General features: G+C 68.4%; 54 protein-coding genes, 6 pseudogenes and 1 riboswitch (2 of these 61 running past the window's edge). Of the genes and pseudogenes, 28 read left to right on the forward strand and 32 right to left on the reverse strand.

Features of this window, described 5'->3' with window-relative positions; translation table 11 throughout:
* The 7 genes from ACRXBZ_RS00300 to ACRXBZ_RS00330 form a co-directional block, all read right to left on the reverse strand.
* Window positions 1-187 carry the beginning of a class I SAM-dependent methyltransferase gene (locus ACRXBZ_RS00300; RefSeq protein WP_433877227.1) on the reverse strand. Its footprint begins 647 nt before the window's first position, so the window shows 187 of its 834 coding nt (coding positions 1-187); its start codon is at window positions 185-187; the stop codon falls past the left edge of the window.
* Entirely contained in the window at window positions 154-1443 is a 1290-nt protein-coding gene (locus tag ACRXBZ_RS00305; protein WP_433877228.1) for an MFS transporter, read from the reverse strand. The genes ACRXBZ_RS00300 and ACRXBZ_RS00305 overlap by 34 nt, the downstream gene beginning before the upstream one ends.
* The gene (locus tag ACRXBZ_RS00310; protein WP_433877229.1) at window positions 1440-2459 is read right to left on the reverse strand and encodes a dipeptide epimerase; all 1020 of its coding nucleotides are present in this window, start codon (window positions 2457-2459) and stop codon (window positions 1440-1442) included. Before ACRXBZ_RS00310 ends, ACRXBZ_RS00305 begins: the two co-directional genes overlap by 4 nt.
* Window positions 2456-3511 carry a PLP-dependent cysteine synthase family protein gene (locus ACRXBZ_RS00315; RefSeq protein WP_433877230.1) on the reverse strand — a complete coding sequence of 352 codons (1056 nt, stop codon included), beginning with the start codon at window positions 3509-3511 and terminating at the stop codon, window positions 2456-2458. The genes ACRXBZ_RS00310 and ACRXBZ_RS00315 overlap by 4 nt, the downstream gene beginning before the upstream one ends.
* Window positions 3511-4311, reverse strand: a complete 801-nt coding sequence (locus tag ACRXBZ_RS00320) for a Rossmann-like domain-containing protein (protein WP_433877231.1) — start codon at window positions 4309-4311, stop codon at window positions 3511-3513. Before ACRXBZ_RS00320 ends, ACRXBZ_RS00315 begins: the two co-directional genes overlap by 1 nt.
* Window positions 4308-5573, reverse strand: coding sequence for an ATP-grasp domain-containing protein (locus ACRXBZ_RS00325; RefSeq protein WP_433877232.1), 1266 nt, complete (start codon window positions 5571-5573; stop codon window positions 4308-4310). The genes ACRXBZ_RS00320 and ACRXBZ_RS00325 overlap by 4 nt, the downstream gene beginning before the upstream one ends.
* Window positions 5574-6052: 479 nt before the next feature.
* Window positions 6053-6799: a lipoate--protein ligase family protein gene (locus tag ACRXBZ_RS00330; RefSeq protein ID WP_433877233.1), complete on the reverse strand. Its 747-nt coding sequence runs from the start codon at window positions 6797-6799 to the stop codon at window positions 6053-6055.
* Window positions 6800-6978: 179 nt separating this feature from the next.
* Between ACRXBZ_RS00330 and ACRXBZ_RS00335 the strand changes: the two genes are divergently transcribed.
* The 8 genes and pseudogenes from ACRXBZ_RS00335 (at window position 6979) to ACRXBZ_RS00370 (ending at window position 14447) form a co-directional block, all read left to right on the forward strand.
* A complete protein-coding gene (locus ACRXBZ_RS00335; RefSeq protein ID WP_433877234.1) occupies window positions 6979-7866 on the forward strand; it encodes a TrmH family RNA methyltransferase in 888 nt (295 codons plus the stop codon).
* A gap of 256 nt (window positions 7867-8122) precedes the next feature.
* Window positions 8123-8818: a pyrroloquinoline-quinone synthase PqqC gene (gene pqqC / locus ACRXBZ_RS00340; RefSeq protein WP_433877235.1), complete on the forward strand. Its 696-nt coding sequence runs from the start codon at window positions 8123-8125 to the stop codon at window positions 8816-8818.
* Window positions 8809-9291, forward strand: a pseudogene (pqqD, locus tag ACRXBZ_RS00345) (pyrroloquinoline quinone biosynthesis peptide chaperone PqqD); the annotation flags it as partial. The gene pqqC and the pseudogene pqqD, both read left to right, overlap by 10 nt.
* Window positions 9292-9388: 97 nt before the next feature.
* Window positions 9389-10156, forward strand: coding sequence for an SPASM domain-containing protein (locus ACRXBZ_RS00350; RefSeq protein WP_433877236.1), 768 nt, complete (start codon window positions 9389-9391; stop codon window positions 10154-10156).
* Entirely contained in the window at window positions 10156-11025 is an 870-nt protein-coding gene (gene pqqB, locus ACRXBZ_RS00355; RefSeq protein ID WP_433883763.1) for a pyrroloquinoline quinone biosynthesis protein PqqB, read from the forward strand. The genes ACRXBZ_RS00350 and pqqB overlap by 1 nt, the downstream gene beginning before the upstream one ends.
* Window positions 11026-11070: 45 nt before the next feature.
* On the forward strand, window positions 11071-12657 hold the full coding sequence (gene ligD, locus ACRXBZ_RS00360) for a non-homologous end-joining DNA ligase (protein WP_433877237.1): 1587 nt from the start codon (window positions 11071-11073) through the stop codon (window positions 12655-12657).
* Window positions 12658-12812: 155 nt separating this feature from the next.
* Window positions 12813-13997, forward strand: coding sequence for an esterase-like activity of phytase family protein (locus tag ACRXBZ_RS00365; protein ID WP_433877238.1), 1185 nt, complete (start codon window positions 12813-12815; stop codon window positions 13995-13997).
* Between the two features lie 297 nt (window positions 13998-14294).
* The gene (locus tag ACRXBZ_RS00370) at window positions 14295-14447 is read left to right on the forward strand and encodes a hypothetical protein (protein WP_358565011.1); all 153 of its coding nucleotides are present in this window, start codon (window positions 14295-14297) and stop codon (window positions 14445-14447) included.
* 54 nt (window positions 14448-14501) lie between these two features.
* On the opposite strand, the gene ACRXBZ_RS00375 is transcribed toward ACRXBZ_RS00370, so the two are convergent.
* Window positions 14502-14708, reverse strand: coding sequence for a hypothetical protein (locus tag ACRXBZ_RS00375; protein WP_433877239.1), 207 nt, complete (start codon window positions 14706-14708; stop codon window positions 14502-14504).
* A gap of 139 nt (window positions 14709-14847) precedes the next feature.
* On the opposite strand from ACRXBZ_RS00375, the gene ACRXBZ_RS00380 reads away from it, so the two are divergent.
* Together ACRXBZ_RS00380 and ACRXBZ_RS00385 are read left to right on the forward strand one after the other, a co-directional pair.
* Window positions 14848-15411 (forward strand): hypothetical protein, encoded by a 564-nt coding sequence (locus ACRXBZ_RS00380; RefSeq protein ID WP_433877240.1) that lies wholly within the window; start codon window positions 14848-14850, stop codon window positions 15409-15411.
* A gap of 151 nt (window positions 15412-15562) precedes the next feature.
* Window positions 15563-15856: an alpha/beta fold hydrolase gene (locus tag ACRXBZ_RS00385; protein WP_433877241.1), complete on the forward strand. Its 294-nt coding sequence runs from the start codon at window positions 15563-15565 to the stop codon at window positions 15854-15856.
* A 316-nt stretch (window positions 15857-16172) separates the two neighbouring features.
* On the opposite strand, the gene ACRXBZ_RS00390 is transcribed toward ACRXBZ_RS00385, so the two are convergent.
* The 6 genes and pseudogenes from ACRXBZ_RS00390 to ACRXBZ_RS00415 all read right to left on the reverse strand — a co-directional run.
* The gene (locus ACRXBZ_RS00390; RefSeq protein ID WP_433883764.1) at window positions 16173-16610 is read right to left on the reverse strand and encodes a hypothetical protein; all 438 of its coding nucleotides are present in this window, start codon (window positions 16608-16610) and stop codon (window positions 16173-16175) included.
* Window positions 16611-16643: 33 nt separating this feature from the next.
* Window positions 16644-17003: a zinc ribbon domain-containing protein gene (locus tag ACRXBZ_RS00395; protein WP_433877242.1), complete on the reverse strand. Its 360-nt coding sequence runs from the start codon at window positions 17001-17003 to the stop codon at window positions 16644-16646.
* 9 nt (window positions 17004-17012) lie between these two features.
* Window positions 17013-18008, reverse strand: a complete 996-nt coding sequence (locus ACRXBZ_RS00400) for an RNA-guided endonuclease InsQ/TnpB family protein (protein ID WP_433877243.1) — start codon at window positions 18006-18008, stop codon at window positions 17013-17015.
* A gap of 4 nt (window positions 18009-18012) precedes the next feature.
* On the reverse strand, window positions 18013-18411 hold the full coding sequence (gene tnpA / locus ACRXBZ_RS00405; RefSeq protein WP_433883765.1) for an IS200/IS605 family transposase: 399 nt from the start codon (window positions 18409-18411) through the stop codon (window positions 18013-18015).
* Window positions 18412-18918: 507 nt separating this feature from the next.
* On the reverse strand, window positions 18919-19767 hold the full coding sequence (gene purU, locus ACRXBZ_RS00410; protein WP_433877244.1) for a formyltetrahydrofolate deformylase: 849 nt from the start codon (window positions 19765-19767) through the stop codon (window positions 18919-18921).
* Window positions 19768-19939: 172 nt separating this feature from the next.
* A pseudogene (locus ACRXBZ_RS00415) lies at window positions 19940-20008 on the reverse strand (serine dehydratase beta chain); the annotation flags it as partial.
* A 107-nt stretch (window positions 20009-20115) separates the two neighbouring features.
* Here ACRXBZ_RS00415 and ACRXBZ_RS00420 point away from each other — a divergent pair.
* Window positions 20116-20790: a GntR family transcriptional regulator gene (locus tag ACRXBZ_RS00420; RefSeq protein WP_168588930.1), complete on the forward strand. Its 675-nt coding sequence runs from the start codon at window positions 20116-20118 to the stop codon at window positions 20788-20790.
* A 148-nt stretch (window positions 20791-20938) separates the two neighbouring features.
* Here ACRXBZ_RS00420 and ACRXBZ_RS00425 read toward each other — a convergent pair whose 3' ends face one another.
* The 9 genes from ACRXBZ_RS00425 to ACRXBZ_RS00465 form a co-directional block, all read right to left on the reverse strand.
* The gene (locus ACRXBZ_RS00425) at window positions 20939-23413 is read right to left on the reverse strand and encodes a GcvT family protein (RefSeq protein WP_433877245.1); all 2475 of its coding nucleotides are present in this window, start codon (window positions 23411-23413) and stop codon (window positions 20939-20941) included.
* Window positions 23414-23740: 327 nt separating this feature from the next.
* Complete coding sequence (locus ACRXBZ_RS00430) at window positions 23741-24340, reverse strand: sarcosine oxidase subunit gamma (RefSeq protein ID WP_433877246.1); 600 nt, start codon at window positions 24338-24340, stop codon at window positions 23741-23743.
* Complete coding sequence (locus tag ACRXBZ_RS00435; RefSeq protein WP_433877247.1) at window positions 24333-27113, reverse strand: 2Fe-2S iron-sulfur cluster-binding protein; 2781 nt, start codon at window positions 27111-27113, stop codon at window positions 24333-24335. Before ACRXBZ_RS00435 ends, ACRXBZ_RS00430 begins: the two co-directional genes overlap by 8 nt.
* A complete protein-coding gene (locus ACRXBZ_RS00440) occupies window positions 27110-27412 on the reverse strand; it encodes a sarcosine oxidase subunit delta (RefSeq protein ID WP_433877248.1) in 303 nt (100 codons plus the stop codon). The genes ACRXBZ_RS00435 and ACRXBZ_RS00440 overlap by 4 nt, the downstream gene beginning before the upstream one ends.
* A 14-nt stretch (window positions 27413-27426) precedes the next feature.
* Entirely contained in the window at window positions 27427-28665 is a 1239-nt protein-coding gene (locus tag ACRXBZ_RS00445) for a sarcosine oxidase subunit beta family protein (RefSeq protein ID WP_433877249.1), read from the reverse strand.
* A gap of 117 nt (window positions 28666-28782) precedes the next feature.
* The gene (locus tag ACRXBZ_RS00450) at window positions 28783-29097 is read right to left on the reverse strand and encodes a hypothetical protein (RefSeq protein ID WP_433877250.1); all 315 of its coding nucleotides are present in this window, start codon (window positions 29095-29097) and stop codon (window positions 28783-28785) included.
* A 63-nt stretch (window positions 29098-29160) separates the two neighbouring features.
* Complete coding sequence (locus tag ACRXBZ_RS00455; RefSeq protein WP_433877251.1) at window positions 29161-30303, reverse strand: aromatic ring-hydroxylating oxygenase subunit alpha; 1143 nt, start codon at window positions 30301-30303, stop codon at window positions 29161-29163.
* 158 nt (window positions 30304-30461) lie between these two features.
* Complete coding sequence (locus ACRXBZ_RS00460; RefSeq protein WP_433877252.1) at window positions 30462-31637, reverse strand: NAD(P)/FAD-dependent oxidoreductase; 1176 nt, start codon at window positions 31635-31637, stop codon at window positions 30462-30464.
* Entirely contained in the window at window positions 31637-31984 is a 348-nt protein-coding gene (locus tag ACRXBZ_RS00465; protein WP_433877253.1) for a bifunctional 3-phenylpropionate/cinnamic acid dioxygenase ferredoxin subunit, read from the reverse strand. The genes ACRXBZ_RS00460 and ACRXBZ_RS00465 overlap by 1 nt, the downstream gene beginning before the upstream one ends.
* A 121-nt stretch (window positions 31985-32105) precedes the next feature.
* Here ACRXBZ_RS00465 and ACRXBZ_RS00470 point away from each other — a divergent pair, with 121 nt between their 5' ends.
* From ACRXBZ_RS00470 to kynU, 4 genes are all read left to right on the forward strand, one after another.
* The gene (locus tag ACRXBZ_RS00470; RefSeq protein ID WP_433877254.1) at window positions 32106-32888 is read left to right on the forward strand and encodes an IclR family transcriptional regulator; all 783 of its coding nucleotides are present in this window, start codon (window positions 32106-32108) and stop codon (window positions 32886-32888) included.
* A gap of 217 nt (window positions 32889-33105) precedes the next feature.
* Window positions 33106-34470 carry an MFS transporter gene (locus tag ACRXBZ_RS00475; protein ID WP_433883766.1) on the forward strand — a complete coding sequence of 455 codons (1365 nt, stop codon included), beginning with the start codon at window positions 33106-33108 and terminating at the stop codon, window positions 34468-34470.
* A 39-nt stretch (window positions 34471-34509) separates the two neighbouring features.
* Window positions 34510-35160: a tryptophan 2,3-dioxygenase gene (locus ACRXBZ_RS00480; protein WP_433877255.1), complete on the forward strand. Its 651-nt coding sequence runs from the start codon at window positions 34510-34512 to the stop codon at window positions 35158-35160.
* A 279-nt stretch (window positions 35161-35439) separates the two neighbouring features.
* A complete protein-coding gene (gene kynU, locus ACRXBZ_RS00485) occupies window positions 35440-36681 on the forward strand; it encodes a kynureninase (protein WP_433883767.1) in 1242 nt (413 codons plus the stop codon).
* A gap of 410 nt (window positions 36682-37091) precedes the next feature.
* Here kynU and ACRXBZ_RS00490 read toward each other — a convergent pair whose 3' ends face one another.
* Both ACRXBZ_RS00490 and ACRXBZ_RS00495 read right to left on the reverse strand, forming a co-directional pair.
* A complete protein-coding gene (locus ACRXBZ_RS00490; protein WP_433883768.1) occupies window positions 37092-37955 on the reverse strand; it encodes a PaaX family transcriptional regulator in 864 nt (287 codons plus the stop codon).
* 382 nt (window positions 37956-38337) lie between these two features.
* On the reverse strand, window positions 38338-38709 hold the full coding sequence (locus tag ACRXBZ_RS00495) for a four-helix bundle copper-binding protein (protein ID WP_433877256.1): 372 nt from the start codon (window positions 38707-38709) through the stop codon (window positions 38338-38340).
* Window positions 38710-39052: 343 nt separating this feature from the next.
* Here ACRXBZ_RS00495 and ACRXBZ_RS00500 point away from each other — a divergent pair, with 343 nt between their 5' ends.
* Complete coding sequence (locus ACRXBZ_RS00500; protein ID WP_433877257.1) at window positions 39053-39454, forward strand: hypothetical protein; 402 nt, start codon at window positions 39053-39055, stop codon at window positions 39452-39454.
* A gap of 354 nt (window positions 39455-39808) precedes the next feature.
* Here the strand turns inward: ACRXBZ_RS00500 and ACRXBZ_RS00505 are convergent, their stop codons facing one another.
* The gene (locus tag ACRXBZ_RS00505; protein ID WP_433883769.1) at window positions 39809-40354 is read right to left on the reverse strand and encodes a TetR/AcrR family transcriptional regulator; all 546 of its coding nucleotides are present in this window, start codon (window positions 40352-40354) and stop codon (window positions 39809-39811) included.
* A 124-nt stretch (window positions 40355-40478) separates the two neighbouring features.
* Here ACRXBZ_RS00505 and ACRXBZ_RS00510 point away from each other — a divergent pair, with 124 nt between their 5' ends.
* Complete coding sequence (locus ACRXBZ_RS00510; protein ID WP_433877258.1) at window positions 40479-40997, forward strand: DoxX family protein; 519 nt, start codon at window positions 40479-40481, stop codon at window positions 40995-40997.
* A 251-nt stretch (window positions 40998-41248) separates the two neighbouring features.
* Window positions 41249-41785, forward strand: a pseudogene (locus ACRXBZ_RS00515) (FAD-dependent oxidoreductase); the annotation flags it as partial.
* 114 nt (window positions 41786-41899) lie between these two features.
* Here the strand turns inward: ACRXBZ_RS00515 and ACRXBZ_RS00520 are convergent.
* Together ACRXBZ_RS00520 and ACRXBZ_RS00525 are read right to left on the reverse strand one after the other, a co-directional pair.
* Window positions 41900-42094 carry a hypothetical protein gene (locus ACRXBZ_RS00520; protein WP_433877259.1) on the reverse strand — a complete coding sequence of 65 codons (195 nt, stop codon included), beginning with the start codon at window positions 42092-42094 and terminating at the stop codon, window positions 41900-41902.
* A 413-nt stretch (window positions 42095-42507) separates the two neighbouring features.
* Window positions 42508-42942, reverse strand: coding sequence for a MarR family winged helix-turn-helix transcriptional regulator (locus ACRXBZ_RS00525; protein WP_433877260.1), 435 nt, complete (start codon window positions 42940-42942; stop codon window positions 42508-42510).
* A gap of 84 nt (window positions 42943-43026) precedes the next feature.
* Between ACRXBZ_RS00525 and ACRXBZ_RS00530 the strand changes: the two genes are divergently transcribed.
* Window positions 43027-44808 carry an ABC transporter ATP-binding protein gene (locus tag ACRXBZ_RS00530; RefSeq protein WP_433877261.1) on the forward strand — a complete coding sequence of 594 codons (1782 nt, stop codon included), beginning with the start codon at window positions 43027-43029 and terminating at the stop codon, window positions 44806-44808.
* 50 nt (window positions 44809-44858) lie between these two features.
* Here the strand turns inward: ACRXBZ_RS00530 and metE are convergent, their stop codons facing one another.
* On the reverse strand, window positions 44859-47135 hold the full coding sequence (gene metE / locus ACRXBZ_RS00535) for a 5-methyltetrahydropteroyltriglutamate--homocysteine S-methyltransferase (RefSeq protein ID WP_433877262.1): 2277 nt from the start codon (window positions 47133-47135) through the stop codon (window positions 44859-44861).
* Window positions 47136-47266: 131 nt separating this feature from the next.
* Window positions 47267-47522, reverse strand: a riboswitch (cobalamin riboswitch).
* Window positions 47523-47784: 262 nt separating this feature from the next.
* On the opposite strand from metE, the gene ACRXBZ_RS00540 reads away from it, so the two are divergent.
* The 5 genes and pseudogenes from ACRXBZ_RS00540 to ACRXBZ_RS00560 all read left to right on the forward strand — a co-directional run bounded on the left by ACRXBZ_RS00540 (window position 47785) and on the right by ACRXBZ_RS00560 (window position 50262).
* Entirely contained in the window at window positions 47785-48282 is a 498-nt protein-coding gene (locus ACRXBZ_RS00540) for an RNA polymerase sigma factor (protein WP_168590514.1), read from the forward strand.
* Complete coding sequence (locus ACRXBZ_RS00545) at window positions 48279-48896, forward strand: methylated-DNA--[protein]-cysteine S-methyltransferase (protein ID WP_168588947.1); 618 nt, start codon at window positions 48279-48281, stop codon at window positions 48894-48896. The genes ACRXBZ_RS00540 and ACRXBZ_RS00545 overlap by 4 nt, the downstream gene beginning before the upstream one ends.
* A pseudogene (locus ACRXBZ_RS00550) lies at window positions 48887-49102 on the forward strand (2OG-Fe(II) oxygenase); the annotation flags it as partial. The gene ACRXBZ_RS00545 and the pseudogene ACRXBZ_RS00550, both read left to right, overlap by 10 nt.
* Window positions 49102-49452, forward strand: coding sequence for a hypothetical protein (locus ACRXBZ_RS00555; RefSeq protein WP_433877263.1), 351 nt, complete (start codon window positions 49102-49104; stop codon window positions 49450-49452). The pseudogene ACRXBZ_RS00550 and the gene ACRXBZ_RS00555, both read left to right, overlap by 1 nt.
* A 171-nt stretch (window positions 49453-49623) precedes the next feature.
* Window positions 49624-50262 (forward strand): DNA-3-methyladenine glycosylase I, encoded by a 639-nt coding sequence (locus ACRXBZ_RS00560; protein WP_433877264.1) that lies wholly within the window; start codon window positions 49624-49626, stop codon window positions 50260-50262.
* Between the two features lie 274 nt (window positions 50263-50536).
* Here ACRXBZ_RS00560 and tnpA (ACRXBZ_RS00565) read toward each other — a convergent pair.
* A pseudogene (gene tnpA, locus ACRXBZ_RS00565) lies at window positions 50537-50891 on the reverse strand (IS200/IS605 family transposase).
* Between the two features lie 24 nt (window positions 50892-50915).
* On the opposite strand from tnpA (ACRXBZ_RS00565), the gene ACRXBZ_RS00570 reads away from it, so the two are divergent.
* The 3 genes and pseudogenes from ACRXBZ_RS00570 to ACRXBZ_RS00580 all read left to right on the forward strand — a co-directional run bounded on the left by ACRXBZ_RS00570 (window position 50916) and on the right by ACRXBZ_RS00580 (window position 53041).
* Complete coding sequence (locus ACRXBZ_RS00570) at window positions 50916-51122, forward strand: hypothetical protein (RefSeq protein ID WP_433877265.1); 207 nt, start codon at window positions 50916-50918, stop codon at window positions 51120-51122.
* A gap of 48 nt (window positions 51123-51170) precedes the next feature.
* Window positions 51171-52064: an RNA-guided endonuclease InsQ/TnpB family protein gene (locus tag ACRXBZ_RS00575; RefSeq protein ID WP_433883770.1), complete on the forward strand. Its 894-nt coding sequence runs from the start codon at window positions 51171-51173 to the stop codon at window positions 52062-52064.
* A gap of 105 nt (window positions 52065-52169) precedes the next feature.
* Window positions 52170-53041, forward strand: a pseudogene (locus ACRXBZ_RS00580) (sigma-70 family RNA polymerase sigma factor).
* Window positions 53042-53099: 58 nt separating this feature from the next.
* On the opposite strand, the gene ACRXBZ_RS00585 reads toward ACRXBZ_RS00580, so the two are convergent.
* A complete protein-coding gene (locus tag ACRXBZ_RS00585; RefSeq protein ID WP_433877266.1) occupies window positions 53100-54083 on the reverse strand; it encodes a threonine/serine dehydratase family protein in 984 nt (327 codons plus the stop codon).
* Window positions 54084-54351: 268 nt separating this feature from the next.
* Here ACRXBZ_RS00585 and ACRXBZ_RS00590 point away from each other — a divergent pair, with 268 nt between their 5' ends.
* Complete coding sequence (locus ACRXBZ_RS00590) at window positions 54352-54900, forward strand: type 1 glutamine amidotransferase domain-containing protein (RefSeq protein ID WP_168588952.1); 549 nt, start codon at window positions 54352-54354, stop codon at window positions 54898-54900.
* A gap of 75 nt (window positions 54901-54975) precedes the next feature.
* Here ACRXBZ_RS00590 and ACRXBZ_RS00595 read toward each other — a convergent pair whose 3' ends face one another.
* Window positions 54976-55600, reverse strand: partial view of an NDMA-dependent alcohol dehydrogenase gene (locus ACRXBZ_RS00595; RefSeq protein WP_168588953.1) — the 3' portion only. It continues 485 nt past the right edge of the window; only the last 625 of its 1110 coding nucleotides appear in the window; the start codon falls outside the window, past its right edge; its stop codon occupies window positions 54976-54978.

Genomic DNA, 55600 nt, shown 5'->3' on the forward strand with positions numbered 1-55600 from the left:
GCGCGCTCCAGTAGCGGGCGTCGCGGCCGGTGCCGCAGCCCACGTCCAGCAGGTCTCGCCCGTTGCCGAAGCGGTGCACGAGGTCGTCGACGAACCGCGCCGCGAGGTGTCCGGGGTCCGGGAAGCGCTGCTCGTAGATGACTGGGTTGTCGGTCAGGAAGTTGGCGCTGACGATGTTGGGGTGCAAAGGGATTCTCCCGTTCTCCGGACTGGCCCGATACCACCGCGCCGATCCAGCGCCAGCACGGCCAGCGCCGAGCACAGTCCGATTAGGACGCACAGTGTCGAGGGCAACCACGTCCACTCGTCGCCGGAGAGGTCAGTCAGCCAGCCGATCAGCGCATTGCCCGCCGCGGCAGTCACCCCGGAAACCAGGTAGAAGACGCCGAAGTAGGTGCCGGACAGCTCCGGCCGCCCGAACGACGGGATCAGCTCGTAGACGAAGGGCTGCGCGAGCATCACGCCGAACGCCAGCAACAACGCCGTGACCAGCACCGGGGCAAGTCGGGCGGAGATCTCGCCGACGCCCGCCGCAGGCGTTGCGGGGACGACGGCTGCGGCCACCGCGGTGGCGACGAAACCCGCGCCCATCAGCCCCAAGCCGACGGCGATGGATGTGCCGCGTCCCCACCGGCGCTGGAACAGTTCGGTGATCCGCACCTGCAACGCCAGGGTCGCCGCCGTGGAGACCAGGAAGATCACCGCCACCGCACCGGACCAGCCGGTGATCCGCTCGGCCTGCATCGGCAACACCAGATAGAGCTGGTTCTGCAGGGCGAACATGCCGGTGAGCGCCCCGGTGAAGGCCAGGAACCGGCGATCGGTGAGGACGCCGCGCCAGTCGGTCAGCACCGAGGTCGTGGGGGGCTCGACGCGGCGAATCGGCAGCACCGCGACCTGCGCGACGGTCAGCAGCGCGAAGACCACCGCGGCGGCCACTGCCGACAGCCGGAACCCGGCCACCAGCAACGCGCTCCCCAACAACGGCCCCAACAAGGCCCCAGTGCTCGCGAAGATGTTGAACAGCGAAAACGCCTCGGCACGCCGGTCACCCGCCTCCTGCGTGAGATAGGCGCGAACGGCCGGGTTGAAAAGCGCCCCGGCCAACCCGCTCAGCACAGATGCCAGCAACAACACCGGCAACGACGTGCCGAACGCGAACACGCCGAAACCCACCGCGCGCAACGCGCACCCGGCGACTATGACGCCCCGCGCGCCCAACCGGTCCGCTGCCGAACCGCCGAGCAGGAACAGCCCCTGCTGGCTGAGGTTGCGCACGCCGAGCACCACCCCGACCAGCAACGCCGACATGCCCAGGTCGTGGCCCAGGTACCCGGCCAGGTACGGGATCAGCAGGTAGAAGCCGGTGTTGACGCCGAGTTGGTTGACCAGCAGCACCTGCACGGCCGGCGGGAAGCTCCGGATCAGCCGCCAGGTCCTCACGACAACTCCGCTGGACGCACTCCCAGCCCGAGATCGCCGGCGAGCCGCAGCACCCCGTCGGCACCGCCGATCCCGGTCCACGGGTCGTGCGCCAACAACAGGTGCCCGTCCAGGTCGACCCAGCGGGCGAACCCGGTTAGGTGCACCGCCGGAGCGATGCCGAGCGAACTCGCGACCAGGCACCCGAGCATGATGTCCACGCCGTTACCCCGGGCGAGGTCGATGATTTCCCGCGCGGCCCGGATTCCGCCGCACTTCGGCAGTTTCACGTTGACGCCGTGCACCCGCGGCCCCAGGACGCGCACATCTTCGACGGTGGCGGCGTCCTCGTCCGCGATGACCGGCACCGGCGACCGAGCGGCCACCTCCGCGAGCAGGTCCGGCGTGCCCGGCTTGATCGGTTGCTCGACCGCTTCGATCCCGAACTCCTCGACGGCCTTGAGCATTCGCACCGCCTGCTCGGGTTCCCACGCTCCGTTCGGGTCCAGCAGCAGGCGGGTGTCGGGGGCGGCCTCGCGGATCGCCGCCAGACGGGCGAGTTCCCGCCGCTGCTCCCCCGCGCCGAGCTTGACCTTGAGCACGGTGAAGCCCCGGGCGGTGAGCTCGCGCGCGGTCCGCGCGGCGGACTCCGTCGGCATGATGCCGATCGTGTAGGCCGTCGGCGTCGGTTGCCAGCGGGCCTCACCCAGCACTTCGAAGACCGGCACGCCGCGAAGCCTGGCGACGAGGTCGTGCAGCGCCGAGTCAAGCGCCGCCGACACGCCAGGTGCGCAGTCCAGCGGCTGGATCTGGCCTGGATCATCCACGCCTGCCAGCACTTCGCGGGCGGCGGCCAGCTCCGTCTCGATGCGTTCGACCGTCAGCCCGTAGTACTCGCTGGTGACGACCTCGCCGTGGCCGATGACGCCGTCGTGCTCGATCTCCACGGTGACCGCATCTCGCTCGGACATCACCGATCGGGAGATGCGGAACGGCTCACGCAGCGCGAGGCTGCGCACCACCCACCGCAGCTTCATGCGGGAACCTCCATCGCTAGCAACGGATCCGAGACGATCCGGCACCTCGTCCACCCCGTCGCCTCCACCGCGGGGTGCGCGATCTCCACCGGCCGGTTCGCCGTCGGCCGGTTCAGCAGGCCACGCGCGCGGCAGTAGTCGTCGTCGAAGATCGTGCTCAGGTAGCGGTGCGGACCGTCGGGGAACACCGTCACCACGTTCGCGCCCGGCTCGACCCGCGCCGCCCACGCCGAAACCAGCGCCACCGCCCCGGTGCTCCAGCCGCCGGTGATGAAGGCCTGCCTGGCGAGCGTGCGGCAGGCCTGCACCGCCTCGCCGGGGCCGACCCAGTGCACCTCGTCGAACTGTCCATATGCGACATTGCGCGGGTGGATGCTGCTGCCCAGTCCGCGCATCAAGCGCGGCCGGGCGGGCTGACCGAAGATCGTCGAACCGACGGTGTCCACCCCGATCAGCCGCACCCGCGGCCAGCGGCGCCGGATCGCGCGGACCGTGCCCGCGCTGTGCCCGCCGGTGCCGACGCTGCACACCAGCACGTCCACCTGGTCGATCTGCCGGGCGATCTCCTCGCCCATCGCCTCGTAACCCGCCGGGTTGTCCGGGTTGTTGTACTGGTCCGGCCAGAACGACTCCGGCAGCTCGCGGCGGATCTGCTGCACCCGATCCAGCCGGGCCTGCTGCCATCCGCCGACGGGGTGCGGCCTGTCGACCATTTCGAGGCGCGCGCCGTGCGCCTTGAGCAGGGCCCGCATGGCCGGCTCCAGCTCCTCGTCCACGACCAGCACCACCGGATGTCCCAGCGCCTGCCCGGCGAAGGCCAGGCCGACGCCGAGCGTCCCGCTGGTCGACTCCACCACGGCCGCGCCCGGCCGCAGCTCGCCGCGGCGGCAGGCCCCGGTGAGCATCGACACCGCCGCGCGGGCCTTCATCCCGCCCGCGCTCAGGCACTCGAGCTTCGCCCAGAAGCCCGGCTGCGGTTGCGGCAGCGCGGCGCTCACCCGCGCCAGCGGCGTGTCCCGGAGCAGGCCGAGCAGATCCGGATTACCCCACATCAGCACGCCTCCTGGCGGTAGCGATAGATCGTGCTGGGGCCGCCGTCGAGCCAGAAGAACGGATAGGGCTCCGCCGAGACGGCGGTGACCCCGTCGCCCAGGAAGCACGGCAAGATGCCGCTCGCGGACTGCGCGAACATGACCAGCGGCTTGCCCGTGGCCCTCGCGTGGTCGAGCAGCGGTTGGAAAGTGCCGTTGCCGACGACCATGCCCGAAGCCAGCACGGCGGCGCAGTCGCCGAGGGCCGCGACGGCATCGGTGGTGACCGGCTCGCCCCACTCGGTTTCGCCGCCCTTGTAGTCACACGCGACGTAGCTGTTCCCGCGCTCGCGGAGGTGCTGCAGCAGCGAGTTCACGACGCCGATGACCAGCACCCGCCGACCTGGCCCGACTGGCAGCAGGTCCACCACCGATTTGGCGCGGTGCAACGACTTCTGGAGCGAGTTCCCCCGGCCGATGACGACTTCCTCTGCATGGCTGCGATGCGGGCGCACCCACTGCAGGTAGGCGTCGAGCGCGGCGGTGCGCACCGGCAGTAACGGGCTCCGCAAGAGCTCCCGGATCGGCATCCCGACGTAGTCGACGACAGCTTCGTCGGATATCTCGCCCGGTTCCACCGCGCACGACCCCACTGCGTCCTCGACCCGCAGGCTCAGCACGTGGTTGCGGTACGAGCGTTCCCTCGCCGCGTGCCGCACGCCCTGTTGCGTCAGGAACCCGACGCTGACCTCTACCCCTGCGGTTCCGAATCGTCCGCTGAGGACCTCTTCGGTCAGTTCCTCTACCGAATGCGGCGTCACTCGCCGGCCTCCGCGGCGTAGCGCACGTCCAGACCGGCGACGAGCGAATCGGCGTGACGCCGCGCCTCGCCCCGGCTCCCGCTGGTGACCATCACATGCCCGAGGTAGTTGTTGTTGCTGATAGCTGCGCCCGTCCGGTGCCCGGCCTCCTTGACGACCCAGTCCACCACCGCGGGGTCGGCCGCCAGCGCGTCGAGCCCGCCGATCTCGGTGATGGTTCCTTCCCTGGGCGGGAGCAGGAACGAGATTGCCGCACTTCCCGCACCGGTGTCGACGCGGTGCAGATCGGGCTTCTCCCCCAACGCGAGCTGGGCGTAGACGGCCGCCAGGTCGATGCCGGTCACCCGCCGGATGAGCTCAGTGATCTGGTTTCCCGCCGGGCGCGGGTTCACCTCGACGACCCGGGGCCCCGCTGGGGTAATCTTGATCTCGGTGTGTCCGACGACGTTGTCCAGCCCGAGCGCTTCGATGGCCGCGACTGCCGTTTCCGCCACTGCTTTCTCGGTGTCGGCATCGAGCGCGGCCGGAAACATGTGCCCGGTCTCGACGAACCACGGCTCACCGGCGACGCTCTTGTCCGTCACACCGACGACCGTCGTTTCACCCCGGAACGTGACCGTCTCGACGCTCACCTCCGGACCGGTGAGCAGCTCCTCCAGCAGCACGACCGGATTCCGCTGTTGCCCGCGGGCGTTCACCGGGAAGCCCTGCAGGGCGGCGTGTGCCTCGCGCAGCTGCGCCGGTCCGTCCACTTTGCGCACGAACATGCCCGCGCACAGGTCGACCGGTTTGACCACGAGGGGGTATCCCAGCGCTTCGGCGGCTTCCTCGAGTCCGCGGGCGGTCTCGGCGAGGGCGAACGCGGGGCCCGGCACACCGGCCTCACGAAGGGCCTTGCGGGTGAGGTCCTTGGAGCATGCGCGCTCAATCGCTTCCGGCGGCGCCCCCGGCAGCCCCAGCCGTTGGGCGGCCCTTGCTGCTGCAGCCAGGTAGTAGTCGCAGGACGTCAGCACCCCGTCGAATCCGAGGACTGCTTGCAAGCTCTCGAGGTGGCGCAGTAAGTGCTGGACGTCGTTGGTCTCGACCGTGAACAGGTTGTCGGCGCTCAGCAACGGATGCGGGCCGGCCATGGGTTTTGCACGCAGGTAGTGCTGGAGGTCGCGGGTGACGAAGCTGAATCGGTGGCCGCCCTCTCTGATGCTCCGCGGCAGCAACGTGCTCATCGCACCTACCCAGCTTTCCACCAACAACAGGTGGCCCACGCCAACTCCCTCCGAGCGGTTATGATCAACGATCGGCGATGATAATCGTTTTCACTCTTGAGCGGCAACTCGCCCTCGGATGAATAACCCGCGCCCACCGACGAAACCGACCGTCACCAGGGAGGTTGGTCGGGTGGCCGAATCCCTCGTCCAAAACGTGATCGGACTGTGGCGTCGCGATTCCGGCGGAAGTGCCCCCCGGCATCGCGGTCGAGGCCGGAGACGGGATGGCCGGCGCGATGAACGCGGCGGGGCGGATGGCCGACCAGACGATCGCGCTCGCCCCGGCACGGGAGGCGTTCACCAGCGTTCACCAGCGGTCTCCATGCGGTTTCCATGCGGTTTCCATGCGGTTTCCATCGTCGGCGCCACCTTCGTTATCCTCTTCGCGGTCATCGGCATGGTGGTGCTGCGCAAGCGCTCCCGGCCCGAGCCAGAACCGGCGGCCTGCACCCGAGGTGACCGCCGCCTGAACGCCTTTAGATGCGGTGGTCGTCGGTCAGCTCGCCGGCCTTGGCCAGCAGGTCGTCGGCCAGCAACGTCGGGACCAGGCCGAATCGTTCGTCGTAGGCCGCGACGACCTCGGCTTCGAAGTCGTCGAGCGATACGCCGGGCGACTCCGCGGCCACCGAGCCCACCGAGTCGTCGTCGAAGGGCAGATCCAGGTGCCGGTAGACGTCGGTCAGCAGCGGGCGCAGCACCTCGGCGTCGTCGAAGATCGCCACCGCGCTGAACAGCCATGCGCCACGCACCATCCGCTGCGCCGTGCCGACCAGCTTCACCCGGCCCCTCGCGTTCACGCTGTGCGCGCCCGGGCAGTACTCCCCCGGCACCGCCCCGACCCGCGCGCCGACGCCGTGGTTGCGAAGCACCCCGGCCCACAGCTCGGCGTAGCCCTCGAACCGCTCGTCCATGCCCGCCAGGTAACCGGGGTCGGTTCCGACGTGATCGACCACCAGCGACCGCTCGGTGTAAGCCACCGCACGTCCGCCCGGGGCGCGCAGGACCGGCGTGAACCCGGCGTCCCGAACGGCGCGGACCGCGCCGGGAAAGCCGGGCAGCAGCGTGTCCCGCCGTCCGAAGGCGACGACCCGGGCGCCCGGCCGGTACACCCGCACCGCCGGCCCCGACTCGCCTCTGCTGACGCGGCGCAACATCGCATGCGCGACCGCGACCTCCAGCGCCTGATCCGCGCCAACCCCGAGCGCACCGCGAAAGAGCTCCACGGGCCGATTCTACTGGCCGGAAGATCGCCAGCTCACCGCCCGAAACCCGGGCGAGCCCTGGAGCCTTGAAACCGGCGGTCCACACCACGTTGTCGGCGCCGAGCTGTCCGCCGTCGGCCAGCACCAAGCCGGCCGCGCGCTGCGAAGTCGTCTTCCGCGGTGCCTGCTAGCCTTGCGCGGTGTCAGGCGCAAGACGTGATTCGGGGAAAATCCGCGGCAAGGGCAGTGCAGGCGCGCGTTCCGGCCAAAGTCTTCGCGTCAGCACCCACAACGCACTTTTCCAGCAGTGGCAAGCGCTGCTGTCGAACCGCACCAAGCGACAGCGTTCCGGCGAGTTCCTGATCCACGGTGTGCGACCGATTACGCTCGCGGTGGAGCGCGGTTGGCCACTGCGCAATCTCTTGTACCCGTCGGGCAGGAGGCTCTCCTCCTGGGCCAGCCGGCTGATCGATGAATGCGCCGTCAAGACCGTTGAAGTGCACCCGGATCTGCTCCGGGAACTCGGCGAGCGCGAATCCGAACCACCGGAACTCATCGCCGTCGCCGAGCTGCGGCGCGACGACCTCGACCGGGTGCCGGTGGAGCAGGACTTCCTGGGCGTGGTCTTCGACCGGCCCACCAGCCCGGGCAACATCGGAACCCTGGTGCGCTCCGCGGACGCCTTCGGCGCCGACGGCCTGATCGTGAGCGGTCATGCCGCAGACGTCTACGACCCGAAGTCGGTGCGCGCGAGCACTGGGTCGCTGTTCTCGGTGCCTGCGGTCCGGGTGCCGTCACCGCGCACCGTCCTCGACTGGGTCACCGAACACCGGCGGCGCGGGGTGGCGATCGCGGTCGTCGGCACCGACGAGAACGGCACCTCCGAGATCACCGAATGCGATCTCACCCGGCCCGTCCTGCTGGTTATCGGCAACGAGACAACCGGGATGAGCACCACCTGGCAGGAAATGTGCGACGAGGTCGTCCGGGTTCCCATCGGGGGCGCCGCGAGTTCGCTGAATGCGGCCTCAGCGGGAACCGTGCTGCTTTACGAGGCTGCCCGGCAGCGCGGTTTTCCCGTTACTTGAGCCGGGCGGCGAAATTCGCGGCTGATCGGCGGTACCGGTTGCGGCGGTCGTGTTTTTCGCGGTTCGGAATCTTGATTCCGGTGGTTCGGCACTAGTACGGTCCGATTCGCTTGTCCTTCTTGCGAAATGGAGGTCTTGTGATGGCCGCTCCTGCGGAATCGGTTCCCGCCCCCGCTCCGCCGAGCTGGACCCCACCGCTGGTCGAACAATACGAAACCCGTCCCGAGGTCACCGCTTACGCGCACGACGGCAGTCGGTGAGTCGGCCGCTGGGCGAGACCGAGTTCCGGGAATCCTTGCAGCGGTTGGCGAAGCGCTACTGGGCGCGCCACCCGTTCCACCGGCGCTTGCACGACGGCCGCTGCAGCCAGCCGGAGGTTCGGCTGTGGGTGGCCAACCGGTGGTACTACCAACGGCACCTGTCGCAGAAGAACGCCGCCATCGCGGCTAACTGCCCGCTTCCGGAGGTGCGGCGGATCTGGGTCGAGCGGATCGGCTTCCAGGACGGATCCAGCGACGCCGAAGGCGGCCTGCACGACTGGCTGGTGCTCGCCGAAGCGGTCGGCCTGCAGCGGTCCGAGGTCCTCGACGAGCGCCACGTGCTGCCCGGCGTTCGGTTCGCCGTTGACGCGTACCTGGACTTCTGCCGGCGCAAGCCATGGATCGAAAGTGTGGCCGCGGCGTTGACCGAGATGTTCTCGCCCGATCACATGTCCGACCGGATGGCGGCCTGGCGGCGCCACTACCACTGGATCGAACCCGCCGGGCTGGCCTACTTCGAGCGGCGGATCCCGGCCGCCCGCGCGGACAGCACCCGGACGCTGCAGGTCGTGCTCGACCACTGCGAGACGCGCGAGCAGCAGGACGCCGCGGTGCGGGCGTTGGCGTTCAAATGCGATGTGCTTTGGGCGATGCTGGACGCCATCGACTACAAGGGACAGTCATGGAAGTGACCGCCGACAGCCGCCCCGGGCTGCGGCGCGGTGTCCGGTTTGTGCATGACCGCGTCCGCGCGAGCCACGCCCTGCTGTACCCGGAAGGTGTGTTGCTGCTCAACGACACCGCAGCCGACATCGTGAGCAGGTGCGACACCAAGCGCACGGTCACCGACATCGTCAGCGAGCTCGTGGCCGCGTACCAGGGCGTGACCGCCGAATCCGTGCTCGAAATGCTCGCGGACCTGGCGCGTCGCCGAATGCTGGGGGCGGAACCGGCCGAGGTGGCGGAATCCGGTCCACAACAGGAGGATCCGCGATCCGGACTGCCCCTGGGCTTGCTTGCCGAGCTGACCTATCGGTGCCCGTTGCAGTGCACGTACTGCTCGAACCCCCTGAACCTCGCAGACTACCAGGACGAACTCGACACCGAGGACTGGTTGCGCGTCATCGAGCAGGCTCGGTCGATCGGCGTACTGCAACTGCACCTCTCCGGTGGCGAACCGGCACTGCGCCGGGACCTCGTTCCCCTCGTCGCGGCGGCCCGGGAACCTCGTCACCAGTGGGTTCTCCCTGCCGCCGAAGCGGTTGCACGAACTCGCCGAGGCCGGCCTGGACCACATCCAGCTGTCCGTGCAGGACTCGGCCGCGATGCCGGCCGACGCCATCGCCGGACGTCGCGCGCACGCCCGCAAGATGATCGTCGCGCGCAGCATCGCCGAAACCGGCTTGCCCATGACCGTCAACGCGGTCCTGCACCGCGGGAACATCGCGCGGCTGCTCGACATCGTCGAACTCGCAGCGGATTTCGGGGCGGAACGCGTCGAGCTGGCCAACACCCAGTTCTACGGCTGGGCCTTGCGCAACCGCGCCGCCCTGATGCCCCGCCGGGAACAGGTGCAGCGCGCGGACGCGGACGCGGCGCTGGCCCGCGAGCGCTACGGCGACCGGTTGGAGATCGTGTACGTGACCGCAGACTACTTCAGCCCGCGCCCCAAACCGTGCAACTACGGCTGGGGCAGCCGGCAACTGACGGTGGCCCCGAACGGCGACGTGCTCCCCTGCCTGGCCGCCGGGCAGCTGCCCGGCCTGGACGCTCCCTCGGTGCGCGACTCGACGCTGGAGGCGGTCTGGTTCGATTCGGCGGCGTTCAACCGCTTCCGGGGCACCGAGTGGATGCCCGACCCCTGCCGCAGCTGCGCGTTGAAGGACGTCGACTTCGGCGGCTGCCGATGCCAGGCCTACCAGCTCGTGGGCGACGCGGCCGTCACCGATCCGGCCTGCTCGTTGTCCGAACACCACGACCTGATCCGGACCGAGTTCCAACCGCAGCCCGCAGTTCCGAGGCGGATGTGATGCGGGTACGCGTCCTCGGCACCGCAGCCGGCGGCGGCCTTCCGCAGTGGAACTGCAGCTGTCAGAGCTGCTGCCGGGCCGCGGAACGCGGCGTGCAGCTAAGCCAGGACTGCCTGGCGATCAGCGGCGACGGAAACTCCTGGTACCTGGTGAACGCGTCGCCGGACCTGCGAACTCAGCTGCTGGCCACCCCCGAACTCCGTCCACCGCCGGGCACCCGGCGCACCCCCGTCGAAGGCGTGCTGCTCACCAGCGCCGAGCTGGACCACACCCTCGGCCTGCTCACCCTGCGGGAATCCTCCCGGCTGCCGATCTACGCGACCGCCGCCGTCCACCAGGCGCTTCAGCAGGCATTCCCGATCACCGAGGTCGTCGGCAGCTACACCACCGTGCAGCCGGAGATCGTCTCCGATCGCCAAGTGCTGGCGGGCGGGCTCGCCGCCGAGATCGCCGTCGTCGGCGACAAGCGCCCCCGCTACGCGGGAGATCTGCGCGGAACCGATTGGGTCGTGGCCTACCGGTTCACCGGCTCCGGCCGAAGCCTCGTGTACGCGCCGTGCCTGCCCGCCTGGAACGACGCGTTCGAGCAGGTCATCGACGGCGCCGACGTCGTGCTCCTGGATGGCACCTTCTTCACCGAGGACGAGCTGACGCATGCCTCCGGCAGTGACCGCCCCGCGAGCAGCATGGGCCACCTGCCGATCCGGGCGGCCCTTCCGGAGATCGCCCGCCACCCGAGGACGCGGTTCCTGTTCACCCACCTGAACAACACCAATCCGCTGGCCCACCCCGACGCGCCGGAGCTCGCCGAGGTGCGCGCGGCCGGTGCCGAGATCGCCGCCGAACGCCAGCTGCTGGTGCTGGAATGACGTCCCCGATTTTTGCTCGCGCCTGATATCGGGTATTTGGGAGACGTGAATGACGAGCGGCTGGCGAAGTACCGGGAGATGCGCGACTTCACCCGCACCGCCGAGCCCAGCGGCGACGGCGAGGTGCGCGCGACCGGCGACCGCTTCGTCGTGCAGCGGCACCGGGCCCGCCGCCGGCACTACGACCTGCGGCTGGAGTTCGACGGCGTCCTCCTGAGCTGGGCCGTGCCCAAGGGCCCGACGCTGGACCCGTCGGCGCGGCGCATGGCGGTTCAGGTCGAGGACCACCCCCTGGAGTACGCCGATTTCGAGGGCACCATCCCGGCCGGCGAGTACGGTGGCGGCGACGTCATCGTGTGGGACCGCGGCACCTGGGAAGCTGTGGAGGACGATCCGGCCGCCGCGATCGAGGCCGGGACACTGCACTTCGACCTGCACGGCGACAAGCTGGTGGGCCGGTTCGTGCTGGTGCGGCGCGGCGAGAAGCAGTGGCTGCTGCTGCACAAGAAGGACGAGCACGCCGAGCCAGGCTGGGATCCGGAGGATCATCCGCGGTCGGTGAAGAGCGGCCGCACCAACGAGGAGGTCGCCGCCGCGCCGGAAGCGATGTGGCGCAGCGATCTACCGCCGTCGGAAGCTGAAATTACCTTGGGTGCCAACAAGTCCCGCGCGAAGGCGCACTGGGATCCGCCCACCGGCGAGGAGCTGGCGGCGCTCGACGAGCTCGGCAGCAAGGGCCGATGGCGGCTGGCCGGGCGGAACCTCGCGCTGACCAACCTCGACAAGGTGCTGTTCCCGGCCCGCGACGACGAGGCACCGGTGACCAAGCGCGACCTGATCCGCTACCACGCGCTGATCGCCCCAGTGATGCTGCCCTACCTCGCCGACCGACCGCTGAACTCGCACCGCTTCCCGAACGGGGTGGACGAACCCGGTTTCTGGCACAAGGAAGTCCCGAGCCACGCCCCCGACTGGCTCCGCCGCTGGCGCTACGAGGACGCCGACCCGGACGACACCCAGTGGTACCTCATCCCGGACAGCGTCACCGCCCTCGCCTGGCTGGCCAACTACGCGGCGCTGGAACTGCACGCGTGGACCTCGCGCGCATCCGACGTCCACCACCCGACCTGGGCGCTGTTCGACATCGACCCGGGCAGCAGGACGACGTTCGAGGAAGTGCTCGTCCTCGCGCGCCTGCACCGGACCGCAATGGAGCACCTCGGCGTCGAGGCCCGCCCGAAGGTGACCGGGCAGCGCGGCATCCAGATCTGGGTGCCGGTCGAACCGCGCTACACCTACGCGGAAACCCGGGCCTGGGTCGAGAAGGTGTCCAAGGCCGTCGGCGGCACCGTCCCCGAGCTGGTCAGCTGGGCGTGGACGAAGACCGACCGCCGCGGCCTGGCGCGGCTGGACTACACCCAGAACGTCATCAACAAGACCCTGGTCGCCCCCTACAGCGCCCGCCCGCGGCCGGGCGCCCCGGTGTCCGTGCCGCTGGAGTGGGACGAGCTCGACGACCCGGACCTGGCCCCCGACCGGTGGACGATCCGCACCGTCCTGGACCGGATCGCAACGGTCGGGGACCCCTTCGCGGCCCTCCTCGACGTCGAGCAGCAGCTACCACCGGTCTGAGCCGTCGAACCGCCACGGCGGCTTTCAGGGCGCTCACTTTCTGCGATCCGGTTGCGACGTCCTGCTCACCAGGCAGAACCGACGGGCACGCGGCCGCCTCCTCGGAAGAGTGATCGAGCTGGCGCGGCCGACCGGGTACCGGTTGGCTGTTGATCATGCAAATCCGAACCCGATCGGCAATGCTCGCCGCTGCCGCCCTGCTGTTCCTCGCCCCGGCCGCGTTCCCGGCCGCTGCGCAGGAATCCGGCTCGTCCCGACTGCTGGGGACCTACGTGGTGCCGCACGACCTGCGGGTGGACGGCACCCCGGTCGGCGGTCTGTCCTCGGTGGACTACGATCGCCGAAGCGGCGACTTCGTCTTCGTCAGCGACGACTGGTCCGACTACGCACCGGCCCGCTACTACCGGGCTGACGTCTCGGTGACCGAGCGCGGCGTCGAGGACGTGACGTTCACCGGGGCGTCGTTGTTCCGCCGCCCGGACGGCACCACCTATCCGACGATCGACACCTGGCGCGAGGCGCAGCACGAGGTGCCGCGCGCGTTGCGGAACGTGCTGGGCACCGTGGACCCGGAGGAACTGCGGGTCGATCCGCTCACCGGTGACGTCGCCTGGACCAACGAAGGGCAGCGCAACGTTCCCGCCGATGCCTCCGAGCGGGGGACCGTGCTGCTCGACCCGGCGCTGCGGATCTCGCACCGCGACGGCCGGTACGTGCGGGACCTGCCGACCGCGCCGAACGAGAAGATGACGATGGGCGAAACGGGCCCGCGCGTCAACGAAACCTTCGAGGGCCTGACATACACCGCCGACGGCAGGCAGGTCGTCTCCGCTCTCGAGGGCCCGCTGGAGCAGGACGGGCCGTCGGCCAACGCCGACCACGGCGCCTTCAGCCGCATCACGGTGCACGACCGGGCGGGCCTGCCGATCGCCCAGTACGCCTACCCGGTGGAGCCGTTGTTCGCCCAGCCCCAGCCGCCGAACGACTGGAACGCCAACGGGATCTCGTCGTTGCTCGCCGACGAGCAGCCGGGCCGCTTCCTCGCCCTGGAGCGCGGCTACGCCAGCGGGATCGGCACGAAGGGCCGCATCTTCGAGTTCAGCACGGTCGGGGCCGACGACGTCATGGACCGGTATTCGCTGGCCGGCGGAGGTTTCCGCGCCGTGCAGAAGAAGCTGCTGGTCGACCTGGACGAGATCGGCGTGCCCTACACCGACAACGTCGAGGGCATCAGCTGGGGACCGCTCCTGCCCACCGGGGAACGGGTGCTCCTGGTGGTCAGCGACAACAACTTCTCGCCCAACCAGCAGACCCAGCTGATCGCCATCGCCGTCCGCTGACCGGCGGGCGTCGAGCCTGGAACCCGCGTCTTCGGTTCGTTTCGAGGACGTCGCTGTGACCGCCATGTTCGCGAAGATCCCGGATAGGCCCCTGCGCACCGCTTACCGGATGATGAACAGGTTCCCGGCGCTCGGCGCTGGCTCCGGACCTTCCGCGCCGAGTTCTGAGGCATCCGGTCACCGGTGATGCGCGTCGCACTCGATCGTCCGGCGGCGTGGCGCACCCGGTTGGCATGCTGATGTTGTCCCGTGATCGCTGACCGTTGCCGCACCGGCTCCGGTCGACCGGAGGAAAACATGAGCACCGAACCCGACCGTCCCAGCAACGAGGCCGAGACGGGCAGGCACAGCCACGCCGCACCGGAGGGTGCCGGGGTGCACCCGCTGATCGACCTGTCCCGCGACCCGCACCCGGGCGTGCCGGACCACGCCAAGCCGGACGAGGACTGACCACCACGAGGGGAGCAAGCGATCGCGGCTGATCCCGCGATCGCCGCCCTGGTCTCACCTGCCCCGGACGGTCCTTGACCAGGCGTCGAACAACCGGCCCGCCGAGCCGCCGATGGGCCCGACGGCATCGGCCAGCGTTTCCGGGTCCGGGAGTTCGGCGCTGGCCACCGCGGGCACCGCCTGGGCGGCGGCGTCGATGGTGCTGGAACAGGCCGAAATCAGGTGGTCCGGCACGGTCAGCGCCGGGTCGGTGCAGCCCACCAGCGGGCGTTCCGACCGCGGCGATCAGCGGGAACACCGTGCCGGGAATCCCGATCGCCGCTTCCGCCCGGGCCGACGCCTGCAACGACGGAACGTCGCTGATCTCGTAGCGGCTCCACAGCGACGGGTCTTCCCTCGGGTGCAGGCCGACCAGGATGCGCTTGCCCACAGCCTGGAGTTCCGCGGCCGCGTCCAGCAGCAGTTCGGTGCCGGGTGCCGCGCCGCCGGTGCCGTCGGCGTGCGTGACGCTGGTGAGCACCAGCACCAACCCCGGTTCGGGGGCGCGCTGCGGCAGCGCGTCGGTCTGCGGCGAGCCGATGACCCTGATCTTGCGGTGGATTCCCAGGTAGCTGCCGAACGCGCGGGATTCCGCGGGCGACGACGACGTCACCGCGCGCAGCCGGTGGTTCAGCTCCTTCGCCCGATCGGCCCTGGCCGGGCCCAGGTAGGCCAGCGAACTGGCGACCACGGGAAGCTCTCCGAAGCGCGCCGCGCAGTCCGCCGGCCAGTCCCCCGCCCCGGTGACCACCAGCAGGTCCGCGTGGGGTGCCGCGTCGGGCACCGCGGTCGGTACCGGGTCGTCCTGGGCGACTTTGGAGAGGTCCGGCACCAGCTGGGTCAGCTGCCAGCCGCCCGCGGAGTACGGGCGCATCCGCGCGTGGTCGGCTTCTTCGGCGCACCTGGCCGCCCGAACTGGAGCTGACCGAGCACCTGTGCGCGGCCTACACGCCCGCGCTCCGCGTGCTCGGAAGGTCCGCAGGTGGTGCACCGGATGCGGGCAGCCGGTCGTGCGGTGTCCACATCAGACGGTTGGGTGTGCGTGGTGCAGGACCGAGGACCGTGAGCGTTTTTCGGTGCTATGGCGCCCAAAATCACTCACGGCCAGGTGGCGACCTAACGACGAGCAGCGTGCCAACCGCCTCACGGTCGCGGATCGAGCGGAACGCGAGGGCACCGGCCCGGCGCTGGTGGTCGTCGGCGAGGAGGACACCCTGACGCCGCCGGGGAACGCGCGCGAACTCACGGGCGCGCTGTCAGGAAGCGAGCTCGTGACGCTGCCCGGTGCCGGGCACCTGCCGTCGATCGAGTCGCCGGACGCATTCGCCGAAGCCGTCCGCCCCTGCTTTCCCGGCTCGGCTGAGCGCTAGTTCTCGCCCGGCGGTCGGGCATCCCGCCCGATGCTGCGATCAGGCGACTTCTCGGCGTCCGCTTCGGATCGCTTGAACTGCTCGGCCGTTTCGCCGGGCCGCACGAAGTACGCGCCGGACGAGAAACCTACTGTTGGTAAGGTAACCGCTGAGCACGTCAACAGCAGATTCGACGCGCTCACCCCACAGCTAAAGCAAGGGGTCTGCGCGCGCTACGTTTGTCCGATCACGCGGGTGCCCACTCGCCGCTAACAGCCCTGTACCAGCGCCTCAACGACGGGTGCACCAGTGCCCGCTGCCTTGTCCGCATCGCCGGTCAGCTGGTGTAGGAGATGAATCCACCGACGAGGGCACCGTAGAGGACATGCCCCAGAAGACTGACGATCGGTGTCACCGCTCCGTAGTTGAGCAAGAGGAAACCCGGCGGTTCGAGAAGCGCGCTCTGTGGAGCGCTGGTCAGGTTGGTTCCCATCCGCGGGTGCACCACCGGCAGCAGGAGGTTCACCAGTGCGGTGCCGGCGAACATGCCGTGGACCAGACCGAACAGCGCCCCCAACCACCAACTGCTGGTTCTCTGGGCGACGAACAGCCCGTAGTAGCCCAAGGCGAACAGCTCCCCGAACACGAAGTGCGCCAGGTAGCCGAGGGCTTTCGCTCGGGAGCGGTTGACCGTTACGCAGGTGCCGAGCAGGAAAGGGATGTCGATGCGGGTCAGTTTGAGCTCATCCGCCGCACGCAATGCCGTGGTCAGCACCAAGGTGCCGATGAACCCGCCAGCGAGCGCTCCCTATCCGCACCGGCGCCGACCCGCGGTCCCCCTCCAATGCGAGCACCCGCTCGGGTGCGCCGACCCCTCCGTCGAGCCGGTACAGCGGGCGCAGGCGCGGCTCTCGTTGATCGTGATCGAACTGAGTGGCATGCTTGACGTCCTTCCCACGGCCGGGGGGGTTCCAACCAGCGCTAACGCCGGTTGAGGTTCCTGCTTCACGGACCGCCTAACGGCGAGGTCTCCACAGGCTGTCCCCGCCCGTCCGGCGGCGAGAATGTTCTTCGCCGCGTTCACGTCAGCGTGCGCGGTGTGGCCGCACTGGGTACACCGAAAAACCGCTTGGCTCTCACGGCTTTCCGGGTCCACAGCACGGCACACCGCGCACGTCTACGACGTGTACGCAGCAGGCACCTTCACGATCTCGCTGCCGCTATAGCGGGCAGCGTTACACAGGGCCAGTTCAAGCTTGTGCCAGCCTTTGCCGAGGATGACGCGGTTCAGGCCGGACTTGTGGGCGACGTTCCGGCCGGGTTCTTCAGCGGTTCCGCTCGCCGACCGGGTCATGTTCCGGGTACGGAGGTCTTCCAGCACGACCAGCGCGTTGCGGTCGGTAAGCTCGGCCGCGACCTGCGAGCAGAAGTCCGCTCGCCGGTCGCGTTCGCGCCGCTTCAACCGGCGCATCTTGCCGAGCGTCTTCTTACGGTCTGCGCTGCCCCGCTTCTGCCGGGAAAGCTTCTGCTGCAACCCGCGGTAACGCTCACCCTCGCCAGACGAGACGAAAACGCGGTCAATGAGCTTGCCGTCACTGGTAGCTACCGCTGCCGCGACTCCACGGTCGACACCGACACCGCTGTGGGGTGCGGCGTGCCGTTCTGGGGTGCTGGCGCCGTCGTCAACGAACAACGACACGAACCAGTCCCGGCCATCGCGGGACACTGTCACGGACCGCACGGCACCACCGAGCCGGCGGGTCATGCGGAACCGCACCCACCCCAGCTTCGAAAGCTTCGCCCGTCCCCACCGCTTGTTCAGCCGCTCGACCCCGATGAGCTTGCCCATCGGGAACCGCAACGACGGGTTCCAACGCTGCTTACCGCGCCACTTAACCCGGAACGTGCCGTGGTCGCGGCACGCCCGGTCCAGATCCTTCAACGCCTGCTGAAGGATGTGCGACGGCGCGGTCTGCAACCAGTCGTGCTCGGTTTTCGCGTCGGCGAGCTCTCCGGCTTGCTCGTTGTAGTTCATCCACACCCCGCGCCGCCGGTACTCGCGGCGTTGTTCCAGGGCGGTGTTCCACACTGCCCGGCAGATATTGCCGAACTCCTCACACTGGGCGGCCTGCGCGGTGGTGAGCTTCAAGCGGTAGCGACGTCCCGTCAGCATCGGCTCACCGGGCCTTCCGCTGTTCGACGTAGCGCTTGATGACCGAGCGCGGTGCGCCGCCGACCGTCGCGACGAAATAGCTGTTGGTCCACAGCGTCGGAAGCTTCGACCGCAACCACGGGAACTCTTCCCGCAACACGCGCGACGAACGCCCCTTAATCGCTTTGACCAGCTTGTGCACCCCGTACTGCGGGTCGACTTCGACGAGAAGGTGAACGTGGTCCGGCATCGTTTCCAGCTCCACCAGCCACGCCCCCTTCTCCTCGACAACTTCCCGGATGAGCTGCTTCAAGCGTTCTTCCATCCGGCCACCGATGACCCGGCGCCGGTATTTCGGGCACCACACGACGTGGAACGCGCACTGAAAGGTGATGTTCGCGTTCGATCGCAGCGTGACGACCATACCCAGCACTATACAGCACCGAGCCATCTAACGTTGGCAGGGTTACCGCTGGGCGCGTCAGGATCGGACTTGACGCGCTAACCCCACGGATAAATCCGGGGGTCTGCGCACTACATCTACCTGATCATCGAACCCTCCGAGCCGCTACCAGGAGATCCCCTCAGCCACACCACCGGCCGCCAAGATCGTTCAGGTGACTCAGCCCGAGCCGACCTTCAGATGACGAAGCTGGTCACGCCGTTGCACAGCACCCTTATTTCGCCAGACTGCCGCAGCACAGCAGAGCCGAACCAAGGCCTTTCTGCCCCAATCACGGAGCAGCAGGCTGCGCGTCAAGTCGGGTCACCCGGAGGCGACCTCGCCCAGTCCACTTTGGATGAGATCAAAACCCAGCGGCTGCATCAGGGATCGCCCTGTCGAACGCTGCCAGCAGCGCGACCCGGTACGCACCAGACTGCCCCGACTCGCTCGAGGCGTTCGTCGGGGCAGTCCCAATAGACACCGTGGTCACGGGAAAACGACCGTGCTGTGGCCGTTGAGCAGCACCCGGCGTTCGCAATGCCAGCGCACCGCGCGGGACAACGCGAGCGCCTCGGCGTCGCGCCCCACAGTTTGCAGTGCACGGGGGTCGTAGGTGTGGTCGATCCGGATGACTTCCTGCTCGATGATCGGCCCCTCGTCCAGGTCCGAGGTGACGTAATGCGCGGTGGCACCGACCAGTTTCACGCCGCGCTGGTACGCCTGGTGGTACGGCTTGGCGCCCTTGAACCCGGGCAGGAACGAGTGGTGGATGTTGATTGCGCGGCCGTACAGAGCCTTGCTGGTCTCGTCCGAGAGGATCTGCATGTACCGCGCCAGCACGACCAGCTCGGCGTCGTACTCATCCACGAGCTGCAACAGGCGCGCCTCGGCAGCCTCCTTCGTCGCCGGGGTGACCGGAATGTGCACGAACGGCAAGCCGGCGGCCTCGGCCATCGGGCGCAGGTCCTGGTGGTTGGACACCACTGCGACGATGTCACCCCCGAGGCTTCCGGCCCGCCACCGGTAGATCAGGTCGTTCAGGCAGTGGCCGAGCTTCGACGCCATCACCAGGATCCGGGCGTTCCGGTTGGCGTTGAAGTCGTAGGTCATCTCGAACTCAGCGGCCACCGTCGCGAATCCGCGCGACAGCTCCTCCAGATCGGTGCCGTCGGGTGCCGTGACCTGGGTGCGCATGAACAGCCGGTCACGTACGGCGTCGTCGAACTGCTGGTGCTCACCGATGTCGCATCCGCGTTCGAACAGGTATCCGCTCACCGCGCGCACGATGCCCGTCCGGTTGGGGCAGCTCAGGGTGAGGGTGAAGGTGTGACTCACGCAGATCTCCTCAGCACTCCACGATGTTGAGAGCCGGCCCGCCGCGGGCGGTCTCCTGGTACTTGTCCTTCATGCCCGCGCCGGTTTCGCGCATGGTCTTGATCGTCTTGGCGAGCATGATGTCGCTGATGCGAAGCACGGTCTCCCTCGTCAGCGCAAGCAGCTCGTCGCTCGGGCCGACCATGTGCGAACTCGAGGGTCCGATCCCGACCTTGAACAGGTCGAACACGGAGATGGTCATCAGCGTTCCCTGACCCTCCTTCAAATATTGAACTAATATATCAATCTTATGCAAGACGTGCTCCAAAGAAGTGCCGGTGCATGTTCCCCTGGATTTCAGGCCCTAAGATGATGCCCGTGACCACTGCCCGACAGGAACTCGAATCGCCGACCACCTCGCTGGCCGACCGCGCCTACGCCGCGATCCAGCACCAGCTGATCATGCTGGACATCCCGCCGATGGCGCCGATCGACGACTTGGCGCTGAGCGAGTCGCTCGGCATTGGACGCACCCCCGTCCGCGAGGCCCTCAAGCGTCTCGAGGTGGATCGTCTGGTGATCTCGTACCCGCGTCGCGGCACCTTCGCGACCGGCGTGGACATCACCGACCTCGCCTACATCTCCGAAATCCGCGTGCAGCTCGAACCGCTGGCCGCCCGCCGGGCCGCCGAGAACGCCGGGAAGGCCGTGCGCGAGAAGCTGGTCGAGCTCGCCGACACCATCCAGGACAACGATGTGCTGATCATGTCGCGACACGAGCTGATGCAGTGGGACTTGCGGGTGCACCGCTCGATCTACCGCGCAACAGGCAACCCTCACCTGGAAGACACGCTGGTTCGCTACAACAACCTCGCCACCCGGATCTTCTGCGTGTTCCTGGAACGCATCACGCATTTCGACCGGCACATCGAGGAACACGTGGGCCTGCTGCGAGCGGTCGCCGATGGCGAGAGCCGGAGGGCCGAGAAGATCGCCCGAGACCACGTCACCGGATTCGAGAAGGCAATACGGGCGATCATCTGACCGGTCCGCATCGCGAGTTCTTGCAGGAAGGTTTCGAGACTGTTCATGCGCATGGCATCGGTCTTTCGTCCTCGGGGGCTGGGCCCGCAGCGGGTGGGGTGCGCGGACACCGACCGTTTGCAGACCGCGCACCCTGCTCGGGGACCGCTCAGCGGCGAATTCGGGCCATTTCCGGGTCGACCAGCGGTTCGACGGCGACAGTGGCGCGCACCTTCCGCCCGAAGTACTGGATCTCCACCGAGGTGCCTGCCGTGGCCGACGCGGGTAGCCAGGCGTAGGCGATGGGCTTACCGATCGTGTGGCCGAACGCGGCCGAGCTCACATAACCCGCGGCTTCGCCATCGAGGAACACAGGTTCGTTGCCCAGCACCACGCTACGACCGTCGTCGATGGTCAGGCAGGCAAGACGGCGGGTGACCGCTTCGTCGCTCAGCCCGGCGATCGCGTCGTAGCCGACGTAGCCGGTCTTCTTCTTGTTCACGGCGAACCCGAGACCGGCCTCGTAGGGGTTGTGCTCGGTCGTCATGTCGCTGCCCCACGACCGGTAGCCCTTCTCCAGGCGGAGGCTGTTGAACGCGGCGCGCCCGGCTGCGATGACACCGAGCGGTTGCCCCGCTTCCCACAGCACATCCCACAGCCGCTGGCCGTATTCGGCGCTGGTGTAGATCTCCCAGCCGAGTTCGCCCACATAGGACAGTCGCATCGCGGTGACCGGGATGCCGGCGATGTGTGCGTGCTTCAGGCGGAAGTACTTCAGCGCCTCGTGGGAGAAGTCGTCGCCGCTCAACGGCTGCACCAGGTCACGCGCCAGCGGACCCCACACGCCGACGCAGCAGGTACCGCCGGTGATGTCGCGAATCTGGACGCTGTGGTCGTCCGGTGCCTCGCGCCGGAAGTAGTCCAGGTCGAGGTTGCCGTTGGCGCCGACCTGGAACAGGTGCTCGCCGAGCCGGGCGACGGTCAGGTCCGAACGGATACCACCGGCCTTGTCCAGGGCGAGGGTGTAGGTCACCGAGCCGACTGACTTGTCCATCTTGCCGGTGGTCAGCCGCTGCAGGAACTCGATCGCCCCCAGGCCGCTGACCTCGATGCGCTTGAGCGGGGTCATGTCGTACATGGCGACCGCAGTGCGGGTCTTCCACGCCTCCGCCGCGGCGATCGGCGAGTGGAACATCGCTGACCAAGCGTCGCGCGACGGCGGCTGCCAGTCGGTCGGCAGTTCCTTGACCAAGCGCGCGTTGGCCTCGTACCAGTGCGGCCGCTCCCAGGCGTGTGCCTCGAGGAAGAACGCGCCCAGTTCCTTCTGCCGCGCGTGGAACGGACTTATCCGCAGGTCGCGCGGCGACAGCTTCGGTTGCAGCGGGTGCCGCACGTCGTAGATCTCCACGAAGTTCTGCTGCGAGGTCTCGCTGACGTAAGCCTCAGTCGTCTCGATCTCGTCGAACCGGTTAACGTCGCAACCGTGGAGTTCGACGTCGCTGCGGCCGTCCACGAGCAGCTGCGCGACGGCGCGGGCGACACCCGCGGAGTGGGTCACCCACACCGCCTCGGCGATCCAGAACCCGGCCACCTGCTGGGACTCTCCGACCAGCGGTCCGCCGTCGGGGGTGAAGGAGAAGATGCCGTTGAACCCGGACTCGATCTTCGCCTCCCGCAGCGTCGGCAGCAGCACCTTGCTGTGCTCCCAGGACGGCGCGAAATCCTCCTCGGTGAACGGCAACATCGACGGCATCGCCGCCTCGGTGAGATCGTCATCGTCGACTTCGGGCAGCTCGGACAGCCGCGCCGGCATGGGGCGGTGGGCGTAGCTGCCGATGCCGAGGCAGTCGTTGTGCTCGCGGTAGTAGAGGTCGTGGTCCTGGTGGCGCAGGATCGGCAGCCGTGCCTCGATCCGCTCGTCCTTGCGGCCGAGGAGCTCGGCGATCTGCCCGGTGCGCACGTACTGGTGGGCCATCGGGAGCAGGGGCACCTTCATCCCGGCAAGCTCACCGACGGCCTGCCCCCAGAACCCGGCGCAGGACACCACGATGTCGGCGGGGATCTCCTCGCCGCCGTCGGTGCGCACACCGGTGACCCGACCGCCCTGCTGGAGGATCTCGATGACGCGGGTCGAGCCGCGGAACACCGCGCCGCGGGACTCGGCGCGGCGGGCCACTGCGACGACGGCGCGGGACGCTTTGGCCAAGCCGTCCGTCGGAGTATGGAACCCACCGAGCACCCGTTCACCGTCGAGCAGCGGGTGCAGTTCGGCGCACCGCTGCGGCCCGACGACCTCGCCGGGCACCCCCCAGGAGGTGGCCCACCCCTGCTTGCGGTGCAGGTCGGCGAGCCGCTCCGGGGTGGTGGCGACCTCGAGGCCGCCGACCTGGTTGAAGCACCAGGCCCCGTCCACGTCGAGGCTCTTGAACTTCTCCACCGTGTAGGTTGCCAGCTCGGTCATGACCTTCGAGGCGCTGGTCTGGTACACGAGACCGGGCGCGTGGGAGGTCGAGCCTCCAGTGAGGGGCAGCGGGCCCTGATCGACGACAGCGACCTCGGTCCAGCCGCGCTCGGTGAGCTCGTCGGCCAGGTTCGCACCGACGATCCCAGCTCCGATGATGACGACACGAGGGGTGGTGCTCATGACGGGTCTCTCCTAAATACGGTCCACTGCGACCGCTGCGAAGATGCCTGTGAAGGATGGGAAAGCCGGGCCGTGCCGACGATCGAGGACGCCCGGCCCTAGGACGTGTTTTATAAGCGGCGGCAGCCGCTTGCGGTGTGGGACTCAACTGGCACCGCCGCGGGTTCTCGGGGGCTGTGCCCGCCGAAGGGCTCTCGGCGAGGCCAGTCCCCGACGCGGTGAATTGGCATTCATGATGTCGGGGAACACGTGCGTGAGAAGGCCACAGCAACTCCCGCAGGGGGGCCGCTACCCGCACCGCTACGCAAACCACTTTCGAAACAGGCCCTACTGTTGGGCGGGGCGGAATTCCTGGGCCGTGTCGAGCAGCCAGTCCGCGAGGTACCCGGCGAACGACGGCCGGACGAAGAGCCGGAAGTCGTCGCCGCTGCCGAGGGCGAGGATCAGTGCACCGGTCTGCCCGATGCTGGTCTGCGCGCTCGATCCGTTGGGGAAGGCCGAGGATCGCAGGTCGATCGAGCACCCGAACGACAGCAGCTCTCGGGCCCGCCCACCGCTGAGCCGGATGGTGGTGCGCTGCGCGGACACGTCCGCGGCCGCGCCGCCGTGAGCGGATACGACCCGGCCGAGCGAGTCCTCCAGCTCGTGCGGGCGGGCGTTCTTGCTGGTCACCAGCCACTCATCGGGACCGAGCCAGATGATCTGGCCTTCCGTGGTGTGGGTCCAGGTGTTGGGTTCGACGGGTAACGCCGAACCCAACGCGCGTGCCACTGCCGCGGCGCCCGGTCCTGCAGCATCGACGCGCAGGTCCACCGCGGCCACTGGCTCCTCGGGCTTGACCATCAGCCCGTCAACCGCCCACGTCAGCTCGGCCAGAGCGGCTTTCCACGCTTGCAGGGGGTGCGCGGGGTAGAGGGTTTCAGCCATCGCGGCGTGCTCCTTCCGGGTCCACCAGCACGGTGTCGCCGATCTCGGCCTCGATGAGCTTGCCGCCCATCGGAACGTGCACCAGGTCACCGATTCGGGCGCGGCCGTTGTTCACCAGTGCGAGCGCGAACGGTCGCCCGAGCTCGGCGCTGTGGTAGCTGGAGGTGACGTGGCCGAGCATCGGGACCGGCGGCTCGGGTAGTGCCCCGTCCTCGCGGAACTCCACGATCTGCGAGCCCTCGCGCAGCTTGGTGAGTCCATCGGTCGGCAGCAGGGAAACGAATTGCTTGCGAAGCGGGTTGTGGTTCTCGGGCCGGGCGAACGAGCGCTTGCCGATGAAGTCTTCCTTCTTCTTCGACACCACCCAGTTCATGCCGAGGTCCTGAGGCGTGACCGTGCCATCGGTGTCCTGCCCGATGATCGGGTAGCCCTTCTCCGCGCGCAGCACGTGCATGGTCTCGGTGCCGTACGGGGTGATGTCGAAGCGCTTCCCGGCCGCCAGCAAGCGCTTCCACAGCGACAACCCGTACCAGGAGTTGACGTTGACCTCGTAGGCCAGCTCGCCGGAGAAGGAAATCCGCGCGACGCGGACCGGCACACCGTCGAGTGCGGTGTCCTTCCAGGCCATGAATGGGAACGCCTCGTTCGACACGTCGAGGTCGGGGAACACCGCGCCGACCACGTCCCTCGACCGCGGGCCGACGACCGGGAACACCGCCCAGTGCTCGGTGACCGAAGCCAAGTGCACGCGCAGCTCCGGCCACTCGGTCTGGAGCCACTCCTCCATCCACTCCAGAACGGCCGCAGCGCCGCCGGTCGTCGTGGTGACCAGGAAGCGGTTCTCCGCGATCCGCAGCACCGTGCCGTCGTCGATGACCATGCCGTCGTTGCCGCACATCACGCCGTAGCGCACCCGTCCGACCTTCAGCGTGCTCATCATGTTCGTGTAGATCCGGTCGAGCAGCACCCCGGCATCCGGGCCCTGAACGTCGATCTTGCCCAGGGTGGAGCCGTCGAGGATGCCAACGCTCGCTCGGGTGGCGGCGCACTCGCGCAGCACGGCGGTGTCCATGTCCTCGCCGGGCTTCGGGTAGTAACGCGCGCGCTTCCACTGCCCGACGTCCTCGAACACCGCCCCGGCCGCTACGTGCCAGGCGTGCAGCGAGGTGGTGCGCTCCGGGTCGAACAGCTTGCCGTGCTCACGCCCGGCTAGCGCGGCGAACGCCACGGGGGTGTACGGCGGACGGAAGGTGGTGGTGCCCAGTTCCTCGATCGGGCGGCCGAGGAGCTCGGCCGTGATGCCGGAGGCGATCACGCCGGAGGTCTTGCCCTGATCGTGCGCGGTGCCGATGGTGGTGTAGCGCTTGACGTGCTCCACCGACCGCAGCCCGGCGCCGACAGCCCGCTGGATGTCCGCGACGGTGGCGTCGCGCTGGATGTCGACGAACTGGCGGTCCGGGTCGCCTTCGGTCCGCCACAACACCTTCGTCGGTGTGCGGGCGGGTTCGGCGTCGACGGGCGGAGCTCCGTCACCGGCGCCTTCGCGCACCACCCCGGCCAGGTCGAAGGTGCCGTTCGCGGCTCCGATCACGGTGACGCCGGGCAGTGTTCCGGACGGGCGGAAGGCGCCGAGCGCGGCGTCGTAGACCAGCGCTCCCTTGATGTGGCTGAACAGGTGCACCACCGGGTTCCAGCCGCCGGAGACCAGCAACAGGTCAGCGGGCAGCCGCACCGCACCGCCGGCGTTGCGGGCGAGCACGCCGGAAACGCGCTCCTCGCCTTCGGTTCCGGTGACCACAGTGGACGGATGGACCGTGGTTCCACTTGCCACGGCACGGTTCTTCCATTCCTCGGGCGCGGTGTCCCGCGCGTCGAGGATGGTCACGCGCGCGCCCGCGTCGGCGAGGTCGATCGCCGCGGCATAGGCGGTGTCGTCGCTGGTGAACACGACGATCTCGCGTCCGGCGAGCACGCCGTAGCGGTGCAGGTAGTCCCGTGCTGCGGAGGCGAGCAGGATGCCGGGGCGGTCGTTGTCCTCGAACACGATCGGCCGCTCGTGCGCGCCGGCGGCGACGACGACCTTGAGCGCACGGATGCGGTGTACCCGCTGCCGGGAGCGGTTCGCGGGCGCGGCGGTGCCGAGGTGGTCGGTGCGCCGCTCCAGCGCAAGCACGAACCCGTCGTCGTACTGCCCGAACGCGGTGGTGCGCTGCAGGTGCAGCGCCTCCGGATTTTCCGCCAGTTCGGCGACGACCTCGTCGACGAACTCCCGGGCCGGACGACCGTCGATGCGCTCGGTACCGGTGAGGCTGCCGCCAGGGGTGACGCGGTCGTCGACGAGGACGACGCTCTCCCCCGCGCGCGCCGCGCTGCGGGCGGCGACCAGCCCGGCCGGTCCGGCGCCGATCACCAGCGTGTCGGTGTGGGTGTGCTTGCGGTCGTAGCGGGCGGGGTCGGGCACGTCGGCGAGACGTCCCTGCCCGTTGACGCCACGGGCGACGAGCCCATCGGTGAGCTCGACCGTGGTGGCCTGCAGCATCGGCTCCGGGAACGGCTTCTCGATCTGCACCAGGCCAGTGGGGTCTTCGGTCCAGGCGGCTCCGATCCCGTGCGGGCGGCCCAGTTTCACACTGGTGCCGACGTGGTGGACGCCGTTCGCCAGCAGGGCCGAGGCGAGCGTGTCACCCGGGTGGCCGGTGTAGGTCCGGCCGTCGAAGGTGAAGGTGAGCGTGCGGCTGCGGTCGATGCGGCCGTATCCGTCGACCCGGCTCATTGGTGCACCTCCTGTTCGGCCCGCGCCACGCCGGCGACCGGTTCACCGACGTCGTAGGTGGCGAGGAACTCGTAGGTGCGGGTGTCGCGGACGGCGTTGAACCAGCGGCGGCAGCCGAGGCTGTGGCTCCAGCGTTCCGCGAACGGCCCCTTGGGGTTGTCGCGGTAGAACACGAACTCCGCCCATTCCTGGTCCGACAGTTGGGCGGGCTCTTCTGGGTAGGCGATGTCGGCCTGGCCGCCGTAGTGGAACTCGACCTCCTCGCGGGGGCCGCACCACGGGCAGTGGATGAGTTGCATGGCAGTCCTCGGATTCAGTGGGCGACGGCCGCGGCGCCGTGCTCGTCGACGAGCGCGCCGGTGGTGAACCGGTCGAGGCCGAACGGGGCGACGTACGGGTGTGGCGCGCCGTGGGCGATGGTGTGTGCGTAGCACCAACCGATCCCCGGCGTGGCTTTGAAACCGCCGGTCCCCCACCCCGAGTTGACGTACAGGTTCTCGTACGGGGTGTGGCCAACGATCGGGCTCGCGTCCGGGGTGACGTCCACGATGCCCGCCCAGGAGCGCAGCAGGTGCGCCCGCGCGAACACCGGGAACAGCTCGACCGCAGCAGCCATCTGGCGCTCGATGATGTGGAAGGCACCACGCTGGCCGTAGCCGTTGTAGGAGTCCACACCCGCACCCATCACCAGTTCGCCCTTGTGCGCCTGGGAGACGTACACGTGCACGGCGTTGGACATCACGATCGTCGGGTGCACCGGCTCCAGCAGCTCGGAAACCAGCGCCTGCAGCGGGTGTGATTGCAGCGGGGTGCGCACACCGAGCATGTCCAGCAGCACCGACGTGTGCCCGGCCGCGCAGAGTGCCACGGTGCCGCAGGCGATGTCGCCGCGGGAGGTGTGCACCCCGGTCACCCGGTCACCGTCCACGGCGAACCCGGTCACCTCGCAGTTCTGGATCACGTCGATCCCGGCCTCGTCCGCGCGGCGCGCGAAGCCCCAGGCCACGTAATCGTGCTTGGCGATGCCCGCGCGCGGCTGATACGTCGCGCCCTGGACCGGGTAGCGGATATCGGCGGAGATGTTGACGATCGGGCAGATCTCCTTGACGTCCTCGGGTCCGATCCACTCCGCGTCGATCCCGTTGAGCTTGTTGGCCTCCACGCGGCGGACCGAATCGCGGACGTCCTGCTCGGTGTGCGCGAGGTTGAGCACACCGCGCTGCGAGAACAGGATCGGGTAGCCGAGGTCCTCCTCCAGGCCCTCCCACAGCTTCAGGGAGTGCTCGTACATCGCCGCGGATTCGTCCCACAGGTAGTTGGACCGGATCAGTGTGGTGTTGCGGGCCATGTTGCCGCCCGCGAGCCAGCCCTTCTCCAGAACAGCGACGTTGGTGATGCCGTGGTTCTTCGCCAGGTAGTGCGCGGTCGCCAGGCCGTGCCCACCGCCACCGACGATGACCACGTCGTAGAACTTCTTCGGTTCCGGGTTGCGCCAGAGGAAGTCAGGATGTTCGGGCAGCTGCGCGCCAGGAGGCGTGGTGGTTGCACTCATGCCTGCAGCTCCGGGCGTTCGGCTCTCGGGACCGCTTGACGATCAACCGTTGTGGACATACGGGTCGACCTCCCGTGTATCTGTGTTCGATGGTTGATATATCAGTTACAGGTCAAGTTAACCTCGGTGCCGGGCTCGGTCAACAGCCCGGGGGGATCTCCCGGAATTCGGGAGATGTCCCCGCGCCATCCACACCTCCAGGTGCGGCGCCTCGGCACCGATGGTGGCCGAGTCACCATGCCCGGTATGCACGATGGTTTCGCCCGGCAGGGCAAGCAGAGTCCGGCTGATCGAGCCGGCGATCGTGTCGAAGCTGGAGTAGGACCGCCCGGTGGCGGTCGTGACAGCCCGATGGAAACCCAGGTAAAACCAGCACTGTGCTGGCGGCGGGTATCGCCACGGGAAGACCAGCGCCGGGCGGGCACTGGCCAACGTCGGCACCATAAGGTGTCGGCTCGCGGAACGTCATCAACTGGGGTTCCCGGCAGGCCGACGTCATCCGGAGATCGCGGCCGCCACCCAATCCCGGAACTCGCCGATGTGGTGCTCGCTGGGAACCAGCACACCACCCGAGGCGTATGCCCGCGAGGACATCGCCGGCTGGCAACGCTCGCATGCGTCGAAGTCCTGCTGGTTGACCCGGTGAAAGAGCTCTACCGAACGCGAGAGATCGGCCCCGCTGTCGATGACCTCCTGCGTGTAGAGCCAGTCGCACTCGACGATCGTCCGGTCCACCGCCACCGGGTACATGCGGTGGAAGATCACGTGGTCCGGGACGAGGTTGATGAACACCTGAGGGTTGATCGTGACCGCGTAGTAGCGCCGATCGTGGTCTTCGTCAACGCCGGAGAGGGTTTCGAAGCCGCTCTGCCCGTCCACCGTGAAGCCGGTGACCTCCTCGCCGAACTCCGCTCCGTGCCCCACGAAGTACTGCGCCGCGTAGCCATCGGCGAACTCGGGCAGCACTTCAGTCAGTTCAGGATGGATGGTCGCGCAGTGGTAGCACTCCATGAAGTTCTCGACGATGAGCTTCCAGTTCGCCTTCACGTCGTAAGTGATCCGGCGACCGACCACGAGGTCGTCGATCCCCCACCCGTCGATGACGTCGGAATCACCGAGCCGGGCTGCAACCGCTGCCTGCACCGTGTCGGCGAAGGACGGCGGCTCGTCGGCAAGGCAAACCCAGACAGTTCCGAGCCATTCCTGCAGGGCGACGCCGATAAGGCCGTATTCGTCGCGGTTCACGTCGTTCATGGAGTTCAGATTCGGTGCCGCGATGAGCGAGCCATCGAGGCCGTAGGTCCACGCGTGGTAAGGGCACTGCAAGGACCTGCGGACCGATCCGGACTCTTCGAGGCACAGGCGTGCGCCGCGGTGCCGGCACACGTTGAGGAAAGCTCGCAAAGCGCCGTCGCGGCCACGCACGATCAGCACGCTCTCCCCTCCGACATCGACGTTGCGGAAGCTGCCCGGTGTTGCCATGTCACTGCTGCGGGCCGCGGCGAACCAGTTGCGCTGGAAGATCCGGGACTGCTCGATCTCGAAGACCGCGGCATCGGTGTAGTGCGATCCGGGCAAGGTCGGAATCAGGCTGGAGGCGGATTCCGGCTGCTGGCTGTGGACTTCGACGGAGCTCACAACGATCCTTTCCCTCTATTTCAATGCGGCGATGAATAGTCGGCGCGGATCCTGGGCAGCAGAGAGCTCGAGGAAACACCCGGGCCGAGCCGGTGCCCGAGGATCACCGCGCCAGCACGGGGACGGAAATGGATGAGAAGGACCCAACGTTCGCCGGATCAGCGCTGCGCCGGCCGGAATCCCGCTAGCTGGCGACGCCATCTCCCGAACGAGCGGGCGCGGTCGACCGCGAGAACTGCTACCGGATTGCCGGCCTGATCGCGGTAGAGCGCGAGGAAGTCGAGCGATTCGAGGTCGCCCTCGAGCACTTCGATCGTCGAATCCGCGGTGCGGTGACCGGCGAATTGGATCTTGTGACCATATTGGTCCGACCAGAAGTACGGCACCTCGTGATGCGCTGGCGGCAGGTAGGTCCGACCGAGGAGAGCGGACACTGCCGCAACTGGCTGCTGCACGGCATTGGTCCAGTGCTCCATGCGCCGGGCCAAGCCGAGGTAGTTCCGGTGGGAGTTGGCGCAGTCGCCGACCGCGACAACGCCAGGGATGTTCGTGACGCCCTGCGCATCGGTCACCACACCATCGTCGAGGTCGACGCCCGACCCGCTCAGCCAATCCACGGACGGTGCCGCCCCGATCCCGACCACCACCACATCGGCGGGGAGTTCGCGGCCATCGGTCAGGCGGACGGCCTTCACCTGCGTGCTGCCGACCAGCTCGGCGAGCGAAACGCCGGTGTGCAGCCGGACTCCCCTGGTGGCGTGCAGCCCGGCACAGATCTCGCCCATCTCAGCGCCGAGCGGCTTCAGCAGCGGCACGGGCGCAGCCTCGACGACATCGACCTCGACCCCCAATCCCACCGCCGTCGACGCGATCTCGGAACCGATGAACCCCGCCCCGATCACAACCAGACGGGCTCCCGCGACCAACTCCTCGCGCAGCACCATGGCATCGTCGAGCGTGCGGATGGTGTGCACTCCCTTGGGCATCTCCCCGGGGAGGTTCCTGGCCCGGGCACCGGTCGCCAGCACCACGCCATCGGACACGATCCGTGCACCGTCGTCGAGCACCACCGCCCGCCCACCGGTGTCGAGGGCAGTCGCGGTGCATCCGAGGCGCCACTCCGCGAGCAGTGCGGCGTCCTCAGGCGTCGCCAGCTTCAGGTCGTCTTCCGAAACCGTTCCGCCCAAGAACTCCTTCGACAGCGGGGGGCGGTCGTAAGGCGCGTGAGCTTCGTCGCCGACCACGGCGATGCGCCCCTCGAAACCCTGATCACGCAGCGCGCGGGTCGCCGTGAGCCCGGCGAGAGAAGCCCCGACAACAGTGATCGTCCGCATCATCGGACCTCTTCCGTAAGCGCCCGTACGACTACCGCCTCGACTTTCACCGACTCGTGCACGTAGACCTGACCGTCGGAGATGACGACTTCGTGCGTGCGCACCGGTTTCCGCGCGGGCGGCCCGCTGGGCCGCCCGGTGCGGAGATCGAAGCAGGCGGCGTGCAGCGGACATTCGACCGCGCATCCTTCGAGCCAGCCGTCCGACAGCGAAGCATCCTGGTGGGTGCACGTGTCGTCGATCGCGTAGAGGATGCCGTCCGCGTTGAAGACCGCGATCGTCACGCTGCCCTGCACACGTACGGACTCCCCGACCGGGATGTCGGACACCGCGCCAACTAAGATCATCGTTGCTCCTGTTGCTTATTGCGGAACACGACGTGCTATTCGCAACAGAGCATCCGGCACTTATCGTTTCCCGTCAATTAACCGATCCCAGATCGACTCACCTCAGGTTCGGAGTTGCAACATGCACAACAACAAGATCGCGGCCAAGTCTGAGCCCCGGACGCAGACCCAGGCCGTCGACCGGGCGCTGTCGATGCTCGTCCTTCTGGCCCAGCGCGGACCGGCCGGCGTGACCGAGCTGGCCCGCGAACTGGGGGTCCACAAGTCCACGGCATCCCGCCTCATGACCGCCCTGGAGAAGCACCGGTTCGTCGAACAGGTAGGCCCGCGCGGAAGATACCGGCTCGGATTCGGCATCGTCCGGCTCGCCGGAGCGACGGCGGCACAACTGGACATCGCCGGCGAAAGCAGGCCGATCTGCGCTCGGCTGGCATCCGAACTGCGCGGAACGGTGAGCCTCAGCGTCTTCGAGGGCGGCGGCGCGACCGCCGTCGTGCAGGAGCCGAGCACTGAGCGCAACTGGATCGGCCTCCGAGTCCCGCTCCATGCGACTGCGAGCGGAAAAGTTCTGCTGGCGAGCTTCGGATTCGAGGAGCTCGACGACGCCCTGAAGCAACCGCTGCGGCGTTTCACCCCACACACCGTTACCTCGCGCGGCGCCTTGCTGGCGGACCTGAACCGGGTGCGCGACCGCGGCTGGGCAGCCGCCAGCGGCGAGTTCGAACCCGATCTCCACACCGTCGCCGTCCCGGTGCGCGGCCCGGGCGGGCGCATCGCCGGAGCGCTGAGCGTATCGGCGGACGAGGCCCATCTCCGCCCCGCGGACTTCCAGGGCATTTCACGCATTCTCGTCCAAGCCGCCGAGGAGATCCTCGATCGCTTGCAAAATCTCGCGGGCCCGTAGCCGGCGCAGCGACCCTTGACCACCACTAACACATCTAATAACTTGCATAGATATATCAGTCGCATGAAACACGGGTGATCATGAATCCACGCCACCGCACGTCTTCGTTGTGCATGGGACGTAATGGAGCGGCCGGGTGAGCGGGGCGACCGAAGATCCTCGGGCCGCGGTCGACCGGGTAGCCGTCGCGGATGCGCAGACCATTCGTCGCGCGACAATGGCTGCAACACTGGGAAACGTCGCCGAGTGGTACGACTTCGGCATCTATTCCTATCTCGCAGCAATCGCCCTGGATCGGGTTTTCTTCCCCGATGCCGGGGAGTGGGCGGCGGTGTTCACCCTGGGCACGTTCGCCGCCGCGTTCTTGGTTCGCCCGCTCGGCGGGCTCATCCTCGGCCCGCTGGGTGACCGCATCGGCCGGACCAGGGTCCTCTCCGCCACGGTTCTCCTGATGGCGATCGCCACTGCACTGCTCGGGCTCGTTCCCAGCTACGGCGCGATCGGTATCGCGGCCCCGTTGATCGTGTTGTTCATCCGGATGCTGCAGGGCTTTTCCGCGGGCGGCGAGTACACCGGAGCACTGACCCTCGTCGCGGAGTACGCCCCCGACCGGCGGCGCGGTTTCCTGGGCAGCTGGCTGGAGTTTGGCACGCTGGTCGGGTACACCCTCGGCGCGGGAATCTGCACGATCCTGGTCGCCGTGCTGCCGCCGGACGATCTGTTGACCTGGGGATGGCGGCTGCCCTTCATGCTCGCCATTCCGGTGGGCATCACCGGGATCTACCTACGGATGCGCCTGGAGGAGACGCCCGCGTTCCGGCAGCTGATGGAGCGTTCACCAGCGATGGCCACCATGTCGCTGCGCCGCGTCTTCCAGATCTTGGTGACCCATTACCGCTCGGCGGCGCTGATCGCTGGCGGACTGATCGTGGCCTGGAACGTCACCAACTACGTTCTGACGAACTACGTGCCGACCTACCTGACGGGCACCCTACCGGCCTACGGCAAGAGCGGGACCAGCGAGGCGCTCTCGACCACGCTTCAGGTGGCCGTCATGCTGGCGATGCTCTGCGTCATCGTGTTCGTCGGCAAACTCAGCGACAGGATCGGCAGGAAGCCGATCCTGATTACCGGCAGCGTCTCGCTCGTCCTGCTCGGTCTGCCTTCGGTCTGGCTGCTGAGAGCGGGGCTTACCGGCCAGGTCCTCGGCTTGCTGATCATGGGTTTCGCGCTGCTTTGCTTCGCGGCGGTGACCCCCTCGACACTGCCCGCGCTCTTTCCCACCTTCATCCGGTACGGCAGCCTCGCCATCATCTTCAACTTCTTCGTTTCCGCGTTCGCGGGCACCGCGCCCACGGTCATCGGTGTCGCGGTGACCACGACCGACAACCTCGACTGGCCTGGCTACTACCTCACCGGGGCAGGTGCGATCGGGCTCGTAAGCGCCTTGTTCCTCAAAGATCCGGCCGGACGGCCGCTGACAGGGGCGGCGCCGCTCACCTCCAGCGCGGACCTACCCGCACCGAAGCTCTCGAAAGACGGCGTGCCGTTGGAGAATCCGTCAGCGCGCCGACGGAGATGACGAACCGCGGCCGCGGACGCAGCAAGCCACGACGAGCTGTTGTTCATCATCCAGCACCAGGCTGCGGAGCTGTGGCTCAAGCTCGTACTGCACGAACTCCGGACCGCGCGCGAGCACCTGGCAGGCGACCGGCTGCAACAGGCGCTCAAGGGACTGGCCAGGGTCAAGCGCATCCAGCACATCCTCACCGAGCAGTGGTCGGTACTGGCAACCCTGACACCTTCGGAATTCGTGCGGTTCCGCGGATTCCTCGGCAGGTCATCAGGATTCCAGTCTTATCAGTACCGCGCAGTGGAGTTCATCCTCGGCAACAAGAACGACGAGATGCTGGAGGTGTTCCGGCACGATGAGCACGCCCACGCACTGCTGTCCGGGCTGCTCGGACAACCCAGCATCTACGACGAATTCCTCCGGTACCTCGCCCGGCGCGGATACCAGGTCCCCGCCCCGCTGCTGGAGCGCGACGTCAGCCACACACACCTACGTGCCGAGCTCGTGCCCGTCTTCCGGAAGATCTACGAGTCGGTCGCGGAGAACTGGGATGCCTACGAAGCCTGCGAGGAACTCCTGGACTTGGAGGACAACTTCCAGTTATGGCGCTTCCGGCACCTGAAGACCGTGGAGCGCACGATCGGTTCAAGCGGGGCACCGGTGGGTCCAGCGGCGTGCCTTTCCTCCGCGACGCGCTAGACCTGACCTTCTTCCCCGAGCTGTAAGCGGTGCGCACCGAGATCACCCGGTAGAACGGCCAGGAGGACCACGATGCCGAGCGACGAGGACGAATGGGTGATCGCCGATTCCGCCTGGTGGGGACGGTGGTTCGACCGGTGCGCGGTGCGCCTGCGCCGTGGCCGCGCCGTCGGTGCGGGGCCGCTGCCACCCTGGTCGGTGCCGCGAGGCCCTGCGCGCCGCCCGAGTCCTCGACCCACCCCCGTCGTCCTGACTCGACCACCAACGGAGGAAGAACGCATGTCCGACCGCACCAGCCTCCTGGAGAAAGCGCACGTGCTGGACGGCGCCGATCCGCTGCGCGGCTTCCAGGAACGGTTCTTGACGCCCGACGGCGCGGACGTCGTCGCCTACCTCGACGGCAACTCCCTGGGACGACCCTCTCGTGCGATCCCCGAGCGCATGGACCGGTTCATCCACCAGCAGTGGGGACAACGCCTGATCCGGGGGTGGACCGACGAATGGCTCGACTGGCCGGAAGCGATCGGCGACCGCGTCGGCCGGGCCGCGCTCGGCGCCGCACCCGGACAAGTCGTCGTGGCCGACTCCACCACCGTCATGCTCTACAAGCTCGCCCGCGCTGCGGTCGCCGCCCGGCCCGGCCGACGCGAAATCGTCCTCGACACCGACAACTTCCCCACCGACCGCTACGTCCTGGAAGGCATCGCCGCCGAACGTGGCCTGGTCCTCAAGTGGATCGAAACCGACCCGGCGGCGGGCATCACCGACGAACAGGTCGCCGGCGCAGTCGGCCCGAACACCGCGTTGGTCGTGTTCAGCCACGTCGCATACCGCTCCGGCTACCTGGCCGACGCCGAAGCCATCACGCGCACGGCACACCGAGCCGGTGCGTTGGTGCTGTGGGACCTCTGCCATTCGGTCGGTTCGGTACCCGTGCACCTCGACGCGTGGGACGCCGATTTCGCCGTCGGCTGCACCTACAAGTACCTCAATGGCGGGCCCGGATCTCCTGCCTTCGGCTACGTCAACCAGCGCCACCACGGGCTCGCGCAGCAGCCGATCTGGGGCTGGATGGGACATCGCGAACCGTTCCTGATGGGGCCCGGGTACCAACCCGCCGACGGCATCCGCGGGCTGCTCAGCGGAACGCCCCCGATCCTGGCGATGCTCCCGCTGCTCACCGGCCTGGACATGCTCGAGGAAGCGGGGATCGAAGCAGTCCGCGCGAAGTCGTCGCTGCTGACCCAATACGCCCTCGAACTGGCGGACGCGTGGCTGTTCGACCGGGGCGTGCAGCTGGCCTCACCACGCGAACCCGAGCGCCGCGGCGGCCACATCACAGTGCGCCGAGCCGACTTCCGGGAGGTCACCGAGCTGCTCTGGCAACGCGCTGTCATCCCGGACTTCCGCGCACCGGACGGAATCCGCATCGGCCTCGCCCCGCTGAGCACCAGTTTCGTCGAGGTCCACAAGGGTCTCTCCGCACTCCACCAACTCGTCGACGAACGCGGGAAGCCGTGACGATCCAGCCCGCTTCGCGAGTTCAGGCCCGGGCGAGCTCGCGGAGCACGAAGCGCCGGCCCGCGATGTTGTAGCCCACGGAGATGATCAGGGCGTCGGTCCAGCACGACGCGGTGGAAGTGCGTGGTGGCCTTCGGTTTTCCGGCGTGCCGGCGGCCACTGCTCGCGTGGCGGCAGGTTGTCCCGGCACAACGTGTCGACGTGCCCGGACACCGATATTTGCTGGTGTGCGGGGCGCGCGGAGGTTGTCGCCTGAGGCGCAGGTGTCGTGAGCGGTTTCGAGCGCTATAGCCCCGAAAACCGCGCACGGGCCACCTCGGAACGCAGCGATCAGCACCACCCACACCACCTAGGAGAATGGCCGACCGAGACGAATCCCGCACCCACCGCCGCGATCCCCGCCGAACCGATCAGCGCGCCGTGACGGCTTCGACGTGCTCGTGGGCCTGCTGCTCCAACAAGGACTTCAGCGTGAAGAACACCTCCGCGGCCACCGTCCCGTTCCAGTCCTTCGGCAGCAGCTCGGCGGGCAGCCCGGGGTCGAGGTAGGGCAATCGGCGCCAGTCGGTGAGCACCCGCACGTAGTCGGCGAAGGCCTCCGGTCCGCGCGGTGCCCGGCGACGCCGCCAACGCCGCAGCACCGGCTGGTGCACCCCGATGAACTCGCCGTAGAGCTGCTGCAGTTGCTCCAGGTCCCACCACTGCGCCACCTTGGTCCGCAGATCGCCGAAAGCGAGGTGCTCGGCGTGGAACAGATCGGCGTAGCCGGCCAGCTCGTAGCGCCGCAGGACGCTGCTCGCCGCGTCCCGCAGGTCGGCCGGGGCGATCCACACCCCCGGCGCGGCGGTGCCGAAACCCAGCCGCGTCAGCTGGGTGCGCAGCACGTGCCGCTTCTGCCGTTCCGATTCCGGGACCGAGAACACCGCCAGCACCCAACCCTCGGCGAGGGGGGCGCGCTCCGGTCGGAAGATCCACTCGTCGCCTTCCCGCAGGATCTCCAGCGCAGCACCGGACAGTTCGTAGCCCGCCGCCCCGCCGCGCCGCTCGGCCAGCAGAATCCCGCGCCGCTTCAGCCGCGAGATCGACGAGCGCACCGCGGGCTCGTCGACGCCGAGATCGGCGAGCAGCTGCACCAACGACGCCACAGACAGCCAGCCGCCGGCCTCCCGCGCGTACAAGCCGTAGACGGTGACGATCAGCTGTCTGGGCTGCATGCCGCGGCCGGTCAGTTCGCCCACCACGGCCTCGCCCACCGAGGCGCTGTCCGTCACCATGTCCGTCGTCACGCAAACACGATAACAGCGGTCGCGCAGGTCGACGCGATCCACAGTGTCACGTCCACCGCGGTCGCCGAATCCCACGAACGAGGTGGGTTTCGCCCGCGAGGTCACGGACCGCATGGTCCGTCATGGACGGTTGGGTCGTCGTCGAAGACGGCCCACCGCAGGAGGTGATAGGCAATCCGCAACACGCCCGGCCCCGCTCATTCCCCGGTCGAATTCTCCACCCGAATACCCGGGCGCAGCCCTCGACGCCACTGCGTAGCGTCGGCGGAGCGGGTTTGCACCGCAGCCATGACGTGCTGGGCAATCATGCGGGTAAAGGACCACGTCCTCCGCCCTGAAGGCACGAGGAAGCGGACGTGGTCCTGCCCGGTCACGCAGGCTGCATCGCTTGCGGCGTCACCTGACGGCACATGACGGCGCACTGCGTCATCAGATCCGCCAGCTCGGTCATCTCCTTGGCATCCATCTGCCTGCACATGTCGGCGGACATCTCGCACATGTCGGCACACATTCCGCACATCCGTACGCACATCTGCACCATGTCCGCGCCGGTCTTCGCCATGCTCGAACAGCGCATCATCATGTCCGCACACATGCGACACATTTCCGCGCAGGACATCAACATCATGCTCATCTGCATCGATTGTTCACTGCGCATCTCCATGCAGCGGGACAACATCTGCTCGCACTTGTCATGACATTTGTTGCACATGTCAATGCACTGCTGCATCTCGGTGCTCATCTGACGTGTCATTTCTGAACCCCCGTAGTTTCGGTTCGAATGGGGCAGTCGACGAATGTGGTCCATCAGCTGCCCCAAGAGATCTGCCTACTCCAGACCAATCGAGATCGCATGTCGTACACCCACGGGAGCTGCCGATATCCAGCCATCGAGCCCACGACCCGGGAGAAACGCAGCCACGTCTGTGGCGGGGATCGGCAGGGAAGACACCCTGAGATGCCCTCTGAGGCGCACCGGCCCCATCCACTGACCTGCGCAACCCTCTTTGTCAGGCTGAGGTGAGACACCCCGAGTGAGTACCCGGGGTCCACGACCGAGGGCGGGATCGGAGATCCTTGTGTACGTGTCCACCCCGTCTGATGACCAGCCCAGCTCCCCGGCGGCCGACCCCGCACCCCGGCCGACCCGGCGAGTGTTCAGCCCCGACTACAAGCTCGCCATCGTCGCCGAGTACGAGAACGCACCCAACGGCGAGAAAGGCGCCATCCTGCGTCGCGAGGGCCTGTACTCCTCCCACGTCATCGAATGGAGGAAGGCGGGCAGCGTGCCCACGTCGTACTGGTTGTCGGCGAGCGTGAGCACGGCCGCGGGGCTGTGCGACCTGATGAGGTCCGCAACCTCCGCCTGCCGGCACGCGGTCGGCGTGGTCCGGCTCGTCGCCGCACAGGCGATGCCGCCGGCAGCCATGATCGTCGGCGCGTCGGGGCCGGCCATAGGGCCCTCCCAGACCTGCCCGCGGTCGTAGGCGCCAGGGCGGATCACCGGCTGCGGGGTAATGAACTGTGCTGGTGCTCGTCGTCGTGTTACCGGTCGCATCGGTCACCGTCACCGCCAACACGTGCTTGCCCGCCGGGATGTTCTCGGCCGGGAACGAGTCCGGTACCGGGATCTTCGTACCGTCGAGCACCGCCGTGGTCGCCGCGACGTTCGAGACGGCGTCATGTGCCGCCACAGTCACTTCGACCCGTCCGCTCGAGACCATCGACCCATCGGCGGGACTGATCGAGGAGATCTGCGGCCCGGTGTTGTCCGTGGCGAAGCGGACTTTTTTGCGCCGATCTCCGTTGGCGGCCACGAGGGTGTGGGTCCGCGCACATCCTCAATGTTCGAGGAGCCGGCGCAGGACCGGCCGGGCTGCTTGGACCGGATCCGTGTCGGCGGGCATCCGCAATGCGCCGCTGAGCCACAGGTTGGCGAAGCCGTGCACGATCGACCAGGCCGCGAGGGTGGTGTGCTCCGGGCCGGACGGCGGGACGGTTACGGCCCGCGCACCTGCGCGCAGCACGTCACCGGCGCGCGCCTCGGCCTTCTGGACCGCCTCGTCGTCGTCCCGGTAGAGGCCGGGCTGGAACATCACGCCGAAGTGGGCCGGATAGGTCACGGCGAAGGAAACGTAGGCGAGGCCCATGTCGAGCAAGTCAGGTTCGGCCGCTTCGAGGGCGTCGGCGAGCAGCGTGAACCCTTCGACGGCGATGGCGGTCAGCACGCCGCTCTTGTCACCGAAGTGGTGTGCGGGCGCAGCGTGCGAGACGCCGGCACGCCGAGCAAGTTCCCGCAGGCTCCAGCCGTCGAGACCCGAATCTCCGATGGCCTCGACGGCGGCGGCGACGATCGTGCGGCGAAGGTCCCCATGGTGGTATCCCATCTTGCTCACAGCGGGCCTTTCACTCAGACGTGGACTGCACCCGGAGGCGACCTTGTCATTGACAAGATACCAGGCACTTCGGTAGCTTCGAGCAAAACTTGACAGTGACTAGATCGGAACCGTCATGACACTCCTCGTACTTCTCATCGCACTCCTGGGACTGCGCGGGCTCGGCGCCGTCGGCGTACGCCGGTTCGCCACCTGGCCCGCCGCCGCGGCGCACGCGCTGGCGATCATGCTCGTCATGACCGCCAGCGCGCACTTCGCCCCGGCCGGCGTCACCGTCATGCCGACGCACGACGACCTGGTCCGGATGGTGCCGCCCGCGGTGCCGTTCCCGTCGGCGATGGTCTACCTCACGGGTGTCCTGGAATTACTCGGTGCCCTGGGCCTGATCATCCCCTGGACCCGCCGCGCGACCGGCTACTGCCTGGCGCTGCTGTTCGTCGTGATGCTGCCAGCGAACATCTACGCCACCAGCGCGGAAGTCATGCTCGCCAGCGAACCCGTGTCCCCGCTGTGGCAGCGCATTCCGGAACAGGTCCTCTACATCGCCGTGGCGTTCTGGGCCGCCCGCGGTGCGAGCTCCCTCGCCCTGCGCGGGGCATTCCACGGCATCCCCACCACGGAGTCCCGGCGCTGAAACCCATCGACGTTATCGAGCCGGGCACTCCAACGAATAGCGTCCGGCTCCATCTCGTCACCAAGGAGCGGAGCCGCACTCCACCAGTCCGGGCAAGCCTGCTCAGGGAATCCGCCCCTTGCCGCCGGAACGATCCACAAGAGACTGGCTCGCGGAGATCGAGAACCCCAGGCTGCCTCTTCCCAACACAGGCCGAGCCGCGAACCACACCGATTGGCAGCCCCAGTGCGATTTCCCTGAGCAAGGGAGAGGTGCCCGATCGGTGGATCGAGGTATTGCATCGTCCCGGCAAGCATGCGCAGTTGACCGGAATACAGGAACGGGGGCCGTGCACGGAGTCCTACGACGTCGTTGTCGTCATCGGTGCCGGATTCGCCGGGCTGACCGCCGCTCGTGAGCTGTCGTTGCGCGGCCACTCGGTGGCGGTGCTCGGCCGAGGTCTCCGGGCTCACCCAGGCCATGCGGTGGTGCGCGGCGGCATCCGGCAACTGGCGGCTGTTGCACGAAGCCACCTCCGGCTACCGGCTGTTCGCGGGCGCCGCCTCGCTCGCTGCCGCGATGGCGGCCGACGGCAACGCCGACATCTGGCTCAACTCCGTCGTGACGACCATCGGCCAGAACGACGACGGCGCGACGACCTGCAGGCCGCGGCCAGGGAGCAGGTGACCGCGCCGCGGATCCGGACGATGCACACCATCTTCGAGCGGGCCGCCCATCGGGGCGAGATCCGCCACGGTGCGGTAAGCCCGTTCGTGGTCCAAGCTGGACCGGCCGTCGTCATCCACACCTGCCTGCTGCAGGGCCTGTCGATGTCCGCGCAGGACATCGCGGACATCGTCGACCAGGTGATCCTGCCCGCGGCCGGCCCGCGCCCTGCCCCTCAAAAATCCACTGTGGAGCACTCAGCCCCGGGGCAGCGGGATGTCCGCGCGCTCGCTGCGCCGCGGTCCGTGCTCGACGTAGTCGGCGGCGAACCGCATGCCCTCCTGGTACGCCTCGACCCGCGCGCGGCCGATCTCGGCCTCGATCTGCTCGGGGTGCAGTTCCTCGGCCAGCGAACGCACCTCGGTCAGCCGGTGGCGGGTCTCCTCATCCATGCCGGTTCCGCCTTTCCTCGTCGGTTCCCCAGATCCTCGCGGCTCCCGCCGAGTTCTGCACGATCAGGCGACCTCCGATGGCGACTGAACACGGAACGCCACTGCCACGGTCACGCGACGTGCGCACTATGGCCACCATCACGGCTCTCTCCCCTCCCCGCCATTTCGCGCAGTAACCGGCGCAGTAACCGGCGCGGTCACCGGTCGTTGACCCGGAAGTGCTGGCCTCACCAGCCTGCTCGTCGGCATCACCACCGCAATCGGGCACCCGTGAAGGAACCCGCCCGACACGGCGGGGCGGAGCTCCGCGGTGCCGCCGGCGGTGTCAGCCGACGTAGACGTCTTCGACGTAGCGACCGTCGGCCCACGAGTCCTGTTCGGACTCGCGGGCCGTCTTGTCCGGCCGCGGCCGGTCAGCCCGTCGTCGCCGGGTCGACCTTTTCCAGTAGTTCCAGCAGGGTTTGCCGCTGTTCGGCGGTGAGCGGGGAAAACAGCTGCGCCGCCGCGCGGGCGCGGATGTCGGCCAGCCGCTTGCACATCTTCCGGCCTTCCCCGGTCAGTTCCAGCAGGGTAGAGCGGCGATTTCCGGGATCGACCTCGCGCCGCAGCAGGCCCACGTCCTCGAGGGCGTCGACGATCGGCGTCACCGCTCGCGGCACCACGTGCAGCAGTTCCGCGAGCTCCGCCATGCGCGGCGGCGTCTCACACCTGCCGAGCACGGACAGCGCACGCGCCTGCGCCGGGGTCAGCCCGAGATCCCCGGCACCGCGCCGCTGCAGGACGTGCGCGGACTTGGCGAGCCGCAGGAATAGCCCGCCGAGACGTTCTTCTTCACCACCGGCATCCACCCAGCCAGTTTAACAGAGTGACAGTAATAGTGAGCTATGGTAAATATGAAGGCGTCTCCGCATCTGCCATCACTGGAGCCGCCTATGTCAGCGCCCGAGAAAACCACTCCCCCACCCGCGCAGCTCCGCCGCATCGGCGGTCTCTTCCGCCCACACCGGAGCATGCTCCTGGTCGTCGCGCTGCTGGTCGCCGCGTCGTCCCTGGTCTCCGTCGCGTCGCCGTTCCTGCTGCGCGAGGTCCTCGACGTCGCCATCCCGCGGCAACGGCTCGGCCTGCTGACCGCACTGGTGCTCGGCATGATCGGCGTGGCCGTCGCGACCAGCGTGTTCAACGTCGCGCAGACGTACCTGTCCACCAAGGTCGGGCAGAGCGTGATGCACGGCCTGCGTTCCACGGTCTACGCCCGGCTGCAACGCATGTCGCTGGCGTTCTTCACCCGCACCCGAACCGGCGAGATCCAATCCCGCATCGCCAACGACATCGGCGGCATGCAGGCCACCGTCACGTCCACCGCCACCTCGCTGGTCTCCAACCTCACCACCGTGGTGGCCACCGTGATCGCGATGGTCGCGTTGGACTGGCGGCTGACGATCGCGTCGGTGGCCCTACTGCCGGTGTTCGTGTGGGTCAGCCGCCGGATCGGCCGGGAACGCAAGAGGATCACCGCGAAGCGGCAGCGTCAACTCGCATCGATGTCCGCCGGCGTGCAGGAATCCCTTTCCGTCAACGGAATCCTGCTGGGTCGCACAATGGGCCGGGCGCAATCTCTCATCGATGCTTTCGCCGCCGAGTCGGCCGAGCTGGCCCGGCTCGAAGTCAGTTCCAGCATGGCGGGCCGGTGGCGGATGTCGAGCATCCAGATCGTGATGACCGCGCTGCCCGCGCTGATTTACTGGGCGGCCGGCGTCACCAGCACCTTCGGCGCCCCGCTGATCACCTTGGGCACACTGGTCGCCTTCGTAACCTTGCAGCAGGCCCTGTTCCGGCCGACGCTGTCGCTGCTGTCCACTGGTGTGGACGTGCAGAGCTCGCTGGCGCTGTTCGGCCGCATCTTCGAATACCTCGACCTGCCGATCGACATCGACGAACCGGAACGGCCGGAGCGGCTGTCGCCGATCGAGGGCGAAGTGCGGTTCGCGAACGTGTCGTTCGCCTACTCTCCCGAGAGCACCGACGGAACCCTCACCGGAATCGACGTGACCGTGCCGGCCGGCACCAGCCTCGCCGTGGTCGGCGAAACCGGGTCCGGAAAAACAACGCTCAGCTACCTGGTGCCGCGCCTCTACGACGTCACCGACGGGCAGGTGCGCATCGACGGTGTCGACGTGCGCGAGCTCGGCTTCGACACGCTCGCCGCCGCGGTCGGCGTCGTCTCCCAGGAGCCTTACCTGCTGCACGCCTCGGTGGCCGAGAACCTACGCTTCGCCAAGCCCGACGCCACCGACGAACAACTGGTCGCCGCGGCGAAGGCGGCGAAGATCCACGACCACATCGCAGAGCTGCCGGACGGCTACGACACCTTGGTCGGCGAGCGCGGATACAGGTTCTCCGGCGGGGAGAAGCAGCGGCTCGCGATCGCCCGCACGATCCTGCGCGACCCGCCGATCCTGATCCTCGACGAGGCCACCAGCGCCTTGGACACCCGGACCGAACGCGCGGTGCAGCAAGCTCTCGACGAGCTGTCCTCGGGCCGGACCACGATCACGATCGCGCACCGGTTGTCGACCGTGCGCCACGCGGACCAGATCGTGGTGCTCGACGGCGGCCAGATCGTGGAGCGCGGCACGCACGACGAATTGCTGGCCGCCGACGGCCGCTACGCGGCACTGGTCCGACGCGACGACCAACTCCCATCCGCCGCGTGAACACCTGACCGGAGTCCTGTTCGACGCACGCGCCGCCCGCGGGTCCGCCGTCAGCGCAGCTCGGCTATGGCCCCGACCATGTGTTTCAGCGCCGCCTCGACCTCGGCGTAGCCGCGGGTCTTCAGCCCGCAGTCGGGATTGACCCACAACCGCTCCGCCGGAACGGCCGCGAGCGCGGCCCGCAACAGATCCACGACCTCGGCGGTCTCGGGCACGCGCGGCGAGTGGATGTCGTAAACGCCGGGCCCGACGCCGCGACCGAAGCCGACCGCGTTGAGGTCTGCCAGCACCTCCATCCGCGAGCGGGCGGCCTCGATGCTGGTGACGTCGGCGTCCAGCGCCACGATCGCGTTGATCACATCGCCGAACTCCGAATAGCACAGGTGGGTGTGGATCTGGGTGGACTCGGCGACGCCGCAGGTCGCCAGCCGGAACGACGTCACCGCCCAGTCCAGGTAGTCCGCGTGCTGTGCCGAGCGCAGCGACAGCAGTTCACGCAAGGCGGGCTCGTCGACCTGGACGACCCGGATTCCGGCGGCTTCCAGGTCGTTCACCTCGTCCCGGATGGCCAGCGCGACTTGCTTCGCGGTGTCCGCCAGCGGCTGGTCGTCGCGGACGAACGACCACGCCAGGATCGTCACCGGGCCGGTGAGCATGCCCTTGACCGGTTTCTCGGTCAACCGCTGGGCGTAACTCGTCCACTCGACAGTGATCGGTTTCGGGCGGGCAACGTCGCCGAACAGGATCGGCGGCCGCACGCACCGCGATCCGTACGACTGCACCCAGCCGTTGTCGGTGCTGGCGAAGCCGTTCAGGTTCTCGGCGAAATACTGCACCATGTCGTTGCGCTCGGGTTCGCCGTGCACCAGGACGTCGAGCCCGATCTCCTCCTGCAGCCGGATGACGCGCTCGATCTCGTCCCGCATCCGCTGCCGGTAGGTCGCCTGGTCGATGCGGCCGGAGCGCAACGCGGCGCGCGCCTTGCGGACGTCCGTGGTCTGTGGGAACGAACCGATCGTCGTGGTCGGCAATGCGGGCAGGCGCAAGGACTTCTGCTGGGCGGCGCGCCTCGCCTCGTAGTCGCTGCGCTGCGAGTACTCCGGCCGCAGAGCCCGCAGCCGCGCCCGGACGCGGTGGTTGCGGACCCGCTCCGCGCTGGCGCGGTCGGCAATCGCGGCTCGTGCCTCGGCCAGCTCACCAGCCACCACGTCGCGGCCCTCGCCCAACGCACGGCCGAGGACGACCACCTCGCGAACCTTCTGCGCGGCGAACGCCAACCAGGACTTCACCTGCGGATCGATGTCGGCTTCCGCCGCGACGTCGTACGGCACGTGGAGCAACGAGCACGACGTGCTGACCGCTACCTCGTCCGCCGAGCCGAGCAGCGTGGCTGCGGTTGCAAGCGCCTTGTCCAGATCGGTGCGCCAGACGTTACGCCCGTCGACGAGCCCGGCGACCAGGGTTTTACCGCTCAGGCCCCGAACGGTCGACAGCGAATCCACTGTGGACTTCCCGGCGACGAGATCGACGGCGAGCGCCTCGACCGGGCTGGACGCCAGCGCGCCCAGAGCCTCGCCGAGATCACCGAAGTAGCCCGCGACCAGCAGGTTCGGGCGCTCCTCCAGTTCACCGAGCCGCTGGTACGCGGCGCGCAGCGCATCGAGCTCGTCCGGCGTGCGGTCCGCAGCGAACGCTGGCTCGTCCAGCTGCACCCACTCCACACCGGCCCGGCGCAGTTCGCCCAGCAGCTCCGCGTAAGCATCGAGCAGCCCGTCGAGCCGATCCAGCGGCCGGAACGACTCGGGGGCCCCGTCGGCGGCTTTGGCCAGCAGCAGGAAGGTGAGCGGGCCGACCAGCACCGGTCGGGTGGTCACGCCCTCCGCCGCGGCCTCCCGGTACTGCTCCACCGGCGTGCGGTCGGCCAGCGAGAACCGCATGTCCGGACCGATCTCGGGCACCAGGTAGTGGTAGTTGGTGTCGAACCACTTCGTCATCTCCAGCGGCGGCGCGGATTCCACCCCGCGCGCCATCGCGAAGTAGGTGTCCAGCGGACCCAACCCGAGCCCGGCGAAGCGCGGTGGGACCGCGCCGAAGGTGACCGCGGTGTCCAACACCTGGTCGTAGAACGAGAACGTGTTGCCCGGCACCGAATCCAGGCCCGCGTCCCGCAGCGCGCGCCACGCGTCGACGCGCAGTTCCCGCGCGACCGCACGCAGTTCCGCCTCGTCGATGCGGGACGACCAGTAGCGCTCCAGTGCGCGCTTGAGTTCCCGGTTGGGGCCGATCCTGGGATAGCCGAGTACGGTAGATCCGATCTTGCTGGTCAACGCCCTCTCCTCGCGAGCTCGACGACGGATGCCCCGAGGTCAGGGAAGGCGCAGGCGAACCGGCAACGCCGCGCGGCGCGAACCGGTCGTCCGCCAGGTCCTCCCGCGAGACCCCGGACCGCGCGCACCACCGGGTGCGCGCACCGGTGGCAGGTCTTCGGACTCGCGGGCACGTCCCGGCCGACGCCGGGGTTCCTACTGGCCGTCGCTTCCCAGGCACGCATGCCCAGTGCTGTGCCCGGTCTCGGACCGGGGACGGCGTTCGTTCCCACTCACCGCTGCGGGGCAGTCCCGGATTCGCACCGGATTCCCTCTTGCCTCGCCCGCCCGCGGCCACGACTTCCCGTCGCGATCCGGGGTGGACGAACCACCAGCACAACGGAGGCTACCGACTGGGCAGCCGTTGGCAAGGGCCTGGGGCGTGCGCGGACCGTGCCGGACGGCCACCGCGCATCCGGTGACTTCCGTGGTGAACACGCCCTTCCGGCTCGCCCTCGCGCCGTCGGTGAGAGGCTCGTCACGTGGGGTCGCGACGCCCGAGCCGCGGGCCGGCGCGGCGCGCGACCGGCGGGGCCCCCGGGCGGGTGACGATCGCGGCGTGGGCCGGATCCGCATCTCACGTTCCGACGGGCCGGGCCGTCTACGGGGAGTGAAAGTGAAACCGTTCGAGCAGATCGTTGACGAGTACGGCCCGATGGTGCTGCGAGTGTGCCGGGCCGTGCTCGGACCGGCCGACGCCGAGGACGCCTGGTCCGAGACGTTCCTGGCCGCGCTGCGCGCCTACCCGGAGCTCGCCGAAGACGCGAACGTGGAGGCCTGGCTGGTCACGATCGCCCACCGCAAGGCGGTCGACGTCACCCGGGCGACGGCACGCCGACCGGTGATGGTCGAGCGCGTGCCTGAGCGGCCCAGCACCACGGGCCGCCCGGAGGACTGGGACGGAGACCTGTGGGCGGCGCTGAGCGCGCTGCCGACCAAGCAGCGCATGGCGGTGGCCTACCACTACCTGGCCGACCTGCCCTACGCCGAGATCGCCGCGATCCTCGGCGGCAGCACCGATGCCGCCCGCCGGGCCGCGGCGGACGGCATAAAGACACTGCGCACGACGTACAGACATGCCACGAGCGTGGGAGGGGAAGCGCGATGATGACGATCCACGAAAACGACGACAGGCACCTGTTCGACGCGCTCCCGGCGATCGACTTCGACGCCAGCAAGCGGCTGCACATCGAGCTGGTGAACGCGGCCAAGCGGGAAGGGCTGCTCGACGTCGCCTACCGCACGATGGACACTCCGGTCGGCGAGCTGCTGCTGGCCGGTACCGAACGCGGCCTGGTGCGGGTCGCCTTCGCCCGCCAAGGGCACGACAAAGTTTTGGCGTCGCTGGCCGCGACGATCAGCCCGCGCATCCTGCGGGCACCGGACCGGTTGGACGAGGTCGCCCGGCAGATCGAGCAGTACTTCTCCGGGCGGCGGCGCACCTTCGACCTGCCGCTGGACTGGCGCCTCTCGCGCGGGTTCCGGCTCAACGTGCTGTCGCACCTGCCCGACATCGCCTACGGCCGAACCGCCAGCTACGCCGAGGTCGCCACGGTCGCAGGGAGCCCGCGGGCGGTGCGCGCGGTGGGTAGCGCGTGCGCAACGAACCCGCTGCCGGTCGTGGTGCCGTGCCACCGCGTAGTGCGCTCGGACGGCACTTCGGGCGGATACGTCGGCGGCGTGGAGGCCAAAGCAATCCTGCTGAACCTGGAGGCAGCATGAGCACGCTGGTGGAGCAGCGCCCTCGCGCCCAGTCCCGGGGCACCGCAACGCTGATCCCGCAGGGGCACGGCCTGGTGTTCACCACTCGCGACCGGCCGGTGCGCTCGGCGCGCGGCTGGTCCGCGTCTCCGGTGCGGCATGGGGTCTCGCCGGTGCGTTCCGGACGGCGCCACACGCTGGGGCTGGTCTTCCACAACGCGACCTGATGACCTACACGCTGCTCGGGGCCGACGGGCGACCGTACGTAAGCGCCGCGCCAGGTCGCCTCGGCGGATACCGGCGCGGCAGGATCTACGGGCGGCTCGACTGCCCGTCCGCGCTGCGCGCGATCGCCGACGGAGGCTACATGGCGCACCGGGTGTTCTTCGCGGACGAGGCCACCGCACGTGCGGCGGCTACCGGCCCTGCGCGGTGTGCCTGCCCGATCGGTACCGGGAGTGGAAGAACGGCCCGCACGATCGGCACCGCCTCCCTCGCCACCGAGGACCTGATCGCCCTCGGCGGAGTTGGAACCTTCGACGGGCTGCGCGGCGCAACCCGTGACGGCGGCACCTGAGAAGTGGTCCGCACCATGCTCCTGCACCGCACCGATTCGACCCCTTGAGCACTTTCTGCTGGTATAACCCAAAAGCACGTGCGGCCAGGTACCGGTCGCACACCACGAGAACCCGAGGAGAACGAGACCTTGAGTCCCGCAGCGGCAGACACCACGACCGACGCCGGGGTCGTGATCGGCGAGGACGGGTTGGCGCGTCCGCCGTGGGCGGCCCGCGATCCCCTGCTGCGCGAGTACTACGACACCGAATGGGGCATGCCCGTGCGCGGCGAACAGGCCCTTTTCGAGCGGATCAGCCTGGAGGGCTTCCAGGCCGGGCTCTCCTGGGCGACGATCCTGCGCAAACGCCCCTCCTTCCGCGAAGCGTTTGACCACTTCGATCCGGACGCCGTCGCGGCCTACACCGAGGAAGATGTCGCGCGCCTGTTCGACAACCCAGGAATCGTGCGCAACAAAGCCAAGATCCGCGCAGCCATCACCAACGCCCGCGCGACCACCGAACTGCGCGCCGAGGACGGTCTGGAAGCATTCGTCTGGTCGTTCAAACCGGACACCACGCCACGCCCGCGGACGATCACAGAGATCCCCACCACGTCACCGGAATCCGTGGCGCTGTCAAAAGCACTGCGGCGCAAGGGATTCGCATTCGTCGGCCCGACGACCATGTTCGCGCTCATGGAGGCGATCGGCATGGTCGACACGCACCTCGTCGACAGCCACCGCCGCGGCACCTCCGGTATCTGGCCGCATCCGTTACCGGGCGGTGATGCCGCCGTAAGTGGCCTCGGATGCAGGCGCTGCAACCGTTGATCCGGCTGGCGCGCAGCCCGATCGACTCCGGTACCGCCGTGGCACACCACCGACGTCGGCGGCCTTTCGACAGACGGCTGCCCTCCATGGCATCCGGAGCACCACGGCCGGGTTCTTCACCCGCAGTTGCCTGATCGCTGCCCGCCAGGAAGCGTCGCCGGTGTAGGCGTGTCACATCGGCCGAGTCCGGCGGGTCACCGAAGAAACGTAGCGCGGATGCCCCGTCCTTTAGGGCGGGGAGGAAGCGCATCAATTCCGTGCTTAAGCCGACCACTCAGACAGCGGGGCGGGCTTGCCGTTCGATGTACTGGCGCATCACGGAAATCGGTGTGCCTCCTTCGTACTCCTTACGCAACAGCCGGGAGGATACCCCCTTTGAGGGAGTTGACCAGTTTCGACACCGCGACCTTGGGTGGGAAGCTGACCAGCAGATGCACGTGGTCAACTTCGCCGTTGAACTCTTCCAGTTCGGTTTCGAAGTCGCCGCATACCTCCCGCATGATTTTTTCCATGCGGGCCAGGTGTGCGTCGGTGAACACGGGGTGCCGGCACTTCGTGACGAAAACCAAGTGAGCATGCACGAGGAAAACTACGCGTCTTCCTGTACGGAACTCGCTGTCGATGGCCATAAACCCAATGCTACGGTGATCCATATGGCAGCAACAGTGAAGACCGAGGATGCCGGGCACGCCCGGTACACCTATCGGCTTCGTTTGTCGCTGACCTCCCGGCATGCGCTGCTGGCCGAGTGGGATCGGTGCCGGTGGGTATGGAACCAGTGCGTGGCCACCTCCCGTCAGGCGTACCGTGCGGGCGAGAAATGCGGTCCCGCGCACCTGTGCAAGCTGCTGACCGGATAGCGCAGTGAACACGACTGGCTGAGTGCCGGCGGTTCGGTTCCGCAGCAGATCATCCGTGACTTCGCCAAGTCCCGCGCCAAGGCGTTGAAGGACGTCAAGGCCCGGTTGCCGATGCGGCAGCGGGCGGGCATGCCGAAGTTCAAGAAAAAGGCGCTCGCGCGTCCGAGCTTGAACTACACGCTGCGCGGGTACCGGATCACCGACGGTCGCCTGCACCTGGCGGGTGGCATCGTGTGCACGGTGGTGTGGTCCCGCGAGCTTCCCTCCGCGCCGTCGTCGGTGCGTGTGTACCAGGACGCCCAAGGGCACTGGTATTGCTCGTTCGTGGTCGCGACCGAGGTACGGTCGTTGCCGGAAACCGGTCAGGTGATCGGCATCGACTGGGGTGTGACCGAGACCGCTACGACCACATCCGAAGCGCACGATCTTCCGCATGCCGAGCACGGCAAGCGTGCGGCGGTGAAGCTGGCCCGCTATCAGCGGATGATGGCCCGGCGTCGGGCCGCGAAAGCGCACGCGAAGGTCGCCCGCCAGCGTCAGGACACGGCCCGTAAATGGGCCTTGCGTGTGGCGAGGGACCACGATGCGATCGCGGTGGAGGACTTCCGCCCGAAATTTCTCGCGAAGACCACGATGGCCAGGAAAGCGGCTGATGCTGCGATCTCGGCCACGAAAACCGAACTGATCACGATGGGGCGCAAGCACGGCCGCCTGGTGATGCTTGTCGATCCGAAGCACACGACAATGGACTGTGGACAGTGCGGGGCGAGAACCAAGCACGCGCTGCCGCTGTCGGAACGAACCTATACCTGTACCGCGTGCGGGCACGTCTGTCCGAGAGACAAGAACTCCGCGCGTGTGATGCTGGTCCGGGCTGGGCTGTACCCGGCTGGTGTTGAGGGCGCAAGACCTCCCGAGGCGCTGCCCCGGGAGGCTGCCTGAGCCAGGAATCCCCACCACGCCTGGAGACGAGGGACGAAAAATCCCCCGCCTCCAGGCGGGGGAGCAGTCAATCCTTCGACACGACGCAACGAAGGGCTGCGACCGATGAACGAGAAGGATTTTCTGGCGGGCCGATTCGAGGCCCACCGCGACCACCTGCGGGCGGTGGCCTACCGGATGCTCGGCTCGCTGAGCGAGTCCGACGACGCGGTCCAGGAGGCCTGGCTCAGGCTCAGCCGCTCCGACACCGGCGAAATCGAGAACCTTGGCGGCTGGCTCACCACGGTCGTCGGCCGGGTGTGCCTGAACATGCTCCGCGCGCGAACCGCCCGCCGCGAGGAGCCGCTGGACACGCACGTTCCCGACCCGGTCATCAGCAGCCCGGACAACATCACCCCGGAGCACGAGGCGCTGATGGCCGACTCGACCGGCCTCGCACTGCTGGTGGTGCTCGAAACCCTCACGCCTGCCGAACGGCTCGCCTTCGTGCTGCACGACATGTTCGCGGTGCCTTTCGACGAGATCGCCCCCATCGTCGGGCGTACCTCGCCCGCGACCCGCCAACTCGCCAGCCGGGCCCGCCGGCGGGTGCAGGGCGCGGCTCCGGCCCCGGACGCAGATCTGGCCCAGCAGCGCGAAGTCGTAAATGCCTTCCTCACGGCCGCGCGCGCCGGGGATTTCGATGCTCTTCTCGCGGTCCTCGACCCAGACGTCGTGGTGCGCACCGACGGCGGCTCGCTGCGCCCGAGCACCACCCGGCGCGGTGCGAAGGCGGCGGCGGGGGGCGCGATCATCTTCTCGCAGATCGCCGATCTGACCCGACCCGCGATCGTCAACGGCGCCCCGGGGCGGTTGCGATCTCGGAAGGCCGACCAATCTCGCTCGCGGCGTTCACGGTCGCCCGCGGAAAGGTCGTGGCGCTCGACATCCTCGCCGACCCGGACCGCCTCCGCGACCTGACGTTCCTCGACGACTGAATGCAACGCGCACCAAGGCACCTGTTAGCCTGCTCCACTGTGGACCGACGGGCCGGGGTCAGCTCAGGCCGAAGCGGTCCGCCCAGGTAGTGACGTCCGCGGTCGTCGCATTTCCGCCGCAGACCACCAGGCCGAGCTTTGCCTCGGCCCCGACCTCCGCCAGCACGCGCCGGGCGGCCGGGAGGAGGCATCCTGCTGCGGGCTCGGCCCAGACCTTCGCGTGTTTGGCGAGATCGAGGGTCCCCTGCACCGCTTCGGCGTCGGACACCACCAGGACATCGGTGACCAATGTGGACACGTGGTCGTAGGTCAGCTGCGAGACCGCCGGGGCGCTGAGCGTGGACACCACCGACGACAGCTCGACCGGCACCGGACCGCCGGCTGCCAGCGCCTCGGACATGGCATGCGCACCGCGGGTTTCCACCCCCCAGATCCGCACATCGGGGCGTCGCACGCGCAGCGCCGCTGCGACTCCAGCGATCAGACCGCCGCCACCGATGCTCACCAGCACATCGGTGACGTCATCCGCGTCGTCGGCGAACTCGAGGCCGACCGTGCCCTGACCTGCGATGACAACGGGATCGTCGAACGGGTGCACGAGGGTGAGCCCGCTGGCCTGCAACTCCGTCATCAGCGCGAACGCCGTAGCCATGTCGTCGGTGACTCGAACGGAGGTACCGGCCGCCTCAGCGACCTCGACGGCGCGAGCCGGCGCCGAGCGCGGCATGACGACGGTCGCCTTGATCTCCAACGCACCGGCCATGACCGCGAGGGCGATCCCGTGGTTCCCGCCGCTCACCGCGACGACCCCAGCCGCGCGTTCGGCTTCGCTCAGCGCCTTTAGCTTCGCCGTCGCCCCGCGCACCTTGAAGGAGCCGGTCCGCTGCAGCAGTTCCAGCTTCGCGGTCACCGGCGCCCCGAGCAGCTCGGTGAGGCCCGGGCTGGGCACCGTCGGAGTCCGCACGACGTGTCCTGCGATGCTCTCCGCCGCTGACTCGATGTTCCCGATGCCGACCAACCCGCTTGCCTCAGTAGCAGTCACATCTGCACGTTAGACGACGGCTCCCATCGGCTGCCGAGGCTGCGCATTGCGAGGAAATCACTCGTTCCCCAGTAGGTGGGTGATTTACAGTCGATACCGCGTGCAGGTGCGCTTGCCAGATGGCTGTCCGCCGATGTCAGTCCGCAACGGCGGCGTCGCCGAGTTGCGTGCCGGACACGGCGGCGCACCCTGGAACTGGCCGGTACCCGCGAGTCGAGCCGGTGCCAGAAATCGCGCAGCAGATCCACATCGGGAAAGGTGATCGAACATGGCGAACGAACTGCGCGGCCGCCGGGTGGCCATCCTCGCCGCCGACGGTGTCGAGCAGGTCGAACTCGAACAGCCGCGCCAAGCCGTGGAGCAGGCCGGCGCCGAGGCCGAGCTGGTTTCGGTGCACGCAGGCCAGATCCAGGCGATGAACCACGACATCAACCCGGGCGACCGGTTCACCGTCGACCGGGAGATCTCCGAGGCCTCGGCCGACGACTACGACGCGTTGATCCTGCCCGGCGGCACGATCAACCCGGACAACCTCCGGCGCGACGCACGCGCGGTGGAGTTCGTCCGGAGCTTCGTGAACTCGGGCAAGCCGGTCGGCGCAATCTGCCACGGGCCCTGGACGCTCGTGGAGGCCGACGTGGTGCGGGACCGCAAGCTGACGTCGTTCCACAGCATCCGCACCGACATCCGCAACGCCGGCGGCGAGGTCGTCGACGAGGAGGTCGTGGTCGACCACGGGCTGGTGACCAGCCGCAGCCCGCGCGACCTGCCCGCGTTCAACAACAAGATCGTCGAAACCTTCGCCCAGGGCACCTGATCGCTGCCGTTCCGACGAACTGCGGCGCCCGCAGGTGCTTCTGGTGCGAAGCAGCCGCGGGCGCCGGCAGACGGATCAGTCGTGCACGATCACACCGCGGATGTTCTTGCCGTCGCGCAGGTCCTGGTAGCCCTCGTTGACCTGCTCCAGCGTGTAGCGCGTCGTGATCAGCTCGTCGAGCTTGAGCATCCCGGCGTCGTAGAGGCGCAGCAGCCGCACGATGTCGTACTGCGGGTTGGACGAGCCGAAGAGCGTGCCCTTGATGGTCTTCTCGTTCAACGTCAGGTCCGCGCCGGAGACGTGCACCGTGAGCTTCGCCGGATCGGCGAGGCCGGTGATGACGACGGTGCCGCCCTTCCCGATCGCCGCGGTCGCCTTCGACACCACGGTCTCGTCGACCGTCCCGACCAGGATCAGCGCCGCATCCGCGCCCTGACCCCAGGTCAGCTCGGTGACCTTCGCCTGGGCCTCGTCGGCATCCGCGAACGCGTGCGTGGCACCGAACTTCAACGCCGTTTCCCGCTTGAACCCCAGGGGATCGACGACGACCACGTACTTGGCCCCCGCCTGAACCGCGCCCTGCACGGCGTTGATGCCCAGCCCGCCGATGCCGTAGATGATCACGGTGTCACCGGCCCGGACGCTGCCGGCGTTGACCGCGGTGCCCCAACCGCTGGGCACCCCGCAGCCGACCACCACT

The organism is Saccharopolyspora hattusasensis, from assembly GCF_050972075.1.
Taxonomy (GTDB): Bacteria; Actinomycetota; Actinomycetes; order Mycobacteriales; family Pseudonocardiaceae; genus Saccharopolyspora; species Saccharopolyspora hattusasensis.

Excerpts from the sequence above, each read along its gene's own strand:
- ACRXBZ_RS00310 (WP_433877229.1), bottom strand. The coding sequence starts at position 2,459 with ATGAAGCTGCGGTGGGTGGTGCGCAGCCTCGCGCTGCGTGAGCCGTTC.
- ACRXBZ_RS00315 (WP_433877230.1), bottom strand. The coding sequence starts at position 3,511 with ATGTGGGGTAATCCGGATCTGCTCGGCCTGCTCCGGGACACGCCGCTG.
- pqqB (WP_433883763.1), top strand. The coding sequence starts at position 10,156 with ATGCGGGTACGCGTCCTCGGCACCGCAGCCGGCGGCGGCCTTCCGCAG.
- ACRXBZ_RS00365 (WP_433877238.1), top strand. The coding sequence starts at position 12,813 with ATGCAAATCCGAACCCGATCGGCAATGCTCGCCGCTGCCGCCCTGCTG.
- ACRXBZ_RS00370 (WP_358565011.1), top strand. The coding sequence starts at position 14,295 with ATGAGCACCGAACCCGACCGTCCCAGCAACGAGGCCGAGACGGGCAGG.
- ACRXBZ_RS00400 (WP_433877243.1), bottom strand. The coding sequence starts at position 18,008 with ATGCTGACGGGACGTCGCTACCGCTTGAAGCTCACCACCGCGCAGGCC.
- tnpA (WP_433883765.1), bottom strand. The coding sequence starts at position 18,411 with ATGGTCGTCACGCTGCGATCGAACGCGAACATCACCTTTCAGTGCGCG.
- ACRXBZ_RS00420 (WP_168588930.1), top strand. The coding sequence starts at position 20,116 with ATGATGCCCGTGACCACTGCCCGACAGGAACTCGAATCGCCGACCACC.
- ACRXBZ_RS00425 (WP_433877245.1), bottom strand. The coding sequence starts at position 23,413 with ATGAGCACCACCCCTCGTGTCGTCATCATCGGAGCTGGGATCGTCGGT.
- ACRXBZ_RS00430 (WP_433877246.1), bottom strand. The coding sequence starts at position 24,340 with ATGGCTGAAACCCTCTACCCCGCGCACCCCCTGCAAGCGTGGAAAGCC.
- ACRXBZ_RS00435 (WP_433877247.1), bottom strand. The coding sequence starts at position 27,113 with ATGAGCCGGGTCGACGGATACGGCCGCATCGACCGCAGCCGCACGCTC.
- ACRXBZ_RS00440 (WP_433877248.1), bottom strand. The coding sequence starts at position 27,412 with ATGCAACTCATCCACTGCCCGTGGTGCGGCCCCCGCGAGGAGGTCGAG.
- ACRXBZ_RS00445 (WP_433877249.1), bottom strand. The coding sequence starts at position 28,665 with ATGAGTGCAACCACCACGCCTCCTGGCGCGCAGCTGCCCGAACATCCT.
- ACRXBZ_RS00460 (WP_433877252.1), bottom strand. The coding sequence starts at position 31,637 with ATGCGGACGATCACTGTTGTCGGGGCTTCTCTCGCCGGGCTCACGGCG.
- ACRXBZ_RS00465 (WP_433877253.1), bottom strand. The coding sequence starts at position 31,984 with ATGATCTTAGTTGGCGCGGTGTCCGACATCCCGGTCGGGGAGTCCGTA.
- ACRXBZ_RS00470 (WP_433877254.1), top strand. The coding sequence starts at position 32,106 with ATGCACAACAACAAGATCGCGGCCAAGTCTGAGCCCCGGACGCAGACC.
- ACRXBZ_RS00475 (WP_433883766.1), top strand. The coding sequence starts at position 33,106 with ATGGCTGCAACACTGGGAAACGTCGCCGAGTGGTACGACTTCGGCATC.
- kynU (WP_433883767.1), top strand. The coding sequence starts at position 35,440 with ATGTCCGACCGCACCAGCCTCCTGGAGAAAGCGCACGTGCTGGACGGC.
- ACRXBZ_RS00490 (WP_433883768.1), bottom strand. The coding sequence starts at position 37,955 with ATGGTGACGGACAGCGCCTCGGTGGGCGAGGCCGTGGTGGGCGAACTG.
- ACRXBZ_RS00495 (WP_433877256.1), bottom strand. The coding sequence starts at position 38,709 with ATGAGCACCGAGATGCAGCAGTGCATTGACATGTGCAACAAATGTCAT.
- ACRXBZ_RS00505 (WP_433883769.1), bottom strand. The coding sequence starts at position 40,354 with ATGGGATACCACCATGGGGACCTTCGCCGCACGATCGTCGCCGCCGCC.
- ACRXBZ_RS00510 (WP_433877258.1), top strand. The coding sequence starts at position 40,479 with ATGACACTCCTCGTACTTCTCATCGCACTCCTGGGACTGCGCGGGCTC.
- ACRXBZ_RS00520 (WP_433877259.1), bottom strand. The coding sequence starts at position 42,094 with ATGGATGAGGAGACCCGCCACCGGCTGACCGAGGTGCGTTCGCTGGCC.
- ACRXBZ_RS00530 (WP_433877261.1), top strand. The coding sequence starts at position 43,027 with ATGTCAGCGCCCGAGAAAACCACTCCCCCACCCGCGCAGCTCCGCCGC.
- ACRXBZ_RS00545 (WP_168588947.1), top strand. The coding sequence starts at position 48,279 with ATGATGACGATCCACGAAAACGACGACAGGCACCTGTTCGACGCGCTC.
- ACRXBZ_RS00555 (WP_433877263.1), top strand. The coding sequence starts at position 49,102 with ATGACCTACACGCTGCTCGGGGCCGACGGGCGACCGTACGTAAGCGCC.
- ACRXBZ_RS00570 (WP_433877265.1), top strand. The coding sequence starts at position 50,916 with ATGGCAGCAACAGTGAAGACCGAGGATGCCGGGCACGCCCGGTACACC.
- ACRXBZ_RS00590 (WP_168588952.1), top strand. The coding sequence starts at position 54,352 with ATGGCGAACGAACTGCGCGGCCGCCGGGTGGCCATCCTCGCCGCCGAC.